This window comes from Streptomyces sp. NPDC051172, assembly GCF_040682555.1.
GTDB lineage: Bacteria > Actinomycetota > Actinomycetes > Streptomycetales > Streptomycetaceae > Streptomyces.
On record NZ_JBFBBE010000063.1, the window covers coordinates 1 to 55,132 of the forward strand.

Here is a 55,132-nt window from a genome sequence, read left to right on the forward strand (position 1 = left end):
GCGGGCTGCTGTCCGAGCGGCAGCAGCCCGCGCTCGGTGAAGACCTTCTTCGCGACGAAGGTCGCGTTCAGCGCCTTCGGCATGCCGCAGTACACCGCCGAGTGGGTCAGGGCCTCGACGATCTGCTCGGGGGTGAGGCCCACGTTCAGTGCCGCGTTGACATGCACGTCGAGCTGGGCCTCGCAGCCGCCGAGCGCGGTGAGCATGCCCAGTGTGACCAACTGCCGGTCGCGCGGGGCGAGTCCGGGGCGGTCGTAGATCTCACCGAAGGCCCAGGCGACGACCTGGTGGCCGAGTTCGGGGTTGATGTCGGCGAGGGACTCGACTACGCGCTGGCCGGCTTCGCCGTCGACCCTCTTCAGGACCTCCAGGCCGTGGGTGAAGCGGTCTTCGCGGGTGGTGCTCTCGCTCATGTACGGTCTTCCGTTCCCGGCCGCTCGTGCAACGTGGCGAGCAGCCGTTCGTAGTGGACGATCTTGTCGTCCAGCGCCCGTGCGTTGCGGCGCAACGCTCTGATCCGGTCGGCCAGTTCGGCGCGGTGCTCGCGGAGCATCGCCAGCCGGTCGGCGACCGAGACGTCCCCCTGCGCCCGCAGCTGCGCGTACCGCTGCATCCCGGCGATCGGCATACCGGTCTCGCGCAGCCGCAGCAGGAACTCCAGCCAGGCCAGGTCGGCCGCGTCGTAGCGGCGCTGGTTGCCCGTGGTCCGGCCGACCCGCTCGATGAGGCCCGCCTTCTCGTAGTAGCGCAGGGTGTCGTGCGAAAGGCCCGTGCGCTCGGCGACCTCGGCGATGGTCAGGGTCGGTTCCCGATCCTGCGGGAGGGGGTGTCCGCTGGTCATGAACAAACCGTAGAACCTGGAGCGCGCTCCAGGTCAAGCCCGCTTCTCGGCCAGCCGCCGAAATACTTCTGAGCTGCGCGAACACCCTCGGTCAGGGCGGCGCCTCGGTCTCGGTGTTGTACACGTAGAAGCTCGCCCGGGTCGTGGCCGGGATGCCGTGGCGTCGCACGATCGGGCGGGCGCAGTGGTGGCCCACGCGGACGGCGATGCCGCGCTCGTCCAGGATCTGGCCGACGTGGTGCACGATAAGTGCGGGAACCGGGTGCGGGCCGCTCGGGCCTATGCGGCGCGCAAGGCCCGCTGAATTTCACCATCAAATAACTCGCCGGGAGAGTTCTGTTTCCCGGTCGTTCACCATTTCATAAGCACCCGCTCGTATTCGGAATTGACTTCACCTCTTTTCCTGGACGGCACAACCAAACGGAAACGGAGTCCGTCTAAGCCGTCGAATCAATAACCCGCGGGGAGTGCCAAGGAATGGATCGCTCGACACTGTCCACAGCCGTTTCGAGCGGTCATCTCTCGCCGAAGAAGGCCGCGGCCCTGCTCGCGGCCGTCATCTCCGCCGCCGTGTTCTGCACCGCCGACGCCATCGCCCGCAGCTACCCCTTCGGCCCCCGCACCCGCAGTGTCAACGACCTCGGCAACCAGTACGTGCCCTTCCACGCGCACCTGTGGGACCTGCTGCACGGCCGGGCCGACGGCGGCCTCTTCGTCAACTGGCAGTCCGGCTTCGGCTCAAGCTTCCTGCCCGACCTGGGCACCTACCTCAGCAGCCCGTTCGCCCTGCTCGTCGGCCTGTTCCCACGGGACGAGATCGACCTCGCGGTCTATGTGATCACCGTGCTGAAGATCGCCTCCGCCGGCGCGGCCATGGCCTGGCTGCTGCTGAGTCTGCGCCCCGGCCGCTGGTGGGGCGCCGGGCTGCTGGGCGCCTCGTACGCCCTGTGCGGCTGGACGGTGGCGCTCGGCGACTACAACCCGATGTGGCTCGACGGCCTCGTCGCCCTGCCGCTGCTGTGCCTGGTCGGCGAGTGGACCCTCCAGCGCCGGCGCCCGCTGCTCGGCGTGCTGATCGTGGCCCTCGCCTGGATCGCCAACTTCTACACCGCGTACATGGCCACCCTCTGCGCCGGCCTGGTGCTGCTGCTCCGGTTGTGGCTCTGCGACCTCTCCCGAAGGCAGCGACTCGGGGCGGCGGGTCGCGCCGTCGGTACCGTCGTCCTCGGCATGGGCCTGGCCGCACCGCTGGTGACCGTCGTGTACTTCGGCACCAGGCACGCCTACCCGGGGCGGGTCGTGCAGTTCGCACCCGTGGACACCCAGGACCTGCTGGCCCGTCTGCTGCCCACGACGTACAGCTTCGGCAGTCCGGCCCTCTACGTGGGCATGACGGCGCTGCTCCTCGCCCTCGCGCTGCCCTTCCACCGGGCGGTCCCGGGGCGGGTGCGCACCGGATGGGCGCTGCTCGTCGCCGCGGTCGCGCTGTCGCTGCAGTGGGGGCCGACCCATCTGGTCTGGCACGCCTTCGCCACCCCCCAGGGCAGCCCCTACCGGCAGGCCTTCGTCCTGTGCGCGCTGCTGGTGATGGCCGCCTGGCAGGCCCTGTCGTACGGCCTTCCCGACCGGCGCGTGCTGGGGGCCGCGGGAGCGCTGCTCGCCCTGATCACCGCGGTGGCGAGCCGGAGCCCCCAGGTCAAGCCCGTGGCCTGGCCGATCCTGGTGCTCGCCGTCATCGGTGCGGCGGGCGGGCTGCTGCTGTTGCGCCGCGCCGACGGCCGCGGCCGTACCGCCATGGCCGGGCTCGCCCTGGTGCTGCTGTTCGGCGGGCAGTTCGGAGAGGCAGCGGCCACCTCCGCCGTCGCCACCCGGGTCCGCCTCGGCCACATGGACGACTACGCGCCCTGGGGAGTCCGGCAGGAGACCCAGGCGGAGGCGATCGCACGGGCCGACGGCTGGCCGCGCTACCGCACCGACCCGGGCCGGGAACAGACCGTCGCCAACGACCCTGTGCTGGTCGGCGGCCAGGGCGCCCAGTACTACAGCAGCCTCACCGCCGACGTCCTCACCCGCACCCTCACCGCCCTCGGCGACGGCTGGACCTCGCGCGGCCGCAACCTGCAGAGCCTCGACAACCCCGTCACCGACGCGGTCCTCTCCGTGGGAGCGCGGGTGCACTCGCCGATCGACCCGTACCAGGCCCACCTGCCGCAGTTCGGCGGCCCGTTGCGGGTCTCCCGGCAGGACGTGCCGCCTCTGGTGACCGTACGCAGCGCACCCGACCGGGCGGCCTTCGGGCCGTCGCCGTACCGCAACCAGGAACTCCTGCTCGGCGCCCGCGTCTACACGGTGCCCCGGACCGCCGTCCGTGACGACAACGGAAAGCCGCTACGGGAGCAGGACGGGGTCGGTTTCGGGACCGCCCTCACCCATCCGACGATCACGACCGACTGCCCGGCCGGCAGCCAGGTCTACCTCTGGGCCCCGTACTACTCCGGCACCGCACGCCTCGCAGGTCACACTGCGCTCTTCCGCGCCCATTACCCGCGCAACCGCGCCGCCATGGCACCGCTCGGTACGGCCCCCGCCGCCGGCCGCCTGCGCATCGAACTGACCCCCGACCGCCCCGGGCGCATCCCGCGCGGCGCCGTCGGCTGCCTGGACACCACCCGGCTGCACAAGGCCGTCGAACACCTCAAGGCCACCGGAGCCACGCACGTCTCCGTCTCCGACGCCACCGTCCGGGCCGAACTCCCCGCGGGCAGCAGGGGACTCGCGGTCGTTGCGGCTCCCCGCATCGCGGGCTGGCGCTGCGCCGCGGGCGACGGCGACGCCGTACCGGCCGAGCAGTTCCACGGCCTGATCGCCGTCCCCCTCGACGGCTCCTCGACCAGCCTCACCTGCCAGTTCCACCCGCCCGGCCTGCGGCTCGGCACGGCCGTCGGGGCCGCCTCGCTGCTGACCCTGATCCTGCTCGGCGCCGTCACCGCCGTACGCCGACGACGTTCCACGACGCCCGCCCCACCCACCATCCGCACCCGCCCGCGCGAGCCCATGACCGGCGTTCTCTGACGCGTCCCCAGAGGAAGAACCATGCTCATATCGATCGTTGCACCCTGCTACAACGAAGAAGACGTCATCGAGCGCTTCCACGACCAGGTCCAGAAGGTCGCGGAGGAGCTACTTCCGCTCGGTCACGACATGGAGTTCGTGTACGTCGACGACGGCAGCCGCGACCGCACGCTCGCCGCGCTGGAGCGGCTGGCGGACCGGGACGCGCGCGTGCGTTACCTCTCCTTCAGCCGCAACTTCGGCAAGGAGGCGGCACTGCTGGCCGGCCTGCGCCACTCCACGGGAGACTCCGTGATCGTCATGGACGCGGACCTCCAGCATCCGCCGGAGCTGATCAAGCGCATGGTGGACCTGCGCAAGGAGGGCTACGACCAGGTCATCGCCAAGCGCACCAGGACCGGCGACCGGATGACCCGCACCGTCACCGCCCGCCTCTACTACCGGCTCATCAACCGCCTCGTCGACGTGGAACTCGTCGACGGCGTCGGCGACTTCCGGCTGATGTCCCGCCGCGTGGTGGACGCGGTCCTGGAGCTCACCGAGTACAACCGCTTCTCCAAGGGCCTGTTCGCCTGGGTGGGCTTCCCCAGCACCACCTTCGAGTACGAGAACGCCGTACGCGAGGCCGGCCGCAGCTCCTGGAGCCTGCGCAGCCTGCTCAACTACGGCATCGACGGGCTGCTCTCCTTCAACAACAGGCCCCTGCGCCTGGCCCTCTACCTGGGCATGGGGCTGCTGCTGTGCGCCGTCATGTACACCGCGTGGATCGTGGGCGCCGCGCTCGTCAACGGCGTGCAGACCCCCGGCTATGTCACGATCATCACCGCCGTCACCGGCGTCGCCGGAGTGCAGATGATCATGCTCGGGGTCATCGGGGAGTACACCGGCCGCATCTACTACGAGGTCAAGCGGCGCCCGCACTTCCTGGTGAAGGCGAGCAATGTCGACCGGGCGAAGGACCTCATTCCCTGATGCGCAGTGCACTTGTTTCCAGGCAGATGATCACCTTTGCCGTGATCGGTGTCGTCAACACAGGCACGTATTACGGTGCCTATCTGGTCCTCCTCACCCGTTTGCCGTACCTCCTCGCCCATGTCCTCGCGACCGTGCTCAGCCTGACGGGTTCATTTTTCCTCAATGCGCGATTCACCTATCGGACACGCCCGACGCTGCGGAAATTCATGCTGTTCCCTCTGACGAATGCCGCGAATTTCGTCATCACGACTGCCGGCGTCTACGTCCTCGTCGACCTGCTGCACTTCAGCAGCCGCTTCGCCCCGCTGCTCGCATCCCTGGCGGCCGTCCCGGTGACCTTCCTCGTCTCCCGCAGGATCATGCTCCCGAAGGCCGACCCGGCCCCGATTGCATAAACGTGCAACGATACGTATAGTCATGCCATCCAGGAGGAGGATGACATGGCGGTACGTGCGGCAGTGGCCGGAGCGAGCGGATACGCGGGCGGAGAGCTCCTGCGTCTGCTCCTGGCGCACCCCGAGATCGAGATCGGGGCCCTGACCGGCAACTCCAACGCGGGCCAGCGGCTCGGCGCACTGCAGCCGCACCTGCTGCCGCTGGCCGACCGGATACTCCAGGAGACCACCCCCGAGGTCCTCGCCGGGCACGACGTGGTGTTCCTCGCCCTGCCCCACGGCCAGTCCGCCGCCGTCGCCGAGCAGCTCGGCCCGGACGTGCTCGTCGTCGACATGGGCGCCGACTTCCGGCTCAAGGACGCCGCCGACTGGGAGAGGTTCTACGGCTCCGCGCACGCCGGGACCTGGCCGTACGGCCTCCCCGAACTGCCGGGTGGCCGCGCCGCGCTGGAGGGGTCCAAGCGCATCGCGGTACCCGGCTGCTACCCGACGGCCGCCACCCTGGCCCTCTTCCCGGCCTACGCCGCAGGGCTCGCCGAGAACGAGGCCGTGATCGTCGCCGCCTCCGGCACCTCCGGCGCGGGCAAGGCGCCCAAGCCGCATCTGCTGGGCAGCGAGGTCATGGGCTCGATGTCGCCGTACGGCGTCGGCGGCGGCCACCGGCACACCCCCGAGATGATCCAGAACTTCAGCGCGGCGGCCGGGGAGCGGGTCTCTGTCTCCTTCACGCCGACCCTCGCACCGATGCCCCGCGGCATCCTCGCCACCTGCAGCGCGAAGGCCAGGCCGGGTGTCACCGCCGAGACCGTGCGCGCCGCCTACGAGAAGGCCTACGCCGACGAACCCTTCGTCCACCTGCTGCCCGAGGGCCAGTGGCCCGCGACGGCGTCCGTCTACGGTTCCAACGCCGTTCAGGTGCAGGTCGCACATGACGAGGCGGCGGGCCGCATCATCGCGATCAGCGCCATCGACAACCTGACCAAGGGCACCGCGGGCGGTGCCGTCCAGAGCATGAACCTCGCCCTCGGACTCGACGAGTCCACGGGGCTTTCCACGATCGGAGTCGCACCGTGAGCGTCACGGCAGCCAAGGGATTCACGGCGGCCGGCATCGCCGCCGGAATCAAGGAGAACGGCAACCCGGACCTGGCCCTCGTGGTCAACAACGGGCCGCGCCGCGCCGCCGCCGGTGTCTTCACCTCCAACCGCGTGAAGGCCGCGCCGGTGCTGTGGTCCGAGCAGGTCCTCAAGGGCGGCCAGGTCTCCGCCGTGGTCCTCAACTCCGGCGGTGCCAATGCCTGTACGGGCCCCAGGGGCTTCCAGGACACGCACGCCACCGCCGAGAAGGCCGCCGAGGTCCTCGGCCGGGGTGCCATCGAGGTCGCGGTCTGCTCCACGGGTCTGATCGGCGTGCTGCTGCCCATGGACAAGCTGCTCCCGGGCGTCGAGACGGCCGCCGCACAGCTCTCCGAGCACGGTGGTGAGAAGGCCGCCATCGCCATCAAGACCACCGACACCGTCCACAAGACGTCCGTGGTCACCAAGGGCGGCTGGACCGTGGGCGGCATGGCCAAGGGCGCGGGCATGCTCGCACCCGGCCTCGCCACCATGCTGGTCGTCCTCACCACCGACGCCGCCCTCGATGGCGACGTACTGGACAGGGCGCTGCGGGCGGCGACGCGCACGACCTTCGACCGGGTCGACTCCGACGGCTGCATGTCGACCAACGACACGGTGCTGCTGCTCGCCTCGGGTTCCTCCGAAGTCACCCCGGAGTACGAGGAGTTCGCGGAGGCCGTACGGCAGGTCTGCGACGACCTCGGCCAGCAGTTGATCCGCGACGCCGAGGGCGCCAGCAAGGACATCAAGGTCGAGGTGATCAACGCGGCGAGCGAGGACGACGCCGTCGAGGTGGGCCGCTCCATCGCCCGCAACAACCTCCTCAAGTGCGCCATCCACGGCGAGGACCCCAACTGGGGCCGCGTGCTCTCCGCGATCGGCACCACCAAGGCCGCCTTCGAGCCGGACCGGCTCAACGTCGCCATCAACGGCGTCTGGGTCTGCAAGAACGGCGGCGTCGGCGAGGACCGCGAGAAGGTCGACATGCGCTACCGCGAGGTGCACATCGTCGCCGACCTCGCCGCCGGGCCCGAGACCGCCACCATCTGGACCAACGACCTCACCGCCGACTACGTCCACGAGAACAGCGCCTATTCGTCATGAGCACCACTCGTAAGCACACCGCGCTCCCCAAGGCCCAGATCCTCATCGAGGCGCTGCCCTGGCTGGTCAAGCACAACGGCAGGACGGTCGTCATCAAGTTCGGCGGCAACGCCATGATCGACGAGGACCTGAAGGCCGCCTTCGCGCAGGACGTCGTGTTCCTGCACCACGCCGGCCTCAAGCCGGTCGTCGTGCACGGCGGCGGCCCGCAGATCAGCGCCGCCCTCGACCAGCACGGCATCGTCAGCGAGTTCAAGGCCGGCCTGCGCGTCACCACCGAGGACGCCATGGACGTCGTACGCATGGTGCTCGCCGGACAGGTCCAGCGCGAGCTGGTCGGCCTGCTCAACCAGCACGGCCCGCTGGCCATAGGCCTCACCGGCGAGGACGCGCACACCATCACCGCCACCAAGCACCGGCCCGAGATCGACGGCGAACTGGTCGACCTCGGGCGGGTGGGCGAGATCACCGAGATCGACACGGGCGCGATCGAGGCACTGCTCGCCGACGGCCGCATCCCGGTCGTCTCGTCGATCGCCCGCAGCCAGGACGACGGACATGTCTACAACGTCAATGCTGATACGGCGGCTGCGGCACTCGCTGCTGCGCTGGGCGCCGAGACCCTCATGGTCCTCACGGACGTCGAGGGCCTCTACGAGGACTGGCCCAACAGCGACGAGGTGATCAGCCGCCTCACCGCCTCCCAACTGGAGAAGCTGCTGCCGGAGTTGAGCTCCGGCATGGTGCCGAAGATGGAGGGCTGTCTGCACGCCGTCCGCAACGGCGTCACCACCGCCCGCGTCATCGACGGCCGGGTCCAGCACTCGATCCTGCTGGAGATCTTCACCGACGAGGGCATCGGCACGATGGTCGTGCCCGACGAGAATCCGCACGTACAGGGGGAGTCGTGAGCAACCAGGAACTGACCGCGCGGTGGCAGGGCGCGCTCATGAACAACTACGGCACCCCGCTGCTGCCCCTGGTGCGCGGCGAGGGCGCCAAGCTGTGGGACGCCGACGGCAAGCAGTACGTCGACTTCGTCGGCGGCATCGCGGTCAACGCGCTCGGCCACGCCCACCCGGCGATCGTCGAGGCGGTGAGCCGGCAGATCGGCTCGCTCGGCCACGTCTCCAACTTCTTCATCTCCGAGCCCGCCGTGACCCTTGCGGAGCGGTTGCTGCAGCTCTTCGGGCGGGACGGCAGGGTCTTCTTCTGCAACTCGGGCGCCGAGGCCAACGAGGCCGCCTTCAAGATCGGCCGGCTGACCGGGCGGACCCACGTCGTCGCCACCGAGGGCGGCTTCCACGGCCGCACCATGGGCGCCCTCGCGATGACCGGCCAGCAGGGCAAGCGGGAGCCGTTCCTGCCGCTGCCGGGTGACGTCACGCATGTGCCGTACGGCGACGCGCAGGCGCTTGCGGCCGCGGTCACCGAGGAGACCGCGCTGGTCGTCCTGGAGCCGATCCAGGGCGAGATCGGCGTGGTCACCCCGCCGCCCGGCTATCTCAAGGCCGCCCGTGCGATCACCGCCGCGACCGGTGCGCTGCTGGTCCTGGACGAGGTGCAGACCGGAGTCGGCCGGACCGGCCACTGGTTCGAGTACCAGGCCCACGAGGGCGTCCTGCCGGACGTCGTCACTCTCGCCAAGGGCCTCGGCGGCGGACTGCCGCTCGGCGCGACCGTCGCCTTCGGGCGGGCCGCGGAGCTGCTGCAGCCCGGCCACCACGGCACGACCTTCGGCGGCAACCCGGTCGCCTGCGCCGCCGGACTCGCCGTCCTGGACACGATCGCGAACGAGGGGTTGCTGGAGAACGTCAAGCAGCAGAGCGAGAAGCTGCGGGACGGAATCGAGTCACTGGGCCACCCGTTGATCGCCCATGTCCGGGGAGCGGGCCTCCTCCTGGGTATCGTGCTCACCGAGCCGCTCGCGCCCCAGGCGCGCCAGGCGGCTCAGGAGGCCGGATTCCTGGTGAACGCACCCGCCCCCGACGTCGTACGGCTGATGCCGCCGCTGACTCTCGGCGACGACGAGGTGGACGCGTTCCTCCAGGCGCTCCCCGGCATCCTGGACCAGGCCAACGGGGACGGATCCGGAGAATGAGACGACGATGAGTCACGCGCAGGACGACGCACAGCACGCCGGGCCTGCCGTGCCGCAGACCCGCACCGCACGCCACCGCCGGATCGTGGACATCCTCAACCGGCAACCGGTGCGGTCCCAGAGCCAGTTGGCGAAGTTGTTGGCCGACGACGGCTTGAACGTCACGCAGGCGACGTTGAGCCGGGACCTGGACGAGCTCAACGCGGTGAAGATCCGCAACAACGACGGCGACCTGATCTATGCGGTGCCGAGCGAGGGGGGTTTCCGGACCCCCCGGGCGCCGCTGGGGGAGTCGGCGAAGGAAGAGCGGATGCGGCGGTTGTCGCAGGAGCTGCTGATCTCTGCGGAGGCGTCCGCGAATCTTGTGGTGCTGCGGACGCCTCCGGGGGCTGCGCAGTTCTTGGCCTCGGCCATCGACCAGGCGGAACTGCACGACATCCTTGGCACGATTGCCGGTGACGACACGTTGTTGCTGATCAGCCGGGATCCGAGTGGGGGTAATGCGCTGGCCGAGCATTTGCTGAGGCTGGCTCAGAACGGCCACTGAAAAGGGACTTCTGGTCGTTCGCCGACTGCGGGCTTGTGGGGGTTGCTCGCGCCCACGCGGCGGAGCCGCAAATTGATACAGCCCCGCGCCCCTGACGGGGCCCCGGCCTACCCGAGCCTGGATGCGAGGCCTCCTGTGCATCTCACCTCGTCGCCTGCCGTGATCAGTAGGGCCTCCACGTCCGGGAGGGACTCCAGCCAGCGCAGGCCCTGGTTGGAGCCCATGGCGAAGGCTGCCGTGGCCCAGCAGTCCGCCCAGGTCAGCTTGGGGGCCACCACCGTCACCGCCACCAGGTCGCTCACCGCGGAGCGGCCAGTGCGGGGGTCGACGATGTGGGCGCCGCGCTCGGCGGTGCCGGAGGTGGCCACCGCCAACTCGTCGGCGCCGGCCGCGGAGACCACCGCCGCGAGTCCGCCCGGACGCAGCGGGTCCGCCACCCCGACCCGCCAGGGCCGGTGCGGTTCGGGCGTGCCGAGCAGCTGGACGTCTCCGCCGCCGTTCATGCTCACGCCGCTCACCCCGGGGGCGGCGGCCAGCAGCCGGGCCGCGCGCTCGGCGGCCCAGCCCTTGACGATGCCGGTGGGATCCAGCCGCCCTTCGTAGCGCATGCTGAACCAGCCGTCGCTCACCCGCTCCGCCTCGGCGCCCAGCGCGAGCACCTCCGCGACCTCGGGGGCGCACTGCTCCACGGTCAGCTCGCCCCGCGCGAGCCGGGAGACCTGGCTGTCCTCGCGGTAGGTGCTGAACACCTCGTTCACCCGGTGCAGTCCGGCGATCGCCTCCGCCAGCGCCGCCTGCACCGCACCGGGCTCCCCGCCGCGGACGTCGAAGGAGAAGACGGTCCCCATGACCTCCTCCGCATGACGCACCGCGGCGGGAGCTTCTGCCGACTCGGCCACCGACTCAGCCACCGGCCTGGTCCAGTGCCGACTGCAGCGACTGCATATAGCCGCTGCTCGTGTACGTGGCACCCGACACCGCGTCGATCTTCGCGCTGCCGGCCGCCACCGCCTCCTGGTTGAGCTTGGGGACGGCCATCGCGGTCTTCTGGTCGCTGAGCCCGCCCTTGGGCGCCTGCACCGCGTCGGCCTTGGTGATCCTGCCGTTCGCCACCGTGATCCGGACCTGGACCGGCCCGTACTGGGTCTGCGCGACACTGCCGGTGACGGTCTTGGCCTGCGTGCTCGCGGAGCCCGAGCCCTGGGACTTGCCGGAGGACGAGCCCCCGCCGCCGCCCTGGGAGGTGCCGGCGCTGCCCTTCGAGGAACCGGCGCTCGCCTTGATCTTGTCGATCGCCGACTGCAGCGACTGCTTGTAGCCGTTGCTCGTGTACGTCGCCCCGGAGACCGAGTCGATCTGCGCGCTCTGCGCGGCGACCGTCTCCTTGGTCAGCTTCGGTATGGAGAGGGCGGTCTTCTGGTCGCTGGTGCCGCCCTTGGGCGCCTGGATCGCCTCAGCCTTGGTGATCTTGCCATTGCTGACGGTCAGCCGGACCTGGACGTTGCCGTACTGGGTCTGGGCCACGCTGCCGTCGACCGTGCCGCTCCCGGCGCCCGCGGTGCCGCCCTGGGGCGACTCCTGCGCGGCCGCGGTCTGCTGCGGGGCCGCACCGGCCGCCTGGGCGTTCGGGGCGGACGCCGGTTTCAGCGACAGCAGCAGTACGACGCCCGACACGGTGGCGGCGGTGGCCAGCACGACACGCCGGATGGGGTGACTCTTCTTCATCGCTTTCCCAGACTCCTGAAGTCCCGTCGCTCACATCTCGAACGACTCGTGATGGATGCGGCGGGCGGGCACTCCCGCCCCGCGCAGTGCTTCGTACACGCCCTGCGCGAACCCGGCCGGCCCGCACATGAAGACGTCGTGCTGTTCGATGTCCGGCAGCTTCTGCCGCAGCCGCTCCGCCGAGATGTCCGGGCGCTCCCCGTCCGGGCTGTTGACCGCGTACATCAACCTGGCGCCGCGGTCGTCGGCGATGGCGGCGAGCTCGTCCCACAGGGCCAAGTCCTGCGTGGTGTTGGCCCGGTACAGGAGCGTGATGTCACCGGAGGCGCCGGGCAGCGTCTCGAACAGTGCCCGCATCGGCGTGATGCCGACTCCGCCCGCCACCAGCAGCACCTTGCCGCGGCTGCGCCGCTGCGCGGTCATCGCACCGTAGGGGCCCTCGGCCCACACCCGGGTGCCGGGCGTCAGCTCGCGCAGCCGGGCGCTGTGGTCGCCGATCGCCTTGACGGTGATCCGCAGCATGTCGGGGCGCGGCGCCGCCGACAGCGAGTACGGGTGGGAGGAGAACCGCATGCCCGGTGCGAGGAACCGCCACCGGAAGAACTGCCCGGCCTCCGCACCCATCCGGTGCAGCTTCCGCCCGCCGATCAGCACCGAGACGATGCCCGGCGTCTCCTCGATCACGGCCTCGACGCGCATGCGGTGCCGCATGTTCAGCCGGATCGGGGTGAGGATCCGGTACCAGACGACCAGCGCGGTCACCGACCCGTACAGCACGTACCAGAAGGTCTTCGCGGTCGGCTCGACGGCGAAGTCGTTGCCGGTGGTGATCTGGTGCCAGAACGTCAGGAACACGGCCCCGTACGTCAGCAGGTGGACGTGGTACCAGGTGTCGTACGGGATCCTGCGCCGCACCGGGCCGATCGACGTCAGCCCGATGAGGACGAACAGGCCGGTGCCGATGGCCGCCTTGCCCATGTCCGGCAGCTGGTTGACGGAGTCGATCGTCTGCTGGACGATGTCGCCGAGCGATTTGCCCGCCTGCAGCGCATAGCCCCACATGATGAGGAAGACGTGCGCGAAGACCAGGCAGAGCGTGTAGCGGCCGCTCATTGCGTGCCAGCGCGCCACCCGGTCGGAGCCGACGCGCCGTTCGAGAGCGGGCACCCGGGCCATCTGCAGCACGACCAGTGCCATCAGATAGCCCGCCAGCAGGCCGGTGATCCGGCCCGCGTTGAGGATCTTGCCGTTCTGGTCGGCGATGGACGGTGTGTTGTGCCACCACAGCCACAGCACACCGACCGCGCCCGCCCATACGGCGAGCAGCAGGACGGTCGCCGGGGAGCGGCGCGGACGGATGCGGCGCATCGTCTGGCGGCGGGCGGCGCGGCCGCCTGCGAGCGTGGTGGTCACTGTTCCTCCGGGGCGGGGCAAGGGGGCTGTCGTGGTCCCTTGGCCCTGAGATACGTGCCGCGGCGCCGGTGTGTTCAGCCGCGTGCCGAGTCCAGTGCGGACTGGAGTGACTGGCGGTAACCGCCACTTGTGTACGTGGCTCCCGAGACGGTGTCGATGTTCGCGCTCTGGGCCTGGAGCGCCTCGCTGCGCAACCGGGGCAGCGCGTAGCCGTTGATCTGCTGGTCCCGCGGGTTGTCCGTCGGGTATTGCACGGCCGTCACGTCGGTGAGCTTTCCGCCCTCGAGGGTGACGCGGACCTGGACGGGCCCCCACTGGGTCTGGACCGTGTCGCCCGTGACGGTCTTCGTGGCGGTGCTGGTCGATCCTCCGGAGCCACCGGACCCGGTGGAGCCGCTCGACGCACTCGAACTGCTGCTGGGCACGGGCACCGCCAGGGCGGCCTCCGGCGAGGCGTGCGGCTTCAGCGACAGCAGCAGCACCATGCCGGAGACGGTGGCGGCGCTCGCCAGCACGATGCGACGCAGCGGACGGTTCTTCTTCAGCGCGTGCACTTGACGGCCTCTGCTCTCAGAATTCGAACGACTCGTGGTGGATACGGCGGTCCGGCACACCGGCGTCGCGCAGCTCCTCGTACAGGTCCTGGGCGAAGCCGTGCGGACCGCAGATGTAGACGTCGTGGACGGCCAGGTCGGGGAAGGTGGCCCGCAGGTTCTGCGCGGTCAGGCTGGGGCGCCGGCCGTCCTGCCCGTTGAGCGCGTACAGCACCTTCGCGCCGCGCCAGCGGGCGATGGCCTCCAGCTCGCCGCCGAGGGCGAGGTCCTCGGCGGTGCGCGCCCGGTACACGAGCGTGACGTCCCCGGGCAGCGTCTCGAACAGTGCTCTTCGGCGTGATGCCCACACCGGCGGCGATCAGCAGGGACTTCGGCGAGGTCTGCCGGTCCTCGGTCAGCGAGCCGTACGGCCCCTCGGCCCACACCCGGGTGCCGGGCCGCAGCAGGGAGACGGCCGCGCTGTGGTCGCCAAGCGCCTTGACGGTGATGCGCAGCAGGTCACGGCGGGGCGGTGCCGACAGCGAGTACGGCGTCGACGTCCAGCCCATGCCCTCGCCGAAGAACCGCCAGCGGAAGAACTGGCCCGCCCGCGCCCCCATCTCGTCCAGCCGGTGCCCCTGGACGACGACCGAGTAGACGCCCGGCGCCTCGCGGTGCACGGACTGGACCCGTAGCCGGTGTCGCAGGTTCAGCCGCACCGGGGCGAGGATCCGGAACCACAGCACCAGGGCGGCGACACCCAGGTACAGCGCGTACCAGGCGGCCGTGGCGAGCGTGTGCCCGTTGAAGTCGTTGCCCAGTGCCAGCTGGTGGCCGAAGGACAGGAACACGGCCGCGTAGGTGAGCAGGTGGACGTAGTACCAGAACTCGTAACTGGTCCTGTGCCGCACGGCACGGGCCGAAGTGATGCCGACCGCGAAGAGGATGACCGTCCCGGCCGTGGCCTTGAGCATCTCCGGGTAGTCCAGGACCACCGTGACCGCCTCGTGCAGGACGGAGGCCCGGTCCTGGGCGGCGTAACCGAGCAGGATCAGCACGACGTGCGCCACCAGCAGGCTGATCGTGTAGCGGCCGGCCATCGCGTGCCAGCGGGCCACCCGGTCGGAGCCGACCCGCTGCTCCAGCATCGGCACCCGTGCCATCAGCCCGACCAGCACCGCGCAGGCGTACCCGCACAGCAGCCCGGCGATCCGCCCGGCCCCCGTCAGCCAGCCGGCGGCGCCGACCACCGACGTGGTGTCCACCCACCACAGGGCGACCACGGCCGCCGCCCCGGCCCACAGCAGCGCGAGCACGGCGCCCGCGGGGGAACGCCGGGCGGGCGGTGCCACGGCCGGTGCCGTCCGCCGGTCGTACGTGGTGGTCATATGTGCGTCCTTTCGCCTCTATCGGACGCAACTGTGCCGGGGTAACTTCTCAGCACGCTCTGAAAGGGCGCCCGCTGAGCCCACTCAGAGGAAACTCAGAGCCACCGGGCGCCGTCCGCGCACGCTTCGAGGGGCGATCCTGTTGGAGAGATGAACACGACCCGCTCCGGCCGCCCCGCCCTCACCCGCCCCGACGGCACTCCGCTGCGCGTCCTCGTCGTCGACGACGACGAGGACCTCGCCGAAGTGCTCTCCGGCGCCCTGCGCTACGAGGGCTGGCAGGTCCGCACGGCCGGTGACGGCGCCACCGCCCTCACCGAGGCGCGGGAGCTGATGCCGGACGCCGTCGTGCTCGACGTGATGCTCCCGGACACCGACGGCTTCGCCGTGCTGCGCTCCCTGCACGTCGTGAAGCCGGACGTGTGCGTCCTCTTCCTGACCGCACGGGACGCGGTCGAGGACCGCATCGCGGGCATCACGGCGGGTGGCGACGACTACGTCACCAAACCCTTCAGCCTGGAGGAGGTCGTCGCCCGGGTCCGCGGACTGCTGCGCCGCGCCGGCATGGCACGCCAGCTGGACGAGGGCCCGCGGCTGACGGTGGGCGACCTGGTGATGGACGAGGAGGCCCGCGAGGTGACCCGGGCGGGCGAGCTCATCGAGCTGTCGCCCACCGAGTTCGAACTGCTCCGCTTCCTGATGCGCAACCCCCGCCGTGTGCTCAGCAAGGCGCAGATCCTCGACCGGGTCTGGTCCTACGACTTCGGCGGCCGCGCCCACGTCGTCGAGCTGTACATCTCCTACCTGCGCAAGAAGGTGGACGCGGGCCGCGAGCCGATGATCCACACGGTGCGCGGAGCCGGTTACGTGCTCAAGCCGGTGGTCGCATGAGGTTCGTCGGTGGTCCGCTGCGGGTTCTGCGTCGCCTGCCGCGCCCGCGCACACTCCGGGCCCGGCTCACCTTCGGCCTGGTGGTGCTGCTCGCGGTCAGCTGCGCGGCGGTGGGCCTGGCCGCCGTGATCGAGCTGAACGGCTTCCTGACGAGCCGCCTCGACGAGCAGCTGCAGCAGACCGGGAACCGATTCGCGGTGAGCCTCGAACACGGTGGCCAGTTGCCCAGCGACCACGACGCGGACAACCGCGGCGACGACCGCAGACAGGGCGCCGGCACCTTCGGCGCCCGCCTGGTCGACTCCACGGCCACCAGGGCCGCGGTCATCAAGACCGGCGGAGTCGTCGACGTCACGCTGACGGCCAGGGACACCAGGCAGCTCGCCGAGGTCCCGGTCGACGGCAGGGGCCACAGCGTCCGGCTCTCCACGCTGTACGGCTACCGGGTGACCGCGTCCAGGGGCCTCGACGGTGACGTCCTGATCACCGGGCTGCCCCTGGAGCCCGTGGAGGCCACCGTCCACCGCCTGGAACTGGTCGCCGGGATCGTCTTCGGCGCCGCCCTCACCCTCACCGGGGTGGCGGGCGCCTTCTGGGTGCGCTGGTCCCTCCGACCGCTGAGCCGGGTCGCCGCGACCGCCACCCGGGTCAGTGAGCTCCCCCTTGCAAGCGGCGAGGTGGCCCTGCCGCCGCGCGCCCCCGAGTCCGACCCGCGCAGCGAGGTGGGCCGGGTCGCCGGCGCATTCAACCGCATGCTCGGCCATGTCGAGGACGCCCTGACCAAACGGCACGCCAGCGAGGAGCGGCTGCGCAGCTTCGCCGCCGACGCCAGCCATGAACTGCGCACCCCGGTCGCCTCGGTCCGCGGCCATGCGGAGCTGGCCCTGCTGCACCCGGGCCCGGTACCACCGGAGATCACCCGGGCCCTGGAGCGCATCGCCGCCGAGTCGTCCCGCATGGGCGAGATGGTCGACGAGATGCTGCTGCTGGCCCGACTGGACGCGGGCCGCCCCCTGGAACGGCAACCCGTCGACCTCACCATGCTGGTCCTGGACGCCGTCACCGACGCCCGGGCCGCGGGCCCCGGGCACCGTTGGAGCCTGGAGCTGCCGGAGGAACCGGTCACGGTGAACGGCGACGCCCACCGACTCCAACAGGTGTTGGCCAACCTGCTGACCAACGCGCGTGTGCACACACCCGTGGGCACGAAGGTGACGGTGTCCCTCGAGACCGAGGGCACGACCGTCCTCCTCAAGGTCCACGACGACGGCCCTGGCGTCGCCGAGGACATCCAGCCGGGCGTCTTCGAACGCTTCACCCGGGCCGAACACCGCCGCCGCAAGGACGCCCCCGGCGGGGGTGCGGGGCTGGGCCTGTCGATCGTGGCGGCGGTCACGGAGGCACACGGGGGGAGTGTCAGCCTCGAGAGCAAGGCGGGCTCGACCACCTTCTCCGTGCGGCTCAGTACCGCGTGATCGCCGTACTCCCGCTCGCTGTTCCGACAGCGATGTGCGGCTCCTTCCCGGGAACCGCCCACCTGAGAATCGCCCGCATCGCGGACCCGGGCACGGACACACAACCCGCGGTGGTCCCACGCCCGTTGACATGCAGGAAGATGCCGGCGCCGCGCCCCCGAACGCGCTGGTGGTAGTTGAACCCGATGACGAACGCATACGCGTACTGCGTCCCGTACGAGGCAAGGTGCTCGGACTCGGAGGCACGGCAGTCGGCCGGACGCGGATCCGTCCAACGGTTGTAGGACGTCGAGGGGATGTCCTCGCACCACCACGAACTCTGCTTCACGGCCCGGTACTCGTACCGGGTCCCGCGCGGCGCGGCCTTGATGCCGAAGGCGTACGGCAGGTCGTACAGCCCGGTCGGAGTCGTGTTCGTGTTCTGCCTGCGCGACGCCCCCTCCACAAGCCCCTTCGCCCCGAACCGCGCGGACGCCGAACCGGCCTTCACCCACCGGCCGCCCCGCAGGTCCCACCAGGTGACCGTGCCGGTCGTCGAGGCCGCCTTCGGGGCCACGGCGGTGATCAGCTGCGTACCGCCGCCCGTGTCGGCCATCCGGGCGGGAAGCGGCGCACCGGAGGCCGAGGAGGCCGGCACGGTACCGAGGACCAGGAGCGAGACGCACACCAGAGCGCCGGCGACGAGAGCTGATCGCATGGCTCAGACCGTAGACGGGGGCAGCGGCAACGGCAGCCCGGGTAGGCCATCCAGGCTCGTGGCGATGTGCTCCTTCTTGGCGAAGTACTCGCCGAGCGAGGCGTCGTCCTCCCGCGCGAAACGCTTGCCGTGCAGGTCACGGTCCTCGTCGTAGGTCATGAAGGGCACGGCGTAACCGCAGGTGTCGCGGACGAGTTCGGCCGTCACGAGGATGACGGCCCGCAGACCGTGCGGGGCCGGGTCGATGTCCGGGAAATGCGTGAGCAGTTCCTTGAAGCGCGGGTCGTCGCGGAAGACGGGCTCTCCGCGCCCGTGCACCCGCACGATGTTCGGCGGGCCCTGGAAAGCGCACCACATCAGCGTGATACGCCCGTTCTCCCGCAGATGCGCGATGGTCTCCGCGTTGGATCCGGCGAAGTCCAGATAGGCCACGGTGAGTTCGTCGATCACCGCGAAGGAGCCCTTGAGGCCCTTGGGGGAGAGGTTGACCGTGCCGTCGCCGGAGAGCGGAGCGGTCGCGGTGAAGAAGAGGGGCTGCGCCTCGATGAATGTGCGCAGCCTGCCGTCTATGCGTTCATAAGTCTTTCCCACGCCTCACGATTATGGACGCAAACCTTTCGCCCGTCTAAGGAATTACGGGCTCCGCTTGGCTGCCGTCGGCCGTGGCCGCCCCGGCCGGCGCTCTATCGGGGCGGCCACAGCACCTGTCACGCCTCTTACTTGGTGAGCGTGCAGGCGGCCAGGGAGTCCAGGCCGGTCGGCTTGGCCGCGGTGCGCCCGATGGCGGTCGCGATGCGGTCGACGGTCGACTTCCGCTTGTCGGCCAGCGGGCCGAGGATCGCGTTCTGCACGAAGTTCGGGCCGCCCTGGCCGACCGTGCTCTGCAGCCGGTTGTTGGCCTCCTGGATCTGCGTCTGCAGCAGGGTGAGGTTGCGGGTGACCTCGGCCTGTGCGGAGGCGGGGATCGCCGGGAGCTTGGAGGCGACGTCCGGGCAGCTGATGGTGCCCGCGGCGGAGGCGCCCGCGGCGGAGGCGCCCGAGCCGGCGTTGCCCTTGTTGGCGTTGCCTCCATTGGCCTTGCCTGCATTGGCGTTGCCTGCATTGGCGTTGCCTGCATTGGCGTTGCCCGCGTTGGCGTTGCCCGCGTTGGCCCCGGTGTTCCCGCCGCCGGCGTTCAGCGTGCACGGCGCCAGCGCGTCCAGGCCGGTCGGCTTGGCCGCCGTACGCCCGATGGCGGTGGCGATGCGGTTGATGGTCGCCACCCGCTTGTCCTTGAGGGGCCCCAGGATGGCGTTGTTCACGAAGTTCGGGCCGCCCTGGCCGACCGTGCTCTGCAGCCGGTTGTTGGCCTCCTGGATCTGCGTCTGCAGCAGGGTGAGGTTGCGGGTGACCTCGGCCTGTGCGGAGGCGGGGATCGCCGGGAGCTTCGAGGCGACGTCCTGGCAGGTGATGGTGCCGGGGGACGCGGCCAGGGTCCGGGCGTTGTTCCCGCTGCTCTTGGACGGCGTCCCGGCGAGGGCGGAACCGGCGATCACCGCTCCGGACAGCGCCACCGCGGCAGCGCCACCGATGATCGCCACGCGACGCTTGTTGTACTTCGGAAGAGCCCTGGACATGCGGATGCCTCACTTGGGTCAGGAGTGGGTTTACAGACGCGGCGCCGGCGTTCGGGGTGAAGTACGGGTAAGCGGTTTCGTTTGTTCAACCGTCCATCGGAACTTCTCCACAGCCCTGCTGCCACCCGAGGTCGATTGACGAATCATGCAGAGCACTGCATACTCATGCATGTCAGTGAATGCGGTGTGAGGAGACCCCCGTGACCGAGCGCGTCGTACTCGCCTACTCAGGCGGTCTGGACACCTCCGTCGCCATCGGCTGGATCGCCGAGGAGACGGGCGCCGAGGTCATCGCCGTCGCGGTCGACGTCGGCCAGGGCGGCGAGGACCTGGACGTCATCCGCAAGCGCGCCCTCGCCTGCGGCGCCGTGGAGGCCGAAGTCGCCGACGCCAAGGACGAGTTCGCCGAGGAGTACTGCCTGCCGGCGATCAAGGCCAACGCCCTCTACATGGACCGCTATCCGCTGGTCTCCGCGCTCTCCCGGCCGACGATCGTCAAGCACCTCGTCGCCGCCGCCCACAAGCACGGCGCCACCACGGTCGCCCACGGCTGCACCGGCAAGGGCAACGACCAGGTCCGCTTCGAGGCCGGCATCGTCGCCCTCGCCCCCGGACTCAAGTGCATCGCCCCGGTCCGCGACTACGCGATGACCCGCGACAAGGCGATCGCGTTCTGCGAGGAGAAGCAGCTCCCGATCGCCACCACCAAGAAGTCCCCGTACTCCATCGACCAGAACGTCTTCGGACGCGCGGTCGAGACGGGCTTCCTGGAGGACATCTGGAACGCCCCGATCGAGGACATCTACGAGTACACCTCGAACCCGGCGACCCCGCGCGACGCCGACGAGGTGATCATCACCTTCGAGCAGGGCGTCCCGGTGGCGATCGACGGCAGGCCCGTCACCGTCCTGCAGGCGATCCAGCAGCTCAATGAGCGGGCCGGCGCCCAGGGCATCGGCCGCATCGACATGGTCGAGGACCGCCTCGTCGGCATCAAGTCCCGCGAGGTGTACGAGGCGCCGGGCGCGATCGCCCTGATCACGGCCCACCAGGAGCTGGAGAACGTCACCGTCGAGCGCGAACTCGCGCGGTACAAGCGGCAGGTGGAGCAGCGCTGGGGTGAACTCGTCTACGACGGCCAGTGGTTCTCCCCGCTCAAGCGCGCCCTGGACGGCTTCGTCGACGAAGCCAACCAGCACGTCAACGGCGACATCCGGATGACCCTGCACGGCGGCCGCGCGGTCGTGACGGGCAGGCGCTCCGAGTCGTCCCTGTACGACTTCAACCTGGCGACCTACGACACCGGCGACACCTTCGACCAGGCCGCGGCCAAGGGCTTCATCGACATCTACAGCCTGTCGTCGAAGATCGCAGCCCAGCGCCGGTCGCAGGCATAGCCTGACGTGACCTCGCGTGAGCGAGAGCGAGACTGTGCGCAATACCGACCAATCCTCCCTAGGAGCAACGCAAGTGAGCAGCAACAGCGGTGACGTACGGCTCTGGGGCGCCCGTTTCGCCGACGGTCCCTCCGAGGCCCTGGCGAAGCTGTCCGCCTCCGTCCACTTCGACTGGCGGCTGGCGCCCTACGACATCGCCGGTTCGCGCGCCCACGCGCGCGTGCTGCACAAGGCGGGGCTGCTCACGGACGACGAGCTGACCCGCATGATCGCCGGGCTGGACCAGCTCGAGGCGGACGTGGCCGACGGCTCCTTCGTGGGCACGATCGCCGACGAGGACTGCCACACCGCGCTGGAGCGGGGTCTCCTGGAGCGCCTCGGCCCCGACCTCGGTGGCAAGCTCCGCGCGGGCCGCTCCCGCAACGACCAGGTGACGACCCTCTTCCGGATGTACCTCCGGGACCACGCCCGCACCATCGCCGGCCTGATCGCCGACCTCCAGGACGCCCTGATCGGCCTGGCCGAGGCGCATCCCAACGTGGCGATGCCCGGTCGCACCCACCTCCAGCACGCCCAGCCGGTCCTCTTCGCCCACCACGTCCTGGCCCACGCCCAAGCCCTGTCCCGGGACGCGGAGCGCATGCGCCAGTGGGACGAGCGCACGGCGGTCTCGCCGTACGGCTCGGGCGCCCTCGCCGGCTCCTCCCTCGGTCTGGACCCGGAGGCGGTCGCCAAGGACCTCGGCTTCGAGCACGGCAGCGTCGGCAACTCCATCGACGGCACGGCCTCCCGAGACTACGTCGCCGAGTTCGTCTTCATCACCGCGATGATCGGCGTCAACATCTCCCGGATCGCCGAGGAGATCATCCTCTGGAACACGAAGGAGTTCTCCTTCGTGACCCTGCACGACGCCTTCTCCACGGGCTCGTCGATCATGCCGCAGAAGAAGAACCCGGACATCGCCGAGCTGGCCCGCGGCAAGTCCGGCCGTCTGATCGGCAACCTGACCGGCCTGATGGCGACGCTCAAGGCCCTCCCGCTCGCGTACAACCGCGATCTGCAGGAGGACAAGGAGCCGGTCTTCGACTCCGTCGACCAGCTGGAGCTGCTGCTCCCGGCCTTCACCGGCATGATGGCGACGCTCACCGTGCACCGTGAGCGCATGGAGGAGCTGGCCCCGGCCGGCTTCTCCCTGGCCACCGACATCGCCGAGTGGCTGGTCAAGAAGGGCGTCCCGTTCCGTGTGGCGCACGAGGTCGCCGGCGAGTGCGTCAAGGCCGCCGAGGCCGAGGGCAAGGAACTGGACGAGCTGACGGACGAGCAGTTCGCCAAGATCTCCGCCCATCTGACCCCCGAGGTGCGCACGGTCCTGAACGTGCCGGGCGCCCTGGCCTCCCGCAACGGCCGCGGCGGTACGGCGCCCGGCGCGGTCGCCGTCCAGCTCGCCGAGGTCAAGGCGGACGTGGCCGCACAACACGCATGGGCCACGGCCAAGCAGGCCTGACGGCCGCACCGCAGCGCACAGCAGGGCCCGGACAGCGCGTCCGGGCCCTTCGTGCTGCCCGGACCGCCAGGTAACAGATGAGATTCGGCCACTGGCTCAAACCTTGACGCGGCTCTAGTCGGAGGCAACCATTCCGGCTACCCGGTCGACAATGCCGAACACCGGTCGATCGCAGCCGAGCATGAAAGGGACGTCATGCGCGCCAGAGGTACCAGACGAACCGCCCGCCTTCTCGCCGTCACCGCCATAGCCGCCTTGTGCGCCTTCGGGCTCACCGCCCCCGCGGGGGCCGCCGACACACCGCCGCCCGGCGCCAACGACTGGTCCTGCAAACCGGACTCGGCCCACCCGCAGCCGGTGGTCCTGGTGAACGGCACCTTCAAGACCTCGTACGAGAACTGGCTGACCCTCTCGCCCGCGCTGGCGAACGCCGGCTACTGCGTCTTCTCCTTCGACTACGGCGGCCTGGAGACAGCCCCGATCCCGGACTCGGCGGCTGAACTGCGGGACTTCGTGAACGCCGTGCTCGGCGCCACCGGCGCCAAGAAGGTGGACATCGTCGGGCACAGCCAGGGCGGCATGATGCCCCGCTACTACGTGAAGTTCCTCGGCGGCGCGACCAAGGTCGACGACCTCGTCGGCATCGTCCCGTCCAACCACGGCACCACCAACCCCCTTGCACTCGCGGCCGGCGCCACCGTCTGCGACTCCTGCGCCGACCAGACCGCCGGTTCGGACTTCCTGCAGAAACTCAACTCGGACCCCGAGACCCCGGTGGGCCCCGACTACACGGCGATCGCCACCAAGTACGACGAGGTCGTGGTGCCGTACACCAGCGCCTTCCTCAAGGGCCCGGACTCGTATGTGACCGACGTCCTCCTCCAGGACCGCTGCCCGCTCGACACCACCGAGCACGACCAGGCACCCAAGTCGCCGCTGGTCGAGCAGTGGGTCCTCAACGCCCTGGAACGCAAGGGGCCGGCCGACCCCGCCTTCGTACCGCGCTGCGTCTGACCAGGGCGGGCTGAACCGCACGAGGCTGGGTAGATTGGTGCGGGATCCCCCTGCTGGCGCGGGATCTCCTCCACCGATCGTGCAGGGAGCCACCATGCCCTTCAGCCGCCTGGCCCACGCGACCACGCCCACCGCGCACATCGGACTGGGTCTCGCCGCAGTCGGCCGTCCGGGCTACATCAATCTCGGCCGGGAGGACGACCTCCCGGCCGAGCGCACCGTCGACGCCCTGCGCCTGCGCACCCACGAACTCCTCGACGCCGCCTACGCCCAGGGTGTCCGCTACTTCGACGTGGCCCGCTCCTACGGCCGCTCCGAGGAGTTCCTCGCCGACTGGCTGAACGCCCGCCCTTCCTTCGACGACATCGTCGTGGGCAGCAAGTGGGGCTACACCTACACCGCCGGCTGGTCGGCGGACGCCGAGACGCACGAGGTCAAGGACCACAGCCTTGAGACCTACGAGCGCCAGCGCGCCGAGAGCGCCGAACTGCTCGGCGACCGCCTGGACCTCTACCAGATCCACTCGGTGACCCCGGACAGCCCGGCCCTCACCGACAAGGAACTCCACGCCGAGCTGGCGGAGGCAGCCGCTCAGGGCACCACCATCGGCTTCTCCACCAGCGGCCCGGCGCAGGCCGACGCCATCCGTGCCGCGCTCGCCGTGACGGTCGACGGCGAGCCCCTCTTCCGTACCGTCCAGTCGACGTACAACGTCCTGGAGACCTCGGCCGGCCCCGCCCTCGCCGAGGCGCACGACACCGGGCTCACGGTGATCGTCAAGGAGGGCATGGCCAATGGCCGCCTCGCGGACCCGTATGCCCCCGATGCCCTGAAGGCCGTAGCTGCAGAAACGTCTCTGGGCTGCGACGCGGTGGCTCTCGCCGTGATCCTGCGCCAGCCCTGGGCCGGAGTCGTGCTCTCCGGCGCGGCGACCGCCACCCAGCTCGCCTCCAACCTGCACGCGGCGGTCGTGGACCTGGACGAGGACCAGCTGGCCCGCCTCGCCGAACTGGTGGAGAAGCCGCAGGCCTACTGGGAGCAGCGCGGACAGCTGCCCTGGCACTGAAATCCACCAGAACCCCTCACTCCTGTGAGACGCACACGGCCATGATGAGACATCAATGTCTCACATGCGCTATGGTCGTCTCATGGCCGTCGACCGTGACCACGTACTGCGCACCGCCGCAGCCCTGCTGACCCGCAAATCCACCGCGACCATGGACGAGGTCGCCAAGGCCGCCGGGATCAGCCGCGCCACGCTGCACCGCCACTTCGCGGGCCGTGACGCACTGGTACGGGCGCTCGAGGCGCTCGGCATCGCGGAGTGCGAGGCGGCCCTGGACGCCGCCCGGCTGGACGAGGGAACCGCGAGCGAGGCCGTGCGCAGGCTGGTGAACGAGATCCAGCCCGCCGCCGGACTGCTCGCCTTCCTGTACGGCGAGAGCCAGCTCTGGGAAGCCTGCCAGGACGCGGGCTGGCAGCGGCTCGACGCCCGCATCGGCGCGCTGTTCGTCCGCGGACAGCAAGCGGGCGAGTTCCGTATCGATCTCACCCCCGTCTGGCTCACGGAGGCGCTCTACGGCCTGATCGCCTCGTGCGCCTGGGCCATGCACGACGGCCGCGTCGCCCCCAAGGACTTCACCCACATGGTCGCCGAGCTGCTGCTCGGTGGCGCGCTACGGAGAGAGGAACCATGACCAGCACCCTGCAGCCGGCGACCACGACCGAGGCGGTGCAGCGCCCGGGCCGCTGGCTCGCGCTGTCCGTCCTGGTGCTCGCCGTGCTGCTGGTGGCCGTCGACGCGACCGTCCTCGGTCTCGCGACCCCCTACATCAGCGAGGACCTCAAGCCCTCCGGCACCCAGCTCCTGTGGATCGGAGACGTCTACTCCTTCGTCATCGCGGGCCTGCTGGTGTCGATGGGCGGCCTCGGCGACCGCATCGGCCGCAAGCGGATCCTGCTCGGCGGCGCCACGGCGTTCGGCGCGATATCCGTCCTCAACGCCTACGCGTCGACACCGGAGTTGATGATCCTGGCCCGCGCCCTGCTCGGCGTCGCGGGCGCCACCCTCATGCCCGCCACCCTCGCCCTGATCCGCAACCTCTTCCACGACCCGCGCGAACGCAGCCTCGCCGTGGGCATCTGGGGCGCCACGGCCTCCGCGGGCACGGCCGTCGGCCCGATCGCGGGCGGCTTCCTGCTCGAACACTTCTGGTGGGGCTCGGTCTTCCTGATCAACCTCCCCGTGATGGCGGTCCTGGTCCTCGTCGGCATCCGCACCCTGCCCGAGTCCCGCAACCCGAACCCGGGCCCGTGGGACCTGACCAGCGTCGCCCTCTCACTCGTCGGTGTGATCGGCGTGGTCTACGCGGTCAAGGAGGCCGCGACCCACGGCTTCGAGTGGCCCACGCTCGCCGCAGGCGCACTGGGCGCGACGGCGCTGTACCGGTTCATCCGCCGCCAGCTCACGCTCCCCGTCCCGCTGCTGGACATGCGCCTGTTCCGCAACCGCGGCTTCAGCGCCGCCGTCCTGGCCGACCTGCTGACCATCCTCGGCCTGTCCGGTCTGGTCTTCTTCCTCTCCCAGTACCTGCAACTCGTCCAGGGCAGGCGCCCGTTCGAGGCGGGCCTGGCCGAACTGCCCGCGGCGGTGGGCGCGGTGGCCGCCGGCCTGATCGCGGGCCGCGCGGCGCGTCGCTTCTCGGTGCGGGCGGTGGTTGCGGGCGGCCTGGCAGCGGTGGGCCTCGCACTCGCCGCCCTCACCACGCTGGAACGGTCGACGGGCTATCCCGTCCTGGGCGCCGCCCTGCTGGTCGTGGGCATCGGCGCCGGCTTCTCCTTCACCGTGACAGCCGACGTCATCCTCTCGTCGGTACCGAAGGAGCAGGCGGGCGCGGCGTCAGCGGTCTCGGAGACGGCGTACGAACTCGGCGCGGCCCTGGGAATCGCCGTACTCGGCTCAATCGTGACGGGCATCTACCGCGGTTTCGCCGCTCCGGCGGCAACTCCCGCAGGGGCGCACGAGTCACTGGGCGGCGCGGTGGAAGCGGCGAGAGGCATGCCGGCCCAGAGTGGGCAGGAGCTGCTTTCGTCGGCGCGAGGCGCTTTCGTCGACGGCCTCGCAATCGCGGCGGGGGCAGGCGCAGCCGTACTTCTTGCGACGGCGATTGCAGCCTGGTTCATGCTCCGAAGCCAACGGCTGGACAGCGCCCCATAAGGGGCGCGGGGAACTGCGCGGGCAACCCCCACTAACCCGCACCCGAGAACGAACCCTTACGCAGCCTTGGCCTTGGTCGCATACATGTCGACGTATTCCTGGCCCGACAGCCGCATGACCTCAGCCATCACCGAGTCGGTAACCGCCCGCAGCACATACCGGTCCCGGTCCATCCCGTCGTACCGCGAGAACTCCATGGCCTCGCCGAAACGAACAGTGACGCGGCCCGGCCGCGGCATCCCCGCCCCGCCCGGCTGCAACTTGTCCGTCCCGATCATCGCGAAGGGAACCACCGGCGCCCCCGTCATCAGCGTCAGCCGCGCGATGCCGGTACGCCCCCGGTACAGCCGCCCGTCGGGCGACCGCGTGCCCTCGGGGTAGATCCCGAAGACCTTGCCCTCCTCCAGCACGCGGCGCCCGGTCATCAGCGCGGCCACCCCGCCCCGGCCGCCGTCGCGGTCCACCGGGATCATGCCGACGCCGGTGAAGAACCAGGCCATCAGCCGGCCCTTGAGGCTCTTGCCGGTGACGTACTCGTCCTTGCCGATGAAGAACACCTGGCGGTCGCAGACGAGCGGCAGGATCATCGAGTCGATGAAGGTCAGGTGGTTGCCGGCCAGGATGACCGGACCGTCGCCCGGGATGTGCTCCGCGCCCTCCACCCGTGGGCGGAACATCAGGCGCATGATCGGTCCGAGCACTGCCTTGATGAGCACGAAGCGGGACAACGGGCCCTCCGGTGTCAAGGGATTCGGTATGAGTCTGTGCAGGTGAGGACGATACTCGCGGTCACCGGGGTCTTGCACATCGGGTTCACCGAGGTCTTACGCACTGTTGACGCGGGTTTACCTGCGGTGACGCCACGTTGCCTGCCGGTAACAGGCCGGAACGATGTGACGGACGACTCGCCGCCGAACGGGCGAGCCACGCAGGCTTCTTCACCGCTCGTCGGATCTCGTCCCCCGTAGGACTCATACGACATCCCGAGTCACCCGCATGTTCCGGCCGACGCCTCCCTCGCGTCATGTCCACGCCCCTACGATCGGCGCGCCGACAGAACAGATCGAGCCGACGTCAGGGGAGGCGCTCATGGGAACGCAGGAGAACGAGCAGACAGGCGGCACCGGACGACGGGCACTCCTCGGCGCCGCGGTACTCGGCGCGGGCGGAGCCGTACTCGGCCTGTCCGGCACGGCGAGAGCCGCGGGCGCCGGCTCCGCGCACGGCGGGCTGAAGAGCCTGCCCAAGCCGGCGATCATCGGCCACCGCGGGGCCAGCGGCTACCGGCCCGAGCACACCTTCGGTTCCTACGAACTGGCCCTCGACCTGGGCGCCGACATCGTCGAGGCCGGCGACCTGGTCCCCACCAAGGACGGCCATCTCGTCTGCCGCCACGAGCCGGAGATCGGCGGGACGACCAACGTCGCCGACCACCCCGAGTTCGCCGACCGCAAGGCCACCAAGGTCCTCGACGGCGTGTCCACCACCGGCTGGTTCACCGAGGACTTCACCCTTGCGGAGCTGAAGACGCTGCGCGCGATCGAGCGGATTCCGGCCAACCGCCCGCACAACACCCTCTACAACGGCCGCTGGGAGATCCCCACCTTCGAAGAGGTCCTGAAGTGGCAGGACGAGCAGACCCGCAAGCGGGGCAAGCGGGTGTGGATCTACCCCGAGACCAAGCACCCCACCTACTTCCGCAAGCTGGGCCTCGGCCTGGAGGAGCGGGTCGCCAAGCTGCTGCACAAGTACGGCAAGGACAGGCGGAACTCGCCGGTCATCCTGCAGTCCTTCGAGCCGAGCAGCATCCAGCGCCTGAACAAGCTGGTCGACAACCCGCTGGTGGTGCTCCTGTCCAGCGCGAACAGCCGTCCCTGGGACTTCGTCGAGGCGGGCGACCCGCGCACCGTCGCCGACCTGATCACCCCGAAGGGCCTCAGGGAAATAGCCGGTTACGCGCAGGGCCTCGGCCCGACCCTGGACCTGATCATCACCAAGAAGGCGGACGGCAGCCTCGACAAGCCGACCACCCTCGTCTCCGACGCCCACAAGGTCGGCCTGATCCTGCACCCGTACACCATGCGCAACGAGAACCCGTTCCTGCCGGCGGAGTACCGCAAGGGCACGGCCGCGGACGCGTACGGCGACCCCTTCGGCGCCTTCAGGACGTACTTCGCCACCGGCATCGACGGCGTCTTCACGGACAACGCCGACACCGCCGTGCTGGCCCGCGAGGACTTCGTCAACGGCTGAGCGCCCGACCCCGGTTGGGGTGAACAGTCGGCTGTCCGGGCAACTGGGCCCCGGGCGGCCGCGTCGAACCGCATATGACGCACGACCTGGTTGCCGCTCTGCGCCCGCTGCTCACCGCCGAGGCCTCGGCCGAGGCACATGCCTCCGGGGCCGAGCCGGGCGACCTGGAACAGGCGGTCTGGCTCCGCCTCCTGGAACACCTGGAGGTGGACGGCCCGCCGTCCGACCCCCAGCGCTGGCTGCGCAGCGCCGTCCGCTCCGAGGTGCGCCGCACCCGCCGTACGACCCGACACGAACGGCCGTACGGCATCGAGCCGGCCGACGACATCGACCGCGACCCCGAACAGCTGGCCCTCGCGGCGGCCCGCGGCCGGGCCCTGCGCGAGGCCGTCCGCCGACTGCCCGGCCGCTGCCCCAGTCTGATGGAGGCCCTGCTGTCCCCGAAGGACCTGACATACCGGGAAATCGCGGGGGAGTTGGGTATCTCACAGGGCAGTCTCGGCCCGGAACGTTCCAGATGCCTGGGTTGTCTCCGTCGTTTGCTCCCGCCGGAGGTTGCGGCCCGCGAACCGCGGGGATAGGAGTGAGGGACAACGTGGCGATCAGGTGAGCGGGAGGCGTGCGCACATGGGCATGAGCGTGACCATCTCGGTGGCGACCGAGCAGGATGCAGAGCAGATCTTCAGGCTCCAGTACCTGTGCTTCCAGAGCGAGGCGGCGCTGTACGGCAACTACCGCATCGACCCGCTCGTCCAGAGCCTGGACTCGGTCCGCCAGGAGGTGGCCGCCGACTGCGTCTATGTGGCGCGGCTCGGCGAGGAGGTCGTCGGCTCGGTCCGCGGCCGCGTCACCGAGGACGGCTCCGCCTCCATCGGCAAGCTCTGCGTCCACCCCCGCCTGCAGGGCCACGGCATCGGCGCGCGGCTGCTGCGCGCGGCCGAGTCGGCGCTGGCGGAGCAGCACGGCGCCAAGGTGTTCCGCCTCCACACCGGCCACCGCAGCGAGGGCAACCTGCGGCTGTACCGCCGGGTGGGCTACCAGGCCGTGGGCACCTCACAGGGCAACGACGGGGTGCCGATGATCGTGCTGGAGAAGCCCGCCGAGGCGTACGTGGCTACTGCGTGACGGCGCGGTTCCTGCGCAGCCAGTACAGCGCGGACAGCGGCAGCAGCACGGGGATGAAGACGTACCCCATGCCGTAGTCCGACCAGACCGTCGCGTCCGGGAAGGCGGAGGGCTCGACCAGGGTCCAGGTGCCGACGACCAGTACGCCCGCGAGTTCGGCGGCGCAGCACACCTGTGCCGCCTTGCGGGCGGTTTCGCCGCCGCGGACCAGCGAGTACGTGATGAAGCCGTAGACGACTCCCGCGACGGCGGACAGCGAGTAGGCGAGCGGCGCCCGGTCGAAGTCGGTCGCGATCTGGTAGACGGACCGCGACACGGCGCCGACGACCATCACGCCGTAGAACCAGACCAGCAGCATGCCCGGCCCGCCGATCAGCCGCGTCCTCGTGGGCTTCTCCTGCACCGAGGTCACCTCAGCCTCCCCAGATGTCGTAGAGCCGCACTTCGAGAACGGCCAGGACGATACCGCCGGCGGCCACCGTCACCGAACCCCAACGGGTGCGCTCCGCCAAGGACATGAACCCGGCCGCCGGTACACACGCGAACGCGCCCAGCAGATACGCCACGAAGATCGTCGTGCCCTGCTCCGGCTTCTCGCCCCGCGCCAGCAGCACGATCCCGATCACCAGCTGCACCACGGCCAGCAGCGACACCACGGCCATGCCGATGAAGTGCCAGTCCTTCGTCGGCTGGTCTCGATAGGCGGCCCACCCGCACCAGGCGGCGAGCAGCAGCGCGGCGACACCGGTCACCAGCGTCAGGGCATCAAGCATGGAGCGACCTTATTACGGCCCAAAAGACCTGCCGCGCCCGGGATGACCACCGTGGCCTTGACCACAACCCACCGGCCCGCGAACCCACCGCACACCAGGTGGCGAAGGACCTGAAGGTCCTCTTCGCACTGGTCACCGACGGGGGAGTGGAGCGCTCCGGCCACGGCCGAGATCTGTCCACCGCTGTCCAGCATGCGGACAGCGGCCCTTTGTCAGGACCGTACGTCTGCTTTACTGATCGCATGACCACGACGAGCTGCCGCACCCTTGCGACCGAGGCGACCATGACGCCCGGTGCTCGTTGTATGTGTCGAATGCGCGCCTTCTAGAGGGCCCCTGCACCACTCCGAGCCTCGCGCCCCGAAGCGAGCCGCCGTGGCATGTCCGTACGCCATCTGCCGTATGTGACCGAACTGCCCGCGCATGACTTCCCCCTCCGTACCAGGGCACACCCACGCCCGTGTACTCGACAGTGACGGAAACCCAGTGATCACGACTTCAGGCCTGACCAAGGTCTACCGCTCACGCGGCCGTGAGGTCACCGCCCTGGACGGCGTAGACCTGCACGTCCGCGAAGGCGAGGTGTACGGCGTCATCGGCCAGTCCGGCGCCGGCAAGTCCTCCCTCATCCGCTGCGTCAACCTGCTGGAACGGCCCACCGCCGGGACGGTGACCGTCGCGGGGCAGGAGCTGACCGCCCTCGCGGGGCGCGGACCCCGCGCCGGCAAGGAGCTCCGCCAGGCGCGCAGCCGTATCGGCATGGTCTTCCAGCACTTCAACCTGCTGTCCACGCGGACGGTCCAGGACAATGTCGAGCTGCCGCTGGAGATCCTCGGCAGGTCCGGCAAGGAGCGCTCCCGCAAGGCACTCGAGCTGCTCGACCTGGTCGGCCTCGCGGACAAGGCGAAGGCCTACCCCGCCCAGCTCTCCGGCGGCCAGAAGCAGCGCGTCGGCATCGCCCGCGCCCTGGCCGGCGACCCGAAGGTGCTGCTCTCCGACGAGGCGACCAGCGCCCTCGACCCGGAGACCACCCGCTCCGTCCTCCAGCTGCTGCGCGACCTGAACCGGCAGCTGGGCCTGACCGTCCTGCTCATCACCCACGAGATGGACGTCGTGAAGTCGATCTGCGACTCGGCCGCCCTGATGGAGAAGGGCCGCATCGTCGAGTCCGGGACGGTGAGCGAGCTGCTCGCGACCCCCGGCTCCGAGCTGGCCTCAGCCCTCTTCCCGGTGGACGGCGAGGCCTCCGGCGACGACCGCACCGTCGTCGACGTCACCTTCCAGGGCGAGGCCGCCACCCAGCCCGTCATCTCGCAGCTCTCACGCACCTACAACATCGACATCTCGATCCTGGGCGCCGCCATCGACACCGTCGGCGGACTCCAGGTCGGCCGGATGCGCATCGAACTGCCGGGCCGCTACGAGGACAACGTCGTGCCGATCGGCTTCCTGCGCGAACAGGGCCTGCAGATCGAGGTGTTGGGCCAGGAGCCCGTACTGCTGAAGGAAGGTGCCGAGCTGTGACCTGGACGGAAATGCAGCCGCTGCTGTCGCAGGCGTGTTGGGACACCCTCTACATGGTCGGCTGGTCCACGCTGATCGCCGTCGTCGGCGGACTCCCGCTCGGCATCCTGCTCGTCCTCACGGACCGGGGCGGACTGCTGCAGAACGTCCTCGCCAACAAGGTCATCGGGCAGATCGTGAACGTCGCCCGCTCGATGCCGTTCATCATCCTCATGGTCGCCCTGATGACCTTCACCCGCTGGATCACCGGCACGACCATCGGCCGCGAGGCCGCCATCGTGCCGCTCGCCATCGGGGCGATCCCGTTCTTCGCGCGCCTCGTCGAGACGGCTGTCCGCGAAGTGGACGGCGGGCTGGTCGAGGCCGTGCAGTCGATGGGCGGCAACACCTGGACCGTCGTCCGCAAGGTCCTCGTCCCCGAGTCGCTGCCCTCGCTGATCTCCAGCACGACCACCACGATCGTCGCCCTCATCGGCTACTCCGCGATGGCCGGCACGGTCGGCGCCGGCGGCCTCGGCGACATCGCCATCCGCTACGGCTACCAGCGCTTCGAGACCGAACTCATGTGGATCACCGTGGCGATCCTGGCCGTCGTGATCTCGGTCATCCAGTTCGCCGGCGACTACGCGGCCCGCTCCCTGCACCGGCGGGGCGGGCACTCCGGAGCGGCCCCCAGGCTCCGCCTGCTGCGGCCCAAGGAGCCCGCGACGGCCGACGTCGGCAAGGTCGCATAACCCCCTCACAGACTCCCCGCACACCCATAGCGGGGTCGCTGCACCCATCAGGAAAGGCACTTTTCGTGCGTAACACCGCAAAGCTCACCACTGCCGTCCTCGCCGCCGGAGCCCTCACCTTCGGGCTCACCGGCTGCGGCTCGGGCACCGACTCCGCGTCGAGCTCCTCCGACTACAGCGGACCGCTGATCGTCGCCGCGAGCCCGACCCCGCACGCCGAGATCCTGAACTTCGTCAAGAAGAACCTGGCGAAGAAGGCCGGACTCGACCTGCAGGTCAAGGAGTTCCAGGACTACATCGTCCCGAACACCGCGACCGAGGACGGCTCGGTGGACGCCAACTACTTCCAGAACCAGCCGTACCTGGACGACTTCAACAAGAAGCGCGGCACCCACATCGTGCCCGTCGTCACCGTGCACCTGGAGCCGCTCGGCCTCTACTCCCACAAGGTCAAGAAGGCCGACGCGCTGAAGAGCGGCGCCACCATCGCCGTCCCGAACGACGCCGTGAACGAGGCCCGCGCCCTCAAGCTGCTCGCAGCCAACGGCCTGATCACGCTCAAGGCCGGCGCCGGCAGCGAAGCGACCCCGCAGGACATCGCCAAGAACCCGAAGAACCTCAAGTTCAAGGAGGTCGAGGCGGCCCAGACCGCGCGCTCCCTGGACGACGTGGACGCCGCGGTCGTCAACGGCAACTACGCCATCTCCGCGGGCATCAAGCCAGCCAAGGAGGCCCTCGTCCTGGAGTCCGCGAAGAACAGCCCCTACGGCAACTTCCTCGCGGTGAAGAAGGGCAACGAGAAGGACCCGCGGGTGAAGAAGCTCGCCAAGCTGCTCACCTCCCCCGAGGTGAAGAAGTTCATCGAGGACAAGTACCAGGGCTCGGTCATCCCGTCCTTCTGAACCTTCTCCTGACGGCACGTATACGGCGTATCGCCACGCACGGGGTCCACTCGCTCACCCGGGAGGGCCCCGTGGTGCGGTTCCGTGCCGCCATGCTGCATGCTGGGCAGTTCAGCAGGCACTGAAGGTTTTCCGAAGGTTACGGAGTGGCGCATGACTAGCACCTTCCCCAACATCTCCATCAGCACGGAGCGGTTGGTGCTGCGGCCACTCGACGAGGACGACGTGAACGGGCTTGCCGAGATGATGAACGACGAGCAGGTCGGCGCCTGGACCGACGTCCCGCAGCCCTTCACCGAGGACCAGGCCCGCCACTGGATCACCGAGTACGCGCCGACCGAGCGGGCAGCGGGCCGCGGACTCGATCTCGCCGTCACCGAGTTCCTCACCCAGCGCCTGGTCGGCATCGTCCAGCTCGCCAAGACCAACTGGCATGTGCGGTCCACCGAGCTGTCGTACATCATCGCCCCGTGGGCGCGCGGCGAGGGCTACGCCTCGGAGGCCGCGCTCGCCACCGCCCAGTGGCTCTTCGGCGACCAGAAGCTGGAGCGCATCGAGCTGCGCACGGCCGCCGACAACACCGCCTCCCAGCAGGTCGCCCAGAAGATCGGCTGTATCAGCGAGGGCGTCCTGCGCAACGCCTGCATAGCCCACGTCCGCGCCGAGGACGGCACCTGGAGCGACGTACGCACCGACTTCATCGTGTGGAGCCTGCTGCCGGAGGACCTCGACGGCGCGGGCGAGGAACTGGCCGACAGCGGCGGTTTCACGAGTTTCACCGACTGGAACTGAACCTTGGGGGCTCGAGGGCCCACACCTGACACCAGGTACCCTCACGGAGCCCGACCTGCGCAAAACCCCTGGAGACCGACGACGATGGCCGACCGTGTCACGGTGATCGGCTGGGACGGCTCGCCCCTGACCGCCGCGGCCCGCTCCGCCCTGGGCGCCGCCACGCTGGTGGCCGGTGCCGCCCACCACCTGGCGCTCCCCGAAGTGCCGCCCCGCGCCGAGCGCATCCGCCTCGGCAGTGTCGAACTCGCCGCCCGCCGCATCGCCGGCCACCGCGGCACCGCCGTCGTACTGGCCGACGGCGACCCCGGATTCTTCGGCGTCGTACGAACCCTGCGCGCACCCGAGTTCGGCCTCGAGGTCGAGGTCGTCCCCGCCGTCTCCTCGGTGGCCGCGGCCTTCGCCCGCGCCGGTATGCCCTGGGACGACGCCCAAGTGGTCGTCGCGCACCGCCGCACCCTGCGACGCGCAGTGAATGTGTGCCGCGCCCACACCAAAGTCGCCGTCCTCACCTCACCCGGTGCAGGCCCCGCCGAACTCGGCCTCCTCCTCGAAGGCGTTCACCGCACCTTCGTCATCTGCGAGGAACTCGGCACCGAACGCGAACAGGTCACCGTCGTCACCTCCGACAAGGCCCCCGACCACACCTGGCGCGACCCGAACGTCGTCATCGTCATCGGCGGACCCGCCGGACCGGGCGTCCCCGGCGAAAGCGGCGGCTGGCTCGCCGGACGCGACCCGGGAGCCGGTCCGCGCGGCTGGACCCAGCCCGCCGAGGCCTACGACGGTCCGCTCGGCGAGGGCGAGACGGATCTGCTGCGCGCCGCCCAACTCGCCCGGCTCGGCCCGCACGTGGGGGACCTCGTGTGGGACATCGGCTGCGGCAGCGGCGCCTTCGCCACCGAGGCCGCACGCGCCGGAGCCGCCGTCATCGCCGTCGACCGCGCGCTGGAGGCCTGTGCGCGCACGGACGCCGCCGCCCGGCACTTCGGCGTCCAGCTGCAGATCGTGCAAGGAACGGCCCCGCACGTCCTGGAGAACCTCCCCGAGCCGGACGTCGTCCGCGTCGGCGGCGGAGGAGCGGCCGTGGTCTCCGCGGTCGCCGACCGCCGCCCGCAGCGCATCGTCACCCACGCCGCCACCCGCGACGCGGCCGAACTGGTCGGCCGGGACCTCACCGAGCACGGCTACCAGGTCGAGTGCGCCCTGATCCAGTCCGTCGAACTCGACACCAGGGACTGGACGGAGACGGAGCGGAGCGTCGCGTTCCTGCTCACAGGAGAATTGGAGCGGCGCGATGGGGGCGCCCCCAGGCGTTGAGCACTGGGGGAGCGTCGTTGAGGGGCGGCGGTGGTCGGGTGGCGGGCGGGAGCTCCCGGGGCGCGCATCGTGACCCTGGCGCCGTCCAAGTGATCCTGGTTTCTGCCGTCCCGGTGATCCTGTAGTCGTACCGCTCGCGGTAGGCTGGCCGACCGTTGTACCGCACCAGGTGGCCCGGAACTTCGTTCGTCAATGTCCGGAAAACGCATCCCTTTTGGGGTGGGTGCGGTACGGCAGAACCGGAGGACGCGCAACGTGGCGCAGTCCACAGCGGGTCGTCACGGATCAACCTGTCGTGACGGCGGAACGGCCAGGACAATGCCACTGAATGGCTTTGTCGCCTTTTACGGGCGGGTCGTTCGTGCCGCTGGGCAGGCACGCTCGTTCTTCACTGCGGGGGCGGTCGGTGCGCCGCTCCCGGTGGGCTGTACGTAGAAGCACTAACCGATGGGCGAGGGGTACGCATGACCGACACCGGCCAGGTCCCGGGCGAGGGACTGCCGGAGAGCGCAGGCATGGTGGAACAGCCGGGCGTCCACGCGCACGGTGCGTACACCTACCTCTCCGAGACCACCGCCGAGGACGAAGACCTGTTGCTGCTGCCGGGGGCCCAGAGCCCGTGGGGCAACGAGGTCGCCCCGCCCGCGCCCGAGCCGGTCGTCGAGGCCGTCCACGAGCCGGGCCCGCACGAGACGGCGGGCCGCGACAGCGGCTCGGTCGACCTCGGCGGCGTCCGCCTCCCCAACTCGACGCCCGCCCCGGCGCCGGTGACGCCGCGTCGCCCGCTGCACCTCGGCCCGCCGATCCCCGACACCTCGGCAAGCCCGGTCCGTTCCCTCGCCGACCGCGGCCCCGCGGGCGCACCGGTGCGCCAGCCCGCCACGCCGGCCACCGGCCCCGAGTACTTCGACGCCCCCCAGTTGCACGAGATGTCCCCGCAGGGCGCGGCCCCTTGGGGCGCCCAGGCGCAGGCCGCGGTGCAGACAGGGGTATCGGTGAACGCCGAGGCACCGGCTGCGGAAACGGTTGTTCCGGCGGCCGAACCGATCGCGGCGCCGGTGGACGCCGCGCAGCCCGTCATGGCCCACATCGCCACGGAGACCGCTCCGGCGGCGCAGAACGGTGATGTCGGTGTGGTCCACGGCCAGGAGGGCGGGCAGGCTGCCGGGCCCGGTACGGGTGCGCCGGTTGCTGCCGGTGGACCGGTTGCCGGGGAAGGGCATGCCGTTCCCGGTGGGTTCGTCGCCTCGGAGAGCGGGCACGGGGTTCCGGGCGAGTTCGCCGCGGACGGCGTGCAGGCGGCTCCTGCGGGAGCCACTGAAGATGCGGAGCAGGGCGCGGTTCCCCCGGTGGCTTCGGACGCCGGGCAGGAGGAACCGGTCGGTTCTGCGCCTGAGGCCGCGCAGCCGCCCGTAGCCGGAGCGGCCCCCGAAGGCGGGCACCCCGATGCATCCTTGCCCGGTGCGGAGGCCGTACCCGCTTCCGGTCCCGCGCCCGAAGCCGTGCCGGTTCCCGGAGCGGCGCCTGCCCCGGAGACCGGCCAGGTCCCGAAGGCGACCCACGCGCCGGAAGGAGCGCCGACGGTCGAGGGCGCATCCCAGGGCCTTACGCCTGGGGCTGGTCCGCTCGCCGAGGCGCCTGCGTCAGAGGCCGCGCCGATCATCGAGCCCGTCGCGTCACCGATCGCCGAGGCCGTCACGCCGGATGGCCCAGCGGTCGTCGAGGCCGCTGCGCCCGGCAGCGAGCAGCCCGCCCCGGCCGTGGCGCCCGAAGCGCCGCAGGTCACGGAGGCGGTGGCCCCCGAGAGCGAGCAGGCGGTCGCGACAGGGGCCGGGCAGCTCCCCGGGGCGGTCGCCCAGGAGGCCGCGCCGTTCCCGGAGGCGGTGGCCGCCGACGCCGTTCAGCTCCCCGAGACGAACGCACCGGAAGCTGCACCGCTCCCCGAGACGGCCGCACTGCATACCGAACAGCTACCCGAAGCAGTCGCCTCCGAGGTCGCACAGGCACCCGAGACCGTGGCGCCGGATACCGGCCACGCTGCCCACTGGGCGGCGGCCCAGCCCATCGTTCTGGAACCTGCGCAGGCTGTCGCCGCCGAACCCGCCCAGGCCATCGCCGCCGAACCCGCCCAGGCCATCGCCGTCGAGCCCACCCGAACCGCCGAGGCGCCCGCGCACGTGCCCGGGACCGCGGAGGCCGCCCAAGCCATCCCCTTCCCGGCAGCCCCGGACGCGGCGCAGCCCGTGGCACCGGCCGGAGACGCAAGCACCGCACCCCAACCCTCACCCCACCCTGTGGCAGCAGAGCACCAGAGCAGTCCCGTCCAGACCGTCCCGCACGCACCGGCGCCCGCGCCGGACGCCGAAGTGCAGCCCGAGGCCGCTGCCATCGCCGACCCGGCCACCCCCGTCGTGTCTCCGGCGTCCTCCGCCCCGGTCGCCGAACCGGCCGACGCGGGTTCCCCGACGGACCAGCCGCACTCCGCCGAGCCCCTCGCACCCGAGTCGGTCGTGGTCTCCGCCGAGGCCCAGCCCGCACCCGCCGCCGACGCGGCTGCGCATCCGGCCCATCCGGGCCCCGGCACCCCGCAGCCGCTCGCCGCGGAGCCCGCGGACCCGCAACCGGACGCGTCCCTCGGCCAGTTCGTCCTCGTGGACGGCTCCGTGCCGACCACTCCGCATCTCGCCCCGACCCCGCCGCACGCGCTCACCCTCCCCCCGGAGCAGGCGCAGGCGCCGGAGCCGATCGTCAAGGTCCCCGCCCCGCGGGAGGCCGACCCCGACCTCGTACAGCACGCGGAGGACCTGGACACCAGGGCCGCCGATCAGGAAGAAGAGAGCACGGCGGCAGTGGAAGAAGTACGACAGTCCACCGGCCCGGCCGCGCCCGCCTACGACGACGCGGAGCGCGAGGCGGTCATGAAGGTGATGCGTGAGCGCCGTGACATCCGCAACGGCTTCCGCAGCGACCCCATCCCGCACGAGGTGCTGCTCCGCGTCCTGGAGGCCGCGCACACGGCCCCGTCCGTCGGCCACTCGCAGCCGTGGGACTTCGTCGTCATCCGCTCCGCCGACACCCGCCGCAGCATGCACGAACTGGCCATGCGCCAGCGCGACGCATACGCGAGGTCGCTGCCCAAGGGCCGGGCGAAGCAGTTCAAGGAACTGAAGATCGAGGCCATCCTCGACACCCCGGTGAACATCGTCGTGACCGCCGACCCGACCCGCGGCGGCCGCCACACCCTGGGCCGCCACACCCAGCCGCAGATGGCGCCGTACTCCGCCGCGCTCGCCGTGGAGAACCTCTGGCTCGCCGCCCGCGCCGAGGGCCTCGGTGTCGGCTGGGTCAGCTTCTTCGACGAGCGCGAGATGGTCCGTGCACTCGGCCTGCCCGAGCACCTGGAGGTCATCGCCTACCTGTGCGTCGGGTACGTAGACGAGTTCCCGGACGAGCCCGAGCTGATGCAGGCCGGCTGGTCCAAGCGCCGCCCGCTGTCCTGGGTCGTGCACGAGGAGACGTACGGCCGTCGCGCGCTGCCCGGTGAGGAGCCGCACGACCTGCTCGCCGAGACCGTCGCGCAGATCCGCCCGCTGGACGCCAAGGCGCTCGGCGAGGCCTGGGAGCGGCAGAAGCGCATGACCAAGCCGGCCGGTGCGCTCGGCATGCTGGAGATCATCTCGGCCCAGCTGTCCGGGCTTTCGCGCCAGTGCCCGCCGCCGATCCCGGAGCCCGCGGCCGTCGCGATCTTCGCGGGCGACCACGGCGTGCACGCCCAGGGCGTGACCCCCTGGCCGCAGGAGGTGACGGCCCAGATGGTCGCCAACTTCCTCGGCGGCGGCGCGGTCTGCAACGCCTTCGCCGGCCAGGTGGGCGCCGAGGTGTGCGTGGTGGACGTCGGCGTCGCGGCCGACCTGCCCGCCACCCCCGGCCTGCTGCCCCGCAAGGTCCGTGCGGGCACCTCCGACATGACGACCGGCCCCGCGATGACCCGCGAGGAGGCCAAGCAGGCCATCGAGGTCGGCATCGAGACGGCCCGCGACCTGGTGGCGGCCGGCAACAAGGCGCTGCTGACGGGCGAGATGGGCATCGCCAACACCACGGCGTCCGCCGCCCTGATCTCGGTCTTCACGGACACCGACCCGGCCGAGGTGACCGGCCGCGGCACCGGCATCAACGACGAGACCCTGGCCCGCAAGACCGAGGTAGTGCGCCGCGCCATCGAGGTCCACCAGCCGGACCCGGCCGACCCCATCGGCGTCCTGGCCGCGATCGGCGGTTTCGAGCACGCGGCGATGGTGGGCCTCCTGCTGGGCGGCGCCTCGCTCCGTACCCCGGTGATCCTGGACGGCGTCAGCGCCGGCGCCGCGGCCCTGGTCGCCCGCGCCATCGCCCCCGAGGTCCTCGCGGCCTGCATCGCGGGCCACCGCAGCGCCGAACCGGGCCACGTGGCGGCCCTCAACAAGCTGGGCCTGCGCCCCCTGGTCGACCTCGACCTCCGCCTCGGCGAGGGCACGGGCGCCCTGCTGGCCCTGCCGCTGGTGCAGAGCACGGCACGGGCCATGCACGAGGTGGCGACCTTCGACTCCGCAGGGGTGACTGAAAAGTAGGCCGGGAGCTAGAGGGCTCGGGGAACCCCTCGAGCCCTGTTTGACCGTGGGTCCGTGGGCAGTCGTTCCGCAGGGCGATGGGAGTCCCCCGCTCGAGCGGAGCCGAGAGTGGGGGAGGGTGGGCACGGACCCACGCACCCGCACCCGGCAACGACGCCCAGCCACCGGACACCTGAGCCGCCTCACCGCCCGCGCCGTAAAATCCGCACGTCAGGGCCACTGCACCGCCGTAATAGAGGAGCCGCACCCTCATGGCCGAAAACCCCGCCTACCCCGTAGGCCTTCGCCTGACCGGCCGCAAAGTGGTCGTCCTCGGCGGAGGACAGGTCGCCCAGCGCCGTCTCCCGGCCCTGATCGCGGCAGGCGCGGACATCCTCCTCGTGTCCCCCGAGGCCACCCCTTCCGTCGAGGCCATGGCCGACGCGGGGGAGATCACCTGGCACAGGCGCCCGTACGCCGAAGGCGACCTGGCGGACGCCTGGTACGCCCTGATCGCCACCGGTGACACGGAAGCGAACACCCGGGCCTCCGCCGAGGCGGAACGCCACCGCGTCTGGTGCGTCCGCTCCGACGACGCCGACGCCGCCACGGCCTGGACCCCGGCGACCGGCCACAGCGAGGGCGTCACGGTCGCCGTCCTCACCACCGAGGCCCGCGGCCGCGACCCCCGCCACACCGCCGCCATCCGCGACGCGGTCGTCGAAGGCCTGCGCGACGGCACCCTGGTGGCGCCGCACCACCGCACCCGGACCCCCGGTGTCGCCCTCGTCGGCGGCGGTCCCGGCGACCCGGACCTCATCACGGTCCGCGGCCGCCGCCTCCTCGCCGAGGCCGACGTCGTCATCGCCGACCGCCTCGGCCCCCGCGACCTCCTCGCCGAACTCCCGCCGCATGTCGAGGTGATCGACGCGGCGAAGATCCCGTACGGCCGTTTCATGGCCCAGGAGGCCATCAACAACGCCCTGATCGAGCACGCCAAGCAGGGCAAGTCGGTCGTACGGCTGAAGGGCGGCGACCCCTACGTCTTCGGCCGGGGCATGGAGGAGCTGAACGCCCTCGCCGAGGCCGGCATCCCCTGTACCGTCGTCCCCGGCATCTCCAGCTCGATCTCGGTCCCGGGTGCGGCCGGCATCCCGGTCACCCATCGGGGCGTCGCGCACGAGTTCACGGTGGTCAGCGGCCATGTCGCTCCCGACGACGAGCGCTCCCTGGTCGACTGGGCGTCCCTGGCGAAGCTCACCGGCACGCTCGTGATCCTGATGGGCGTCGACAAGATCGGAAAGATCGCCGAGACGCTCGTCGCACACGGCAAGCCGGCCGACACCCCCGTCGCCCTGGTCCAGGAGGGCACCACGGCCGCCCAGCGCCGCGTCGACGCGACCCTGGCGACGGTCGGCGAGACCGTGCGTACGCAGGAGGTCAAGCCGCCGGCCGTCATCGTCATCGGCGAGGTCGTCGGCGTAGGCCCGCAGACATCCGCGTAACCGCGGGTAACCCAACTCGTACACAGCCGTTGGCACCACACCCAGGACAAGGCAGTATCACCCTGTGGCCGATCTCATCACTGTTGAGGATCCCGACGACCCGCGCCTGCGCGACTACACAGGCCTGACCGACGTGGAGCTGCGCCGCAAGCGTGAACCGGCCGAGGGCCTGTTCATCGCCGAGGGCGAGAAGGTCATCCGCCGGGCGAAGGACGCCGGGTACGAGATGCGTTCGATGCTGCTGTCCGCGAAGTGGGTCGACGTCATGCGTGACGTCATCGACGAACTCCCGGCCCCGGTGTACGCGGTCAGCCCGGACCTGGCCGAACGGGTCACCGGCTACCACGTGCACCGCGGCGCGCTCGCCTCCATGCAGCGCAAACCGCTGCCGACGGCCGCAGACCTGCTCCAGGCCACCCGCCGGGTCGTCGTCATGGAGTCGGTCAACGACCACACCAACATCGGCGCGATCTTCCGCTCGGCGGCCGCCCTCGGCATGGACGCGGTCCTGCTCTCCCCGGACTGCGCGGATCCGCTGTACCGCCGCAGCGTCAAGGTGTCGATGGGTGCGGTCTTCTCCGTCCCCTACGCCCGCCTCGAAACCTGGCCCAAGGGCCTGGAGTCGGTCCGCGAGGCAGGCTTCACGCTCCTCGCGCTCACCCCCGACGAGAAGGCCAGGTCCCTCGACGAGGCCGCCCCGCACAAGATGGACCGCGTGGCCCTGATGCTGGGCGCCGAGGGCGACGGCCTGTCCACCCAGGCCCTGGTCGCCGCCGACGAATGGGTCCGCATCCCCATGTCCCACGGCGTCGACTCCCTCAACGTGGGCGCGGCGGCCGCGGTCGCCTTCTACGCGGTGGCCACGGGCCGCCCGACGGGATAGTCCGGTGCCGAAGCGGGAGGAGATCGTCGCGGTCCTGCGCCGGGGCGGCCGAGTACTGGCGATCCGCCGCGGCCCCGGCGTCCCCCGCCCCGGCCACTGGCAGCCCCTCAGCGGCAAGGTCGAACCGGGGGAGACCCAGGAGCAGGCCGTGGTCCGCGAGGTCCGGGAGGAGGTCGGCCTCACCGTCTCCCCCCTCGCCAAGGTCTGGGAGTCGGAGACCGACGACGGTCTCTTCCGTCTCCACTGGTGGACGGCGGACGCGGCCACCGGCGTGATCGTCCCCGACCCCGTCGAGGTCGCCGAGACCCGCTGGGTCACCCCCGAGGAGTTCCTGGCGCTGAACCCGGTCTTCGACGGCGACCGTGAGTTCTTCGAACGGATCCTGCCGGGGCTGTGACCTCTCAGTCGACGTGGGCGCGCCCCGGCTCCATGTGCTGTTGCTGCTGCGGTACGACGCCGTCGTCACCGCCCAGTCCCCGCGACGGCCCCTGGCACCCCTGCGCCGCGGCGATGCCGAGCGCCACCAGCAGCGTCACGACGACGAACACGAACAGCCGCTGCCGCAGCAACCGCGGATTGGCAGGCCGCCGTCCCATCCCGGTGGCCCTGGGCGCCGGACGACCGGTACCGCTGCGCGGCGCGGGCCGCGCCCCCGTGCCCTGGCGGGTGGTGTTCCGCGATCCCGGGGCGGGCCGGGACCCGGAACGCTGGGGCGGCGGGGGGCCACCGCGGGAGGGGCTGCCGCCCCGCGCAGGAGCGGCACCGCCGCGCACCGGAGGGGCCCCACGCGACCCGGCGGAAGTGCCCCGCGACGGGGGACCCCCCTGCGGGCCCGGAGGACGACGGTGTTCGCGCTGCTGCTCCGGGTAGGTCTCGACGAGCCGCCCGGTGGGCCGGTCCGCCTCCCCGGAACGCGGCGCGGGCGGACGCGGGTCGGCAAGCCCCTGCGCCTCACGGGCGGCGATCTCCTTGAGCCGGAGCGACAGCTGAAGCGTGCTGGGCCGTTCCTCAGGATCCTTCGCCAGACAGGCCCGTACGAGCGGAGCCAGCGCGTCCGGAACGCCGTGCAGCTGCGCCTCTTCGTGTACGACCCGGTACAGCATCACCTCGGAACTGCCGTGCCCGAAGGGCGAGTCACCCATCGATGCGTAGGCCAGGGTCGCCCCCAGCGAGAACACGTCCGTGGCCGGGGTGACGGCGGCACCGCGCACCTGCTCCGGCGCAAGAAAGCCGGGGGAGCCGACGGCCGTACCGACATGCGTCAGCGTGGACGCCCCGGTCGCCCAGGCGATACCGAAGTCGATGATCCGGGGCCCCTTCGGGGACAGCAGGATGTTCGACGGCTTGAGATCCCGGTGCACGACACCGGCCTCGTGTACCGCGACGAGCCCCTCGGACAGCGCGGCTCCCACCGCCGCGACGTCGGCCGCCCCCAGCGGCCCTCCGTCGGCGACCTTGTCGTGCAGCGAGGGACCAGGCACGTACTGAGTGGCGAACCAGGGCCGTTCGGCGTCGAGATCGGCGGCGACGAGCCGGGCTGTGCACCCGCCCCTGATCCGCCGTGCGGCGGAGACCTCCCGCGCGAACCGGGACCGGAACTCCTGGTCCTCCGCCAGATCCGGCCGGATGACCTTCAGCGCGACCCGCTGCCCCTTCTTGTCGGAGCCCAGGTACACGACGCCCATCCCACCCGCGCCGAGCCGTCTGTGAAGCCTGAACGAGCCGACGACGCGCGGGTCCTCGCGCCTCAGGCGCATCATCGCCATGTTCATCCCCGCTGCCCGGTCCGTGTGACGTGGCACAGCTTACGTTTCCACGGCCGCCCGCGCGCAGAGGCCGCGCCCTCTCGCCCAGATCGATTGTCAGTGCCGGATGCGAGACTTGAAGGGTGGTCAGGGACCCGTTGAGCAGGCGGACTTCTGTTGTTCCGCCACCTCAACCACCCGTCGAAGAAGGGGGATTGGACACGTGAAGGGTGATCGCGTGGAAATAGTCGTGGATGCGGGGGACACGACCCGCACCTACGAGGTGGTGGCCAGCAGGGCGGGCCGTCGGGTGGAGACGGCGGTACGCCGAGGTGTCGTGGAAGTGAGCGAAGTCACCCGCAACGGGTCCGTGGTCCGCACGGCCCGCTTCATGGCGAACCGGGTGCTGGCACTGGTCGAGCAGCCGATCCCCAGGGAGGACGGCTCGGAAAAGGCCGGGCACACCGGGCGCCCCCTCCGGGAAGACCCTGAGACCTAGGACCTCGTCTCCACCCAGGGGAGTACGCCCCAGCTCACGGCTCATCCTCCGGGAGGCCCGGCAATCGGTACGAGGGCATGACGTGCGGCGAGCGCCGGACGCCTAGATTTGAGGTCAAGCGGCGGGTGCAGCACTCGTCCCCCGAGGTCAGACACCCGCCGCTGCCAACGACAACTGAGAACGGTCAGGAGAGGGACCATGGCCCTTACGGCACCGCGGACACTGATCCGCACCCAGGAGCGCAATGCACTCCGCCGCCGCACGGGCCGCCGCCACCCCCTGGTGGCGACGCTCATGGCCCTCCCCCTGGCGGCCCTGCTCTTCTTCGTCTTCGACGGCTGGGAGACAGTGGCCACACAGGCGTCGTCCGTGGGCGTGATGCTGGGGCGCTGAGCGGCGACCCCAGGCCCGGAAGAGCGGTCCGGGCGGGGACATCCACCCATGAAACCCCGTGGGGACGGGGTGCGGCGGACGGCAAAAATGCCGGCGCAGCTGGGGAGCTGCGCCGGCATTGCTTTTCCCCGGGGACACCCCGTCGGACACCGGTCGCGGCATTTCAGCCCGTCCGGCGTTTGCGGACGAGGCCGTCCAGGCCGATCGGGGTCCGGGGCGGAGCCCCGAAACGAGTGCAGGGGCCGAAGCCCCGCGCGGGGTTCTCAGGGTCCAGGACGGAGTCCCGCGAAGGGTCAGGCAGGGCCGCAGGGGCGGGGGCCGGCCCCGGACCCGGGGTGCTGGGGTGCCGCCCCGCGAAGGGTGCAGGGGCGTAGCCCTGGTGGGGTCGAAGGGGCGGAGCCCCTGGGGACGGGACGGGTGGGGGCGCCTCCTCGGCGGTTCACGCCGCGGGCAGCTCAAGACCTGCACCACCGCCGAGCGCCATACACACCCCACCACCCCGCCGTACCCTCGCGAGAGACCCGTCGCCCCAGGGAGCCCCGTGACCACCCCCTTGCTCACCGAACTGACCACCCGAGCCAAGGCCAAGGCCCACTCCCGCACGGACACCTGCGCCTGCGGCGCAGCCACCCTCGCCGACCGCCCCGACGCCACAGTCGTCCGCCACGCCGACACGGTCGCCAAGGCCCACGCCCCGAACACCCCCCGCACCGACCTCACCCCCCGCCTCTCCGCCGCCGCCCACCTCCCCGGCATCCTCCTGCCCCCACTCGCCCCGACCCCCGTCGACCTGCACGGCCGCCTCGTCACGTTCTGGCCCTATGGCACCCCCGTGGACCCCGACACCCCCGAAGCCGCCCCCTGGGAGCCCGCAGCCACCCTCCTCGCCCGCCTCCACCGCACCCCCGCCCCGACCCCCCTCCCACCCATGCGAGGCCCCGCCAAGGCCGCCCGAGCCATCGCCCGCCTCAGGGCAACGGCCGCCGCCCATCCCGCCACCCGCCCGGTCCTGCAGGCCTGGAACACCCTCCCGCCCTGGGCCAGGGCCGAAGCCCCCATGCCGGACACCACCACCCTGTGCCACGGCGACCTCCACCTCGGCCAGCTCGTCCGCCACCCCGCCCCCGACGGCCCCTGGCTGCTCATCGACGTCGACGACCTCGGCACCGGCGTCCCCGCCTGGGACCTGGCCCGCCCGGCGGCCTGGTACGCGTGCGGCCTCCTCCCGCCGGACGAGTGGACCCGCTTCCTCACCGCCTACCGCACGGCCGGCGGCCCGGCCGTCCCCGCCGACGGCGACCCCTGGCCCGCCCTGGACGTCCCGGCCCGCGCCCTCACGGTGCAGACGGCCGCCCGCGCCACAGCCAAGGCGGCAGCGGAGGACCGCCCCCCGGACGAGGTCGAACTGTCCATGATCGACGCATGTGCCCGAATGGCTTCCCTCCTACCGGAGTTGACCCCGGAATGCGCGACGTAGGGTGCAACCGACCGCACCCTGACAGAGTCTGTCCTGGCGAAACACGAAGCAGGACCGACCCGCGAGGAGTTGAGCCGACCATGCAGTGTCCGAAGTGCCATGCGCCGATGCACAGGTACAACCGCAACGGTGTCCAGATCGAGCAGTGCAGCGGCTGCCGCGGGATCTTTCTCGACTACGGCGAGCTGGAGGCGCTGACCCACCTGGAGTCCCAGTGGTCCCAGCCCGTGCCGCCGCCCCCGCCCGCCCCGCAGGCGTACCCGGCCCCTCCCGCCCCCGCCTGGGGCGCCCAGCACGGCGGCCACGGAGGTCACTACGGCGGCCACCACGGCGGTCACCACCGCCACAAGAGCTTCGGCCACATGCTGTTCTCCAGCTGACGGCGCACGACGAAGCCCCCTGCCGTACGAGACGGCCGGGGGCTTCGGCTGGTGCGCGATACTGGGATTGAACCAGTGACCTCTTCCGTGTCAGGGAAGCGCTCTCCCGCTGAGCTAATCGCGCAGGTGGACCTGCATGTGGTGCGTACTGCGTGCGCGATACTGGGATTGAACCAGTGACCTCTTCCGTGTCAGGGAAGCGCTCTCCCGCTGAGCTAATCGCGCGGGGTGTGGATCTCACCGTACGTACTGGAAGATCCAGTGGACGATACTGGGATTGAACCAGTGACCTCTTCCGTGTCAGGGAAGCGCTCTCCCGCTGAGCTAATCGTCCTTGGAGGTGGAGACGGGATTTGAACCCGTGTAGACGGCTTTGCAGGCCGTTGCCTCGCCTCTCGGCCACTCCACCAGGAGTGCAGGGGCTCGGGAAGATCCCCTGTTTCCATCGAGCGGACGACGAGGCTCGAACTCGCGACCTCAACCTTGGCAAGGTTGCGCTCTACCAACTGAGCTACGTCCGCTTGTCGTTTCGGTCCGCTCTCGCGGCCCGGCGACGAGTTGAACTCTAGCGGATTCCCGGGCCAGCACAAAAACGCGTTTGCGCAGCGTGCTGCGCTGCACCTGCTCCCGTACGTGGTCAGGGCCCCCGAAGGGACACGGCAGGGCCACCTTCACGACACCCGCCCTAGACTCGACTGCGTGCTCGACCTCCCTCCTCTCGCCCGCTTCGGTGACCGCGTCGCCACCGGACTCCTCGACGTCACCAGCGATCCCGCGGCCCTCGACTCCACCGGTTTCTGGGCCGTCGTCGCGGACTTCGAGGGCCGGTTGACCTGCGCCCGCTTCAGGGACGTACGAGTGGAGCCCGTGCCCGCCCCGGTGCCGGGGAAGTGGCGGGGACCGGCCGCCGGTGACTGGACGTCCTCGCTCGACCGCGGCGCGTACACGGCGGGTGTGCGCCGGATCCGCGAGCGGATAGCGGCCGGCGAGGTCTATCAGGCGAACCTCTGCCGGGTTCTCTCCGCGCCCGTCGCGCCCGACGCGGACGTGGACGCCCTGACCGCGCTGCTGGCCCGCGGCAACCCCGCACCGTATGCAGGAACGATCCGGCTGCCCGGGTGCGGGGTCGAGATAGCCACCGCCTCGCCCGAGCTCTTCCTGCGGCGCGGCGGCCGTGTCGTGGAGTCCGGCCCGATCAAGGGCACCGGGCGCACCGAGGCGGACCTGCTGGAGAAGGACTACGCCGAGAACGTGATGATCGTGGACCTGGTCCGCAACGACATCGGGCGTGTCTGCGCCACCGGCAGCGTGAGCGTCCCCGATCTGTGCGCCGTCGAGAAGCACCCGGGGCTCGTCCATCTCGTGTCGACGGTCCGCGGCGAGCTGCGTGCCGACGCCGGCTGGCCCGAACTGCTCGACGCGGCCTTCCCGCCCGGATCGGTCACCGGCGCACCCAAGTCCAGCGCCCTGCGGATCATCGAAGCCCTGGAGACCGCGCCCCGCGGCCCGTACTGCGGCGGCATCGGCTGGGTCGACGCGGACCAGGCAGCCGGCGAGCTGGCGGTCGGCATCCGTACCTTCTGGATCGACCGCGCCGAGGGCGTTCTGCGCTTCGGGACGGGCGCCGGCATCACCTGGGGCTCCGACCCGGAGGCGGAGTGGCGGGAGACCGAGCTGAAGGCGGCCCGACTGCTCGCGGTAGCGTCGGGGACGTACGAGGTGAGTGGAGAGGGACTACAGACGTGAAGATCTGGCTTGACGGCGGGCTGCAGGACATCGAGTCCGCCCGCGTCTCCGTCTTCGACCACGGGCTGACCGTGGGCGACGGCATCTTCGAGACGGTGAAGGCGACGGACGGGAAGACGTTCGCGCTCACCCGGCACCTCGACCGGCTGACCCGCTCCGCGCGCGGCCTCGGCCTGCCCGACCCCGACCACACCGAGATCCGCCGCGCCTGCGCCGCCGTCCTCGAAGCCAACCCGATGCCGCTCGGCCGCCTGCGCATCACCTACACCGGCGGCCACGGCCCACTCGGCTCCGACCGCGGTGAGCACGGCCCGACCCTGGTCGTCGCGCTGGGCGAGACCACCCGCCGCCCCGACTCCACGGCCGTGATCACGGTGCCGTGGACCCGCAACGAACGCGGCGCCCTCACCGGCCTGAAGACCACCTCGTACGCCGAGAACGTCGTCGCCCTCGCCCGGGCGCACCAACACGGCGCGTCGGAGGCCCTGTTCGCGAACACCGTCGGGCAACTCTGCGAGGGCACCGGCTCGAACGTCTTCGTCGTCCTCGACGGCGAGATCCACACCCCGCCGGTCGCCTCCGGCTGCCTCGCGGGCATCACGCGCGCGTTGGCCGTCGAGTGGACCGGCGCCAAGGAGACCGACCTGCCGCCCGACGTCCTGGAGCGCGCGGACGAGGTCTTCCTCACCTCCACCCTGCGCGACGTCCAGGCCGTGCACCGCGTCGACGACCGCGAACTGCCGGGCGCACCGGGCCCGGTGACCGCGAAGGCCATGCGGATCTTCGACGAGCGGTCCGGCGACGATCTGGATCCGTGAGAGCCGGGAAAACAGGCTGCCGATGGGCGGCTGAGGCGGGTAGAACACCCCTGATGACCACGACCCTGCGGCCGACCGAGCCGCTTCAGCGCAACGCCGACGGGACGCGTTCGCGCCGTTTCCAGGTGTGCGTGAACGGCCGGCCCGTCGGCACCCTGCATCTCGGCACCTCGCCGGGCTTCGGCGACAGGGTGGCCCGCATTTTCGACCTGCGGATCGAGGAGCCGGACCGGCGCCGCGGCCGGGGCACGGTGGCCGCGCTGGCCGCGGAGGAGGTGGCGCGCGGCTGGGGATGCCGGCAGATCGAGGCGAGCGTGCCCGCCGACGCGGAGCCGGCGCTGCGGCTCGTCGGGGCGCTCGGCTACGTCCTGCGCAACCGCGGCATGGAGAAGCCGCTCGGCGGCACTCCGCCCGCGCTGCCGGAAGGCAGCCGGGGCCGGCCCATGACCGAGGCCGAGTACGCGGCGTGGTTCGCGCACGAGTCCGAGCACTACACCCGCGTGTGGATCGAGCGGGGCGTGCCCGAGGCCGACGCGTACGAGAGGTCGCGGCGGGACCACGAGAGGCTGCTGCCTCAAGGGATGGACACGCGGGACATGCGGTTCAGCGTTCTCGAACACGAGGGGACGCGCGTCGGCACCCTCTGGGTGGCCCTGCTGGAGGACAAGGCCTACGTCTACGACGTCGCGGCCGACGCCGCCCACCGCGGACACGGCCACGGCCGCACGCTCATGCTCCTGGCGGAGACCCAGGCGATCACCGCGGGCCGACGCGTCCTCGGCCTCAACGTCTTCGCCGGCAACACCCCGGCCGAGCGGCTCTACGAGTCACTCGGCTACCGGACGACCCGGTACGCCCTGTACAAGCCGCTGCTCTGAGCGGACCTGCCCCCTGAAAGGGCGCGGGGCTGTGCCGATCAGCGGCTCCGCCACGATGGACGTCCCCGGCGCCGCAGACGACAACCCGTGGCCGCACATTCCGCGGAACGCCGAGCAGCCGTCAGGCCCCCGCCTCGGCCAGCAGCCGGTCCACGATCTCCTCGATCCGCTCCCGCAGCCCCTCCTGGCTCTTGCCGCCGTCCAGGCGCTGACCGTCGATGACGTACGTCGGGGTGCCGGTCACGCCGATCGCCTTGCCCTCGGCCTGGTCGGCGTCGACGAGCAGGATGTGCCGGCCGTCGATCAGCGCGGTGTCGAACTCCTCGGCGTCCAGGCCGAGTTCGGCGGCCACCTCGACCAGCAAGGGTTCTCCCTCACGGTCCAGCTCCTCGACACGGGCCAGCACGGCCTCGGCGTAGGCCCATCCCTTGCCCTGTTCGAGGGCCTCCTCGGCGGCCTGTGCCGCAGCGAAGGCGTGCTTGTGCTTCTCCAGCGGGAAGTGCCGCAGCCGCAGCTCCAGCCGGTCGCCGTAGCGGGCACGCAGGGCACGCAGATCGTCGAGGGCGCTACGGCAGTCCGAGCACTGGAGTTCGCACCAGACGTCGAGGACGGGCGCGGCGGGAGGCACGGGGGAGGAGTCGCTCATACCGTCAGTCTCGCAGTTCGGCCGCGGTCGACCCAATCGAAGCCAGGCCTCGGTGACCTGCGCCCGGGACCCTGATCCACACCCGGGGGAGTGCCCGGGACCGGCACCTTCGGAGGAGCCGACCCGGAGATGTCCCTGATGTCCGCCCGGACCATGGCCGCGCGGGGTCCGGGCGGTGCAGGATGGAAGGGACGAACCGCCCCTGCCCGATCGAGCCCTGCCTGGAGGACCGGATGATTGCCGAGACCGTCTGTTCCGCCGTCTCCGCGGCAGGCCTGGGCATCGCGGTGGTCACCGCCTACCGCAAGCGCTTCCTCGCGGCCGCCCGTATCGCCGCCTACTCACTCGTCCCCATCGGCCTGGTGATGACCGGCACCGTGCAGTGGCTGGCGGACACCGCCTTCAGTCCGACGGCCTGGGCGGGCTTCGGCGTGCTCGGCGCCGCCTGGCTGCTGTTCTCCACCACGCGCGCGGTGGAGCGCCGCCGGGGCGGCACACGCAAGGAGCGCAGGGAGGCCAGGGCCGCGGGGCAGCGCGAGGCGGTCGCTCCGACGGCTTCCGCGCCTTCCCTCGGCCCCGGGTCCCGTCCGGCGACCCGGCCCGCGAGCACGCCCCGCACCCAGTCGGCGGACGACTTCAGCGACATCGAGGCCATCCTCAAGAAGCACGGCATATGACCCGCGCATGACGACTGAAACGACACAGTGGATCAAGGCTGTGGCGTGAAATGATCACGACCGGAACCGGACTTCACGGAATTCGGCGAACTGCCGGTCATTCCGGGCGTGTTGGGCGCACCGGACCTGCGGAGTGCGCCATCATCGCCGAGAGATGCTGGACACGGAACACGGCGATACCGCGCCGCCGAAGGACGAGCCGCGCGGATGCCTCTTCGCCCTTTCCCAGCCACCGCTGATGATCTTCCTAGCGGTGATCGGGTGTCTGCTGCTCATGGCCTCGTTGCACGACCTGCTGATGCTGTGAGCCGTACCCGTGGTCCCCTGCGCCACCCGCGGGGGACCACGTCGACATCCTTGTCCGGCAGCTCGGGTGTCAGCCCGCCGCCTCCTTGCGCCGTGCCCGGTAAGCGGCCACATGCAGACGGTTTCCGCAGGTGCGGCTGTCGCAGTAGCGGCGCGAGCGGTTGCGGGAGAGGTCGACGAAGGCGCGCCGGCAGTCGGGGGCCTCGCAGCGGCGCAGCCGCTCCTGCTCGCCGGCCACCACGAAGAAGGCCAGCGCCATCCCGCAGTCGGCCGCAAGATGATCGGCGACGGAGGCACCGGGCGCGAAGTAGTGCACATGCCAGTCGTAGCCGTCGTGGTCCGTGAGGCGCGGAGTCGTACCCGCGGCGGCGACCAGCTCGTTGATCACGCCGGCGGCGGTCCGGGCGTCGTGCGCCGCGAAGACCGAGGCGAAACGGCCGCGGATCTTGCGTACGGCCGAGAGGTCGAACTCCGAGAGCGCCCCCACATCACTGATTTCGTGGTTTCGTACGAAATCCTCGAGAGCCGCGACGTCGGGCAGTCCGTCCGGTGCCGCGTGGTCCTCCGGTGCGGTGTTCACCAGATCCACCACGGTGTCGAGCGCGCACCGGGTGTCGTGGGTGATCAGCACGTTTCGCTCCCTGGCCTGGGGGTCGGGCGGCCGCCCGCCTCATGCTGGCCGATGGTAGTGGCTTGCCGCCCGGCTGCGGGCGGTCCTGCCGCCGGGGCACCTTCCCCCTGCCCCGCCGCACACACCGGCGCCGCCCCACGACTCGATCGCGGCGGCGGCGCTGATGCGTACCGTATGCAGTTGTTTCTGGCCCGAGCCGTCTCCCCGAGTCGACGGCGCCGGGCGGCTTCGTGGTGCCTCGCCCTAGCTCTCCGCCAGGATGTGCGAGAGCTCCTGATCGAGATCGAAATGCCGGTGTTCCGTGCCGGGAGGCACGGCGGCGTCGGTTCGCTTCAGGAAGGACTCCAGCGCCCGCGCCGGGGCTTCCAGCAGCGCCTCGCCCTCCGGAGAGCTCAGCGCGATGCACACGACCCCCTGACCGTGACTGCGCGACGGCCAGACACGGACGTCGCCGGTGCCGGTGGGCCGGTGCAGCCCCTCCGCGAGGAGGTCGCGGGCGAACACCCACTCGACGGTCTCCTCGGCTCCGGTGTGGAAGGTGGCGTGCACGGCGTAGGGGTCGGCCGTGTCGTACCGCAGGCCTGCGGGGACAGGCAGAGAGGACTCGCTCGATACAACGAGGCGCAGGTGCAGCTCGCAGCTGACCGTGGTGTTCATAAGCGCCAGGGCCTTTCGCTCAGTGTGCGCTCGGGGATTCGCACGTCGGCGAAATCGACATGCCACCTACGGTGCCGTTGTAAACCCCTCTGAGTGTTTTGCGTGCCTTTACGTAACTCTTCCGGCCGATGGGTCGTTCGCACGGTACGGCCATTCCGGTGACTGGTTTCCGCTCAGTAAAGTAAGGTAAAGTTTGGCCGTATGAATACGGGGAGTAACCGGACCCAGGGGGTGCCGAGGAAGGCTGCCGTGGCATCGGACGGGACGAGGCCGGACGGGGCGCAGGGCGAGGACGGGCTCGGCTCCAAGGCGCCGGCGTTCGTCAAGAGGCGTCGGGCCCTGCATCTGAGCTGGCAGGTCGGGGTCTTCGTCGTCGGTCTCGCGGTCGTGGTCGCCGGCATCGTCATGCTGCCGCTGCCCGGGCCCGGCTGGGTGGTGATCTTCGGCGGCATGGCCATCTGGGCGACCGAGTTCGTCTGGGCCCAGCTGGTGCTCCGCTGGACGAAGCGCAAGGTCACCGAGGCGGCACAGCGGGCACTCGACCCCAAGGTGCGGCGCCGCAACATGACGCTGACGGCGATCGGTCTCGTGATCGTGGGCGTGCTCGTCGGGATCTACCTCTGGAAGTTCGGCGTCGTGATGCCCTGGAAGATCAAGGACCAGTGATCCATGCCGCAGGCGCGGATGCCGGTGTGCGCCGGTTCGTGCTGGTCACAGGCACCCCCTGACATGGGGTAATGTTCTTCCTGCGTCCGGGCGATTAGCTCAGTGGGAGAGCGCTTCGTTCACACCGAAGAGGTCACTGGTTCGAACCCAGTATCGCCCACCGGATCGGCGGCCCGTCTGCGAGAGCAGGCGG

Annotated in this window: 54 protein-coding genes, 6 tRNA genes and 2 pseudogenes; 39 read left to right on the top strand and 23 right to left on the bottom strand. The window is 70.9% G+C overall.

Annotated elements, in window-relative coordinates:
* The 3 genes and pseudogenes from AB0N07_RS31105 to AB0N07_RS31115 all read right to left on the bottom strand — a co-directional run.
* Positions 1–413, bottom strand: a 413-nt coding sequence (locus AB0N07_RS31105; protein ID WP_365840719.1) for a carboxymuconolactone decarboxylase family protein, incomplete at its 3' end; no start/stop codon positions are given.
* Positions 410–841: a MerR family transcriptional regulator gene (locus tag AB0N07_RS31110; RefSeq protein ID WP_365840721.1), complete on the bottom strand. Its 432-nt coding sequence runs from the start codon at positions 839–841 to the stop codon at positions 410–412. The genes AB0N07_RS31110 and AB0N07_RS31105, both read right to left, overlap by 4 nt.
* Positions 838–1,082: pseudogene (locus AB0N07_RS31115) on the bottom strand (aminotransferase class V-fold PLP-dependent enzyme); the annotation flags it as partial. The pseudogene AB0N07_RS31115 and the gene AB0N07_RS31110, both read right to left, overlap by 4 nt.
* A gap of 236 nt (positions 1,083–1,318) precedes the next feature.
* Here AB0N07_RS31115 and AB0N07_RS31120 point away from each other — a divergent pair.
* The 8 genes from AB0N07_RS31120 to AB0N07_RS31155 are packed head-to-tail and all read left to right on the top strand — an operon-like array spanning position 1,319 to position 10,153.
* Entirely contained in the window at positions 1,319–3,913 is a 2,595-nt protein-coding gene (locus tag AB0N07_RS31120) for a YfhO family protein (protein WP_365840723.1), read from the top strand.
* Between the two features lie 21 nt (positions 3,914–3,934).
* Positions 3,935–4,885 (top strand): glycosyltransferase family 2 protein, encoded by a 951-nt coding sequence (locus tag AB0N07_RS31125; protein ID WP_365840725.1) that lies wholly within the window; start codon positions 3,935–3,937, stop codon positions 4,883–4,885.
* Positions 4,885–5,283, top strand: a complete 399-nt coding sequence (locus tag AB0N07_RS31130) for a GtrA family protein (RefSeq protein ID WP_365840727.1) — start codon at positions 4,885–4,887, stop codon at positions 5,281–5,283. Before AB0N07_RS31125 ends, AB0N07_RS31130 begins: the two co-directional genes overlap by 1 nt.
* 45 nt (positions 5,284–5,328) lie before the next feature.
* Positions 5,329–6,357: an N-acetyl-gamma-glutamyl-phosphate reductase gene (argC, locus tag AB0N07_RS31135; protein WP_365840729.1), complete on the top strand. Its 1,029-nt coding sequence runs from the start codon at positions 5,329–5,331 to the stop codon at positions 6,355–6,357.
* A complete protein-coding gene (argJ, locus tag AB0N07_RS31140; RefSeq protein WP_365840731.1) occupies positions 6,354–7,505 on the top strand; it encodes a bifunctional glutamate N-acetyltransferase/amino-acid acetyltransferase ArgJ in 1,152 nt (383 codons plus the stop codon). The genes argC and argJ overlap by 4 nt, the downstream gene beginning before the upstream one ends.
* Positions 7,502–8,416 (top strand): acetylglutamate kinase, encoded by a 915-nt coding sequence (gene argB, locus AB0N07_RS31145; protein WP_365840733.1) that lies wholly within the window; start codon positions 7,502–7,504, stop codon positions 8,414–8,416. Before argJ ends, argB begins: the two co-directional genes overlap by 4 nt.
* Positions 8,413–9,606 (top strand): acetylornithine transaminase, encoded by a 1,194-nt coding sequence (locus AB0N07_RS31150; RefSeq protein WP_365840735.1) that lies wholly within the window; start codon positions 8,413–8,415, stop codon positions 9,604–9,606. Before argB ends, AB0N07_RS31150 begins: the two co-directional genes overlap by 4 nt.
* A gap of 7 nt (positions 9,607–9,613) precedes the next feature.
* Positions 9,614–10,153 carry an arginine repressor gene (locus tag AB0N07_RS31155; protein ID WP_115909266.1) on the top strand — a complete coding sequence of 180 codons (540 nt, stop codon included), beginning with the start codon at positions 9,614–9,616 and terminating at the stop codon, positions 10,151–10,153.
* 107 nt (positions 10,154–10,260) lie between these two features.
* Here AB0N07_RS31155 and AB0N07_RS31160 read toward each other — a convergent pair whose 3' ends face one another.
* The 5 genes and pseudogenes from AB0N07_RS31160 to AB0N07_RS31180 all read right to left on the bottom strand — a co-directional run bounded on the left by AB0N07_RS31160 (position 10,261) and on the right by AB0N07_RS31180 (position 15,212).
* Complete coding sequence (locus tag AB0N07_RS31160; protein WP_365840737.1) at positions 10,261–11,064, bottom strand: FAD:protein FMN transferase; 804 nt, start codon at positions 11,062–11,064, stop codon at positions 10,261–10,263.
* Positions 11,057–11,878 carry an FMN-binding protein gene (locus AB0N07_RS31165; RefSeq protein WP_365840739.1) on the bottom strand — a complete coding sequence of 274 codons (822 nt, stop codon included), beginning with the start codon at positions 11,876–11,878 and terminating at the stop codon, positions 11,057–11,059. Before AB0N07_RS31165 ends, AB0N07_RS31160 begins: the two co-directional genes overlap by 8 nt.
* A 30-nt stretch (positions 11,879–11,908) precedes the next feature.
* Positions 11,909–13,291: a ferredoxin reductase family protein gene (locus AB0N07_RS31170; RefSeq protein ID WP_365840741.1), complete on the bottom strand. Its 1,383-nt coding sequence runs from the start codon at positions 13,289–13,291 to the stop codon at positions 11,909–11,911.
* 74 nt (positions 13,292–13,365) lie between these two features.
* The gene (locus AB0N07_RS31175; RefSeq protein ID WP_365840743.1) at positions 13,366–13,845 is read right to left on the bottom strand and encodes an FMN-binding protein; all 480 of its coding nucleotides are present in this window, start codon (positions 13,843–13,845) and stop codon (positions 13,366–13,368) included.
* 16 nt (positions 13,846–13,861) lie between these two features.
* Positions 13,862–15,212 (bottom strand): annotated as a pseudogene (locus tag AB0N07_RS31180) (ferredoxin reductase family protein).
* A 150-nt stretch (positions 15,213–15,362) separates the two neighbouring features.
* Between AB0N07_RS31180 and AB0N07_RS31185 the strand changes: the two are divergent.
* On the top strand, positions 15,363–16,103 hold the full coding sequence (locus AB0N07_RS31185) for a response regulator transcription factor (RefSeq protein ID WP_365840745.1): 741 nt from the start codon (positions 15,363–15,365) through the stop codon (positions 16,101–16,103).
* Positions 16,100–17,578 (top strand): HAMP domain-containing sensor histidine kinase, encoded by a 1,479-nt coding sequence (locus tag AB0N07_RS31190; protein ID WP_365840747.1) that lies wholly within the window; start codon positions 16,100–16,102, stop codon positions 17,576–17,578. Before AB0N07_RS31185 ends, AB0N07_RS31190 begins: the two co-directional genes overlap by 4 nt.
* Here the strand turns inward: AB0N07_RS31190 and AB0N07_RS31195 are convergent.
* The 3 genes from AB0N07_RS31195 to AB0N07_RS31205 form a co-directional block, all read right to left on the bottom strand.
* Complete coding sequence (locus tag AB0N07_RS31195) at positions 17,565–18,275, bottom strand: L,D-transpeptidase family protein (RefSeq protein ID WP_365840749.1); 711 nt, start codon at positions 18,273–18,275, stop codon at positions 17,565–17,567. The two genes, AB0N07_RS31190 and AB0N07_RS31195, sit on opposite strands and share 14 nt — an antisense overlap.
* 3 nt (positions 18,276–18,278) lie before the next feature.
* Positions 18,279–18,866: a pyridoxamine 5'-phosphate oxidase family protein gene (locus tag AB0N07_RS31200; RefSeq protein WP_365840751.1), complete on the bottom strand. Its 588-nt coding sequence runs from the start codon at positions 18,864–18,866 to the stop codon at positions 18,279–18,281.
* Between the two features lie 125 nt (positions 18,867–18,991).
* Positions 18,992–19,891 (bottom strand): hypothetical protein, encoded by a 900-nt coding sequence (locus tag AB0N07_RS31205; RefSeq protein WP_365840753.1) that lies wholly within the window; start codon positions 19,889–19,891, stop codon positions 18,992–18,994.
* Positions 19,892–20,091: 200 nt separating this feature from the next.
* On the opposite strand from AB0N07_RS31205, the gene AB0N07_RS31210 reads away from it, so the two are divergent.
* The 6 genes from AB0N07_RS31210 (at position 20,092) to AB0N07_RS31235 (ending at position 27,023) form a co-directional block, all read left to right on the top strand.
* Positions 20,092–21,288 (top strand): argininosuccinate synthase, encoded by a 1,197-nt coding sequence (locus AB0N07_RS31210; RefSeq protein WP_365840755.1) that lies wholly within the window; start codon positions 20,092–20,094, stop codon positions 21,286–21,288.
* 73 nt (positions 21,289–21,361) lie between these two features.
* Positions 21,362–22,792, top strand: coding sequence for an argininosuccinate lyase (gene argH / locus AB0N07_RS31215; RefSeq protein WP_365840757.1), 1,431 nt, complete (start codon positions 21,362–21,364; stop codon positions 22,790–22,792).
* 195 nt (positions 22,793–22,987) lie between these two features.
* Positions 22,988–23,806: an alpha/beta fold hydrolase gene (locus AB0N07_RS31220; protein ID WP_365840759.1), complete on the top strand. Its 819-nt coding sequence runs from the start codon at positions 22,988–22,990 to the stop codon at positions 23,804–23,806.
* Between the two features lie 94 nt (positions 23,807–23,900).
* The gene (locus tag AB0N07_RS31225; protein ID WP_365840761.1) at positions 23,901–24,872 is read left to right on the top strand and encodes an aldo/keto reductase; all 972 of its coding nucleotides are present in this window, start codon (positions 23,901–23,903) and stop codon (positions 24,870–24,872) included.
* Between the two features lie 82 nt (positions 24,873–24,954).
* Complete coding sequence (locus tag AB0N07_RS31230; protein ID WP_365840763.1) at positions 24,955–25,503, top strand: TetR family transcriptional regulator; 549 nt, start codon at positions 24,955–24,957, stop codon at positions 25,501–25,503.
* Positions 25,500–27,023, top strand: coding sequence for an MFS transporter (locus AB0N07_RS31235; RefSeq protein ID WP_365840765.1), 1,524 nt, complete (start codon positions 25,500–25,502; stop codon positions 27,021–27,023). Before AB0N07_RS31230 ends, AB0N07_RS31235 begins: the two co-directional genes overlap by 4 nt.
* Before the next feature lie 56 nt (positions 27,024–27,079).
* Here AB0N07_RS31235 and AB0N07_RS31240 read toward each other — a convergent pair whose 3' ends face one another.
* Positions 27,080–27,751: a lysophospholipid acyltransferase family protein gene (locus AB0N07_RS31240; protein WP_115909279.1), complete on the bottom strand. Its 672-nt coding sequence runs from the start codon at positions 27,749–27,751 to the stop codon at positions 27,080–27,082.
* Positions 27,752–28,112: 361 nt separating this feature from the next.
* Between AB0N07_RS31240 and AB0N07_RS31245 the strand changes: the two genes are divergently transcribed.
* The 3 genes from AB0N07_RS31245 to AB0N07_RS31255 all read left to right on the top strand — a co-directional run bounded on the left by AB0N07_RS31245 (position 28,113) and on the right by AB0N07_RS31255 (position 30,401).
* Positions 28,113–29,276, top strand: coding sequence for a glycerophosphodiester phosphodiesterase (locus AB0N07_RS31245; protein WP_365840768.1), 1,164 nt, complete (start codon positions 28,113–28,115; stop codon positions 29,274–29,276).
* A 74-nt stretch (positions 29,277–29,350) separates the two neighbouring features.
* Entirely contained in the window at positions 29,351–29,857 is a 507-nt protein-coding gene (locus tag AB0N07_RS31250) for a sigma-70 family RNA polymerase sigma factor (RefSeq protein ID WP_365840770.1), read from the top strand.
* A gap of 46 nt (positions 29,858–29,903) precedes the next feature.
* A complete protein-coding gene (locus AB0N07_RS31255) occupies positions 29,904–30,401 on the top strand; it encodes a GNAT family N-acetyltransferase (protein WP_365840772.1) in 498 nt (165 codons plus the stop codon).
* Here the strand turns inward: AB0N07_RS31255 and AB0N07_RS31260 are convergent.
* Together AB0N07_RS31260 and AB0N07_RS31265 are read right to left on the bottom strand one after the other, a co-directional pair.
* Entirely contained in the window at positions 30,391–30,813 is a 423-nt protein-coding gene (locus tag AB0N07_RS31260; protein WP_365840774.1) for a hypothetical protein, read from the bottom strand. The genes AB0N07_RS31255 and AB0N07_RS31260 overlap by 11 nt on opposite strands.
* A 1-nt stretch (position 30,814) precedes the next feature.
* Complete coding sequence (locus AB0N07_RS31265) at positions 30,815–31,174, bottom strand: hypothetical protein (RefSeq protein ID WP_115909284.1); 360 nt, start codon at positions 31,172–31,174, stop codon at positions 30,815–30,817.
* A gap of 486 nt (positions 31,175–31,660) precedes the next feature.
* Here AB0N07_RS31265 and AB0N07_RS31270 point away from each other — a divergent pair, with 486 nt between their 5' ends.
* From AB0N07_RS31270 to AB0N07_RS31310, 9 genes are all read left to right on the top strand, one after another.
* Positions 31,661–32,698: an ATP-binding cassette domain-containing protein gene (locus AB0N07_RS31270; protein ID WP_365840776.1), complete on the top strand. Its 1,038-nt coding sequence runs from the start codon at positions 31,661–31,663 to the stop codon at positions 32,696–32,698.
* The gene (locus tag AB0N07_RS31275) at positions 32,695–33,432 is read left to right on the top strand and encodes a methionine ABC transporter permease (RefSeq protein ID WP_365840778.1); all 738 of its coding nucleotides are present in this window, start codon (positions 32,695–32,697) and stop codon (positions 33,430–33,432) included. Before AB0N07_RS31270 ends, AB0N07_RS31275 begins: the two co-directional genes overlap by 4 nt.
* A 65-nt stretch (positions 33,433–33,497) precedes the next feature.
* Complete coding sequence (locus AB0N07_RS31280) at positions 33,498–34,334, top strand: MetQ/NlpA family ABC transporter substrate-binding protein (RefSeq protein WP_365840780.1); 837 nt, start codon at positions 33,498–33,500, stop codon at positions 34,332–34,334.
* 153 nt (positions 34,335–34,487) lie between these two features.
* Entirely contained in the window at positions 34,488–35,126 is a 639-nt protein-coding gene (locus AB0N07_RS31285; RefSeq protein ID WP_365840782.1) for a GNAT family N-acetyltransferase, read from the top strand.
* A gap of 84 nt (positions 35,127–35,210) precedes the next feature.
* The gene (cbiE, locus tag AB0N07_RS31290; RefSeq protein ID WP_365840784.1) at positions 35,211–36,446 is read left to right on the top strand and encodes a precorrin-6y C5,15-methyltransferase (decarboxylating) subunit CbiE; all 1,236 of its coding nucleotides are present in this window, start codon (positions 35,211–35,213) and stop codon (positions 36,444–36,446) included.
* A gap of 464 nt (positions 36,447–36,910) precedes the next feature.
* Positions 36,911–41,053, top strand: coding sequence for a nicotinate-nucleotide--dimethylbenzimidazole phosphoribosyltransferase (cobT, locus tag AB0N07_RS31295; protein ID WP_365840786.1), 4,143 nt, complete (start codon positions 36,911–36,913; stop codon positions 41,051–41,053).
* A gap of 251 nt (positions 41,054–41,304) precedes the next feature.
* The gene (gene cobA, locus AB0N07_RS31300; protein ID WP_365840788.1) at positions 41,305–42,537 is read left to right on the top strand and encodes a uroporphyrinogen-III C-methyltransferase; all 1,233 of its coding nucleotides are present in this window, start codon (positions 41,305–41,307) and stop codon (positions 42,535–42,537) included.
* 64 nt (positions 42,538–42,601) lie between these two features.
* The gene (locus AB0N07_RS31305; protein ID WP_365840790.1) at positions 42,602–43,420 is read left to right on the top strand and encodes an RNA methyltransferase; all 819 of its coding nucleotides are present in this window, start codon (positions 42,602–42,604) and stop codon (positions 43,418–43,420) included.
* 4 nt (positions 43,421–43,424) lie between these two features.
* Positions 43,425–43,817 (top strand): NUDIX domain-containing protein, encoded by a 393-nt coding sequence (locus tag AB0N07_RS31310; RefSeq protein ID WP_365840792.1) that lies wholly within the window; start codon positions 43,425–43,427, stop codon positions 43,815–43,817.
* Between the two features lie 4 nt (positions 43,818–43,821).
* On the opposite strand, the gene AB0N07_RS31315 is transcribed toward AB0N07_RS31310, so the two are convergent.
* A complete protein-coding gene (locus AB0N07_RS31315) occupies positions 43,822–45,192 on the bottom strand; it encodes a serine/threonine-protein kinase (RefSeq protein ID WP_365840794.1) in 1,371 nt (456 codons plus the stop codon).
* 196 nt (positions 45,193–45,388) lie between these two features.
* Here AB0N07_RS31315 and AB0N07_RS31320 point away from each other — a divergent pair, with 196 nt between their 5' ends.
* The 4 genes from AB0N07_RS31320 to AB0N07_RS31335 all read left to right on the top strand — a co-directional run bounded on the left by AB0N07_RS31320 (position 45,389) and on the right by AB0N07_RS31335 (position 47,914).
* The gene (locus AB0N07_RS31320; RefSeq protein WP_344405710.1) at positions 45,389–45,664 is read left to right on the top strand and encodes a hypothetical protein; all 276 of its coding nucleotides are present in this window, start codon (positions 45,389–45,391) and stop codon (positions 45,662–45,664) included.
* Positions 45,665–45,862: 198 nt separating this feature from the next.
* Positions 45,863–46,057 carry a hypothetical protein gene (locus AB0N07_RS31325; RefSeq protein WP_365840796.1) on the top strand — a complete coding sequence of 65 codons (195 nt, stop codon included), beginning with the start codon at positions 45,863–45,865 and terminating at the stop codon, positions 46,055–46,057.
* A gap of 541 nt (positions 46,058–46,598) precedes the next feature.
* Positions 46,599–47,534, top strand: a complete 936-nt coding sequence (locus tag AB0N07_RS31330) for an aminoglycoside phosphotransferase family protein (RefSeq protein ID WP_365840798.1) — start codon at positions 46,599–46,601, stop codon at positions 47,532–47,534.
* 80 nt (positions 47,535–47,614) lie between these two features.
* A complete protein-coding gene (locus AB0N07_RS31335; protein ID WP_365840800.1) occupies positions 47,615–47,914 on the top strand; it encodes a zf-TFIIB domain-containing protein in 300 nt (99 codons plus the stop codon).
* Positions 47,915–47,963: 49 nt separating this feature from the next.
* Here the strand turns inward: AB0N07_RS31335 and AB0N07_RS31340 are convergent.
* The 5 genes from AB0N07_RS31340 to AB0N07_RS31360 all read right to left on the bottom strand — a co-directional run bounded on the left by AB0N07_RS31340 (position 47,964) and on the right by AB0N07_RS31360 (position 48,435).
* Positions 47,964–48,038 (bottom strand) — tRNA-Val (locus AB0N07_RS31340).
* 29 nt (positions 48,039–48,067) lie between these two features.
* Positions 48,068–48,139: transfer RNA gene (locus tag AB0N07_RS31345), tRNA-Val, on the bottom strand.
* Between the two features lie 37 nt (positions 48,140–48,176).
* Positions 48,177–48,248 (bottom strand) — tRNA-Val (locus tag AB0N07_RS31350).
* 1 nt (position 48,249) lies between these two features.
* Positions 48,250–48,323 (bottom strand) — tRNA-Cys (locus AB0N07_RS31355).
* A gap of 39 nt (positions 48,324–48,362) precedes the next feature.
* Positions 48,363–48,435, bottom strand: a tRNA-Gly gene (locus AB0N07_RS31360).
* A 178-nt stretch (positions 48,436–48,613) separates the two neighbouring features.
* Between AB0N07_RS31360 and AB0N07_RS31365 the strand changes: the two genes are divergently transcribed.
* Genes AB0N07_RS31365 through AB0N07_RS31375 form a run of 3 tightly spaced genes read left to right on the top strand, consistent with a single transcriptional unit; the run spans position 48,614 to position 51,356 of the window.
* Entirely contained in the window at positions 48,614–49,660 is a 1,047-nt protein-coding gene (locus AB0N07_RS31365) for a chorismate-binding protein (RefSeq protein ID WP_365840802.1), read from the top strand.
* On the top strand, positions 49,657–50,478 hold the full coding sequence (locus tag AB0N07_RS31370) for an aminodeoxychorismate lyase (RefSeq protein ID WP_365840804.1): 822 nt from the start codon (positions 49,657–49,659) through the stop codon (positions 50,476–50,478). The genes AB0N07_RS31365 and AB0N07_RS31370 overlap by 4 nt, the downstream gene beginning before the upstream one ends.
* 53 nt (positions 50,479–50,531) lie before the next feature.
* The gene (locus AB0N07_RS31375; RefSeq protein ID WP_365840806.1) at positions 50,532–51,356 is read left to right on the top strand and encodes a GNAT family N-acetyltransferase; all 825 of its coding nucleotides are present in this window, start codon (positions 50,532–50,534) and stop codon (positions 51,354–51,356) included.
* Positions 51,357–51,477: 121 nt separating this feature from the next.
* Here AB0N07_RS31375 and AB0N07_RS31380 read toward each other — a convergent pair whose 3' ends face one another.
* Positions 51,478–52,002, bottom strand: a complete 525-nt coding sequence (locus AB0N07_RS31380; protein WP_365840808.1) for a DsbA family protein — start codon at positions 52,000–52,002, stop codon at positions 51,478–51,480.
* A gap of 233 nt (positions 52,003–52,235) precedes the next feature.
* Here AB0N07_RS31380 and AB0N07_RS31385 point away from each other — a divergent pair, with 233 nt between their 5' ends.
* A complete protein-coding gene (locus AB0N07_RS31385; RefSeq protein WP_344405721.1) occupies positions 52,236–52,679 on the top strand; it encodes a hypothetical protein in 444 nt (147 codons plus the stop codon).
* 154 nt (positions 52,680–52,833) lie between these two features.
* Entirely contained in the window at positions 52,834–52,986 is a 153-nt protein-coding gene (locus tag AB0N07_RS31390) for a hypothetical protein (RefSeq protein ID WP_180292031.1), read from the top strand.
* A gap of 69 nt (positions 52,987–53,055) precedes the next feature.
* Here the strand turns inward: AB0N07_RS31390 and AB0N07_RS31395 are convergent, their stop codons facing one another.
* Positions 53,056–53,616, bottom strand: a complete 561-nt coding sequence (locus AB0N07_RS31395; RefSeq protein ID WP_115909304.1) for a CGNR zinc finger domain-containing protein — start codon at positions 53,614–53,616, stop codon at positions 53,056–53,058.
* Positions 53,617–53,859: 243 nt separating this feature from the next.
* Entirely contained in the window at positions 53,860–54,273 is a 414-nt protein-coding gene (locus AB0N07_RS31400) for an SsgA family sporulation/cell division regulator (RefSeq protein ID WP_004002642.1), read from the bottom strand.
* A gap of 201 nt (positions 54,274–54,474) precedes the next feature.
* On the opposite strand from AB0N07_RS31400, the gene AB0N07_RS31405 reads away from it, so the two are divergent.
* Positions 54,475–54,939 (top strand): TIGR02611 family protein, encoded by a 465-nt coding sequence (locus AB0N07_RS31405; RefSeq protein ID WP_365840811.1) that lies wholly within the window; start codon positions 54,475–54,477, stop codon positions 54,937–54,939.
* Between the two features lie 88 nt (positions 54,940–55,027).
* A tRNA-Val gene (locus AB0N07_RS31410) sits at positions 55,028–55,099 on the top strand.
* The last annotated feature ends 33 nt before the right edge of the window (positions 55,100–55,132 follow it).

Excerpts from the sequence above, each read along its gene's own strand:
- AB0N07_RS31110 (WP_365840721.1), bottom strand. The coding sequence starts at position 841 with ATGACCAGCGGACACCCCCTCCCGCAGGATCGGGAACCGACCCTGACC.
- AB0N07_RS31120 (WP_365840723.1), top strand. The coding sequence starts at position 1,319 with ATGGATCGCTCGACACTGTCCACAGCCGTTTCGAGCGGTCATCTCTCG.
- AB0N07_RS31125 (WP_365840725.1), top strand. The coding sequence starts at position 3,935 with ATGCTCATATCGATCGTTGCACCCTGCTACAACGAAGAAGACGTCATC.
- AB0N07_RS31130 (WP_365840727.1), top strand. The coding sequence starts at position 4,885 with ATGCGCAGTGCACTTGTTTCCAGGCAGATGATCACCTTTGCCGTGATC.
- argC (WP_365840729.1), top strand. The coding sequence starts at position 5,329 with ATGGCGGTACGTGCGGCAGTGGCCGGAGCGAGCGGATACGCGGGCGGA.
- argB (WP_365840733.1), top strand. The coding sequence starts at position 7,502 with ATGAGCACCACTCGTAAGCACACCGCGCTCCCCAAGGCCCAGATCCTC.
- AB0N07_RS31155 (WP_115909266.1), top strand. The coding sequence starts at position 9,614 with ATGAGTCACGCGCAGGACGACGCACAGCACGCCGGGCCTGCCGTGCCG.
- AB0N07_RS31165 (WP_365840739.1), bottom strand. The coding sequence starts at position 11,878 with ATGAAGAAGAGTCACCCCATCCGGCGTGTCGTGCTGGCCACCGCCGCC.
- AB0N07_RS31185 (WP_365840745.1), top strand. The coding sequence starts at position 15,363 with ATGAACACGACCCGCTCCGGCCGCCCCGCCCTCACCCGCCCCGACGGC.
- AB0N07_RS31190 (WP_365840747.1), top strand. The coding sequence starts at position 16,100 with ATGAGGTTCGTCGGTGGTCCGCTGCGGGTTCTGCGTCGCCTGCCGCGC.
- AB0N07_RS31195 (WP_365840749.1), bottom strand. The coding sequence starts at position 18,275 with ATGCGATCAGCTCTCGTCGCCGGCGCTCTGGTGTGCGTCTCGCTCCTG.
- AB0N07_RS31205 (WP_365840753.1), bottom strand. The coding sequence starts at position 19,891 with ATGTCCAGGGCTCTTCCGAAGTACAACAAGCGTCGCGTGGCGATCATC.
- AB0N07_RS31220 (WP_365840759.1), top strand. The coding sequence starts at position 22,988 with ATGCGCGCCAGAGGTACCAGACGAACCGCCCGCCTTCTCGCCGTCACC.
- AB0N07_RS31225 (WP_365840761.1), top strand. The coding sequence starts at position 23,901 with ATGCCCTTCAGCCGCCTGGCCCACGCGACCACGCCCACCGCGCACATC.
- AB0N07_RS31230 (WP_365840763.1), top strand. The coding sequence starts at position 24,955 with ATGGCCGTCGACCGTGACCACGTACTGCGCACCGCCGCAGCCCTGCTG.
- AB0N07_RS31235 (WP_365840765.1), top strand. The coding sequence starts at position 25,500 with ATGACCAGCACCCTGCAGCCGGCGACCACGACCGAGGCGGTGCAGCGC.
- AB0N07_RS31245 (WP_365840768.1), top strand. The coding sequence starts at position 28,113 with ATGGGAACGCAGGAGAACGAGCAGACAGGCGGCACCGGACGACGGGCA.
- AB0N07_RS31250 (WP_365840770.1), top strand. The coding sequence starts at position 29,351 with ATGACGCACGACCTGGTTGCCGCTCTGCGCCCGCTGCTCACCGCCGAG.
- AB0N07_RS31255 (WP_365840772.1), top strand. The coding sequence starts at position 29,904 with ATGGGCATGAGCGTGACCATCTCGGTGGCGACCGAGCAGGATGCAGAG.
- AB0N07_RS31265 (WP_115909284.1), bottom strand. The coding sequence starts at position 31,174 with ATGCTTGATGCCCTGACGCTGGTGACCGGTGTCGCCGCGCTGCTGCTC.
- AB0N07_RS31285 (WP_365840782.1), top strand. The coding sequence starts at position 34,488 with ATGACTAGCACCTTCCCCAACATCTCCATCAGCACGGAGCGGTTGGTG.
- cbiE (WP_365840784.1), top strand. The coding sequence starts at position 35,211 with ATGGCCGACCGTGTCACGGTGATCGGCTGGGACGGCTCGCCCCTGACC.
- cobT (WP_365840786.1), top strand. The coding sequence starts at position 36,911 with ATGACCGACACCGGCCAGGTCCCGGGCGAGGGACTGCCGGAGAGCGCA.
- cobA (WP_365840788.1), top strand. The coding sequence starts at position 41,305 with ATGGCCGAAAACCCCGCCTACCCCGTAGGCCTTCGCCTGACCGGCCGC.
- AB0N07_RS31315 (WP_365840794.1), bottom strand. The coding sequence starts at position 45,192 with ATGAACATGGCGATGATGCGCCTGAGGCGCGAGGACCCGCGCGTCGTC.
- AB0N07_RS31325 (WP_365840796.1), top strand. The coding sequence starts at position 45,863 with ATGGCCCTTACGGCACCGCGGACACTGATCCGCACCCAGGAGCGCAAT.
- AB0N07_RS31335 (WP_365840800.1), top strand. The coding sequence starts at position 47,615 with ATGCAGTGTCCGAAGTGCCATGCGCCGATGCACAGGTACAACCGCAAC.
- AB0N07_RS31375 (WP_365840806.1), top strand. The coding sequence starts at position 50,532 with ATGACCACGACCCTGCGGCCGACCGAGCCGCTTCAGCGCAACGCCGAC.
- AB0N07_RS31380 (WP_365840808.1), bottom strand. The coding sequence starts at position 52,002 with ATGAGCGACTCCTCCCCCGTGCCTCCCGCCGCGCCCGTCCTCGACGTC.
- AB0N07_RS31385 (WP_344405721.1), top strand. The coding sequence starts at position 52,236 with ATGATTGCCGAGACCGTCTGTTCCGCCGTCTCCGCGGCAGGCCTGGGC.
- AB0N07_RS31390 (WP_180292031.1), top strand. The coding sequence starts at position 52,834 with ATGCTGGACACGGAACACGGCGATACCGCGCCGCCGAAGGACGAGCCG.
- AB0N07_RS31400 (WP_004002642.1), bottom strand. The coding sequence starts at position 54,273 with ATGAACACCACGGTCAGCTGCGAGCTGCACCTGCGCCTCGTTGTATCG.
- AB0N07_RS31405 (WP_365840811.1), top strand. The coding sequence starts at position 54,475 with ATGAATACGGGGAGTAACCGGACCCAGGGGGTGCCGAGGAAGGCTGCC.